This window comes from Sphingomonas flavida, from assembly GCF_036663655.1.
Lineage (GTDB): Bacteria > Pseudomonadota > Alphaproteobacteria > Sphingomonadales > Sphingomonadaceae > Sphingomonas.
This window is the reverse complement of sequence record NZ_JAXOJH010000011.1, coordinates 1-57671: the sequence shown is the minus strand read 5'-3', so window position 1 is coordinate 57671 and position 57671 is coordinate 1. Positions and strand designations below refer to the sequence as shown.

The window sequence follows — 57671 nt, the reverse complement described above, 5'->3', positions numbered from 1 at the left end:
GCGCCTTTCGCGAGGTCGCGGTGATCGGCGGGCTGGTCGAGCGCCAGCATCCCGGCAAGCGCAAAACCGGGCGGCAGGTGACGTTTTCGACCGACCTGATCTACGATGTGCTCCGCAAATACGAGCCCGGCCACTTGCTGCTCCAGGCGGCGTGGGACGATGCGCGCGCGCGGATGACCGATGTGGGGCGACTGGCGAACCTGCTCGACCGGGCGGGCGGCACGATGCTGCACGTCGATCTGGAACGGGTGAGCCCATTGGCCGTACCGGTGCTGGTGCTGATCGGGCGCGAGAAGGTGGCGACGGGAAGTGCGGACGACGACCTGCTGATCGAGGCGGAGGCGCTGGCGGCGGAAGCGATGGGGGAGTGATTCCCCAACTTCACCTCTATAGGCTGTTATGGACTTGAGAGGTTTGCTGATTCATCCAAGGTGGGATGAGCATTTGCCGCAAGCCGTATCCATCTGACGTCAGCGACGAGGAATGGTCGCTGGTCGCACCGTACCTGTTGCTGCAACGTGAGGATGCCGGGCAGCGGGAGCATGACCTGCGGGAGGTGTTCAACGGCCTTCGCTACATTGTTAAGACGGGCGCGCCATGGCGGTGGATGCCGAACGATCTGCCGCCCTGGGCAGCAGTGTACCAGCAGACACAGCGCTGGCTGGCGGCGGGCTGCTTCGAGGCGCTGGTGGACGACTTGCGCGCGGTGCTGCGGCTGTCAGCGGGGCACAAGGCCGAGCCGACCGCTGCGATCATCGACAGCCGGACGCTTCGATCGACGCCCGAAAGTGGCGAGCGGGCCGGCTATGACGGGGCCAAGCGCAAGAAGGGCTCGAAGATCCACATGGCCGTCGATACGCTGGGCCATCTGCTGGCCCTCCATGTCACGCCAGCCAGCGCTGAGGATCGCGGCGAGGTGGAGCGGCTCGCCCGCACCGTACAGGCGGTCACCGGCGACACGGTCGAGCTGGCCTGGGTGGACCAGGGCTATACCGGCGGGCGGGCCGCCGATGCAGCAGACAAGCATGGCATCACGCTCGAAGTCGTCAAACTGCCGCAGGCCAAGCGCGGCTTTGTTCTCCTGCCGCGCCGCTGGGTCGTCGAGCGGTCATTCGCCTGGGCAACCCGCTTCCGCCGTCTCGTCAAGGACTATGAACGCTATGCTCAAACACTCGCCGGACTTCACGTCGTCGCTTTCGCCTGCATCATGATGAAGCAGGCTGCCGCGATCGCCGCAGGTTCATAACAGCCTCTAGCCGCTCCCCTCCCGGAGGCGGGAGGGGCTTCACAAGAGAAGCGCTTAAGAAGACCTCGATCACCCTGATCGCATCAAAAATGTTGCATTGCCCAACCACCCCACGCAAACCTGAATCCGTGCTCCGCCAGTATGAACTCGTCGACCGCGTGCTCGACTACGACCCCCAGGCCGATGAGGCACTGCTCAACCGCGCTTACGTCTTCTCGATGAAGGCGCATGGCAGCCAGAAGCGTGCCTCGGGCGATCCTTATTTCAGCCATCCGATCGAAGTGGCGGGGATTCTCACCGACCTGCATCTGGATGACGAGACGATCGCCACCGCGATCCTGCACGACACGATCGAGGACACGGTCGCCACCTATGACGAGATCGAACGGCTGTTCGGTCCCAATGTCGCGCGGCTGGTCGACGGCGTCACCAAGCTGTCCAAGATCGAGGCGCAGACCGAGAGCGAGCGCGCCGCCGAGAATCTGCGCAAGTTCCTGCTCGCCATGTCGGACGATATCCGCGTCCTGCTGGTGAAGCTGGCCGACCGGTTGCACAATATGCGCACGCTCCATCACATCGCGAAGCCGGAGAAACGCCGCCGCATCGCGAAGGAGACGATGGACATATACGCCCCGCTCGCCGAGCGGATCGGCATGTACGAGTTCATGAAGGAGATGCAGATGCTCTCCTTCCAACAGCTCGAACCCGAGGCGTATGAGTCGATCACCCTTCGCCTCGCGCAAATGAAGGAAGGCGGCGGCGACCGGATTTCCAAGATCGCCTCGGGCCTGAAACTGCTGATGTCGCGCGGCGGGGTGGAGGCGGAGGTGACGGGGCGCGAAAAGTCCGCCTTCTCGATCTTCCGCAAGATGAACGAGCGACACATCAGCTTCGAGCAGCTGTCCGACGTGATGGCGTTCCGCGCGATCGTGCCGACCGAGGAGGATTGCTACCGCGCGCTGGGCCTGATCCATCGCCGCTGGCCGATGGTGCCGGGGCGGTTCAAGGACTATATCTCGACGCCCAAGCGCAACGGCTACCGCTCGCTGCACACCAGCGTCATCCACGCCGACAATGCGCGCATCGAGATTCAGATTCGCACCCCCGAGATGCATGCCGAGGCCGATTTCGGCCTGGCCGCGCACTGGACCTACAAGCAGGCGACGCGCCACGACGCGCAGGTCAGCTGGATTCGCGACCTCGTCGAAATCCTCGACACCTCGGACAGCCCCGAAGAGCTGATCGAGCATACGAAGATGGCGATGTACCAGGATCGCATCTTCGCCTTCACCCCCAAGGGCGAGCTGATCCAGTTGCCCAAGGGCGCGACGCCGATCGACTTCGCCTATGCCGTCCACACCGATCTGGGCGACCAGGCGGTGGGCGCGAAGCTGAACGGGCGCGTCGTGCCACTGTCGACCGTCATCGCCAATGGCGACCAGGTGCAGATATTGCGCTCGGCGGGGCAGACGCCGCAGGCCAACTGGCTCAATCTGGCGATCACCGGCAAGGCGCTGGCCGCGATCCGCCGCCACCTGCGCCATGCCGAGCGCACCGAACAGGTCAGCCTGGGCAGCAAGCTCTATGAGGATATCGTCCGACGGCTTCCGGCGCAGATCGGGCCGGACGCGCTGACCCATGCGCTGCAACGGCTGAAGATGCCCGACGAGGCGCATCTGATGATCGCCATCGCCAGGCGCACCGTGTCCGACGCGGCGGTGATGGAGGCGCTGATGCCCGGTTCGGCGGGTGCGGACGTCGCCGCCCTTGCGCCGCAGTCGAGCGCGATCTCGATCAAGGGGCTGACGCCCGGCGTCGCCTATGACCTGGCGCAATGCTGTCACCCGGTGCCGGGCGACCGCATCGTCGGGCTTCGCCGCCCGGATGCGGGGATCGAGGTGCACGCGATCCAGTGTCCGGTGCTCGCAGAACTGGCCGACCGCACCGACGAGGAAACCGACTGGGTCGATGTGTCCTGGGGCGACGAGACCGAGGGCGCGACCGCGCGAATCTCGGTGATGGTCAAGAACGAGCCCGGCGCGCTGGGCATCCTGGCGACGATCATCGGCCAGCACAGGGCCAACATCATCAACGTCCGGCTGGATACGCGCGACACCCGCTTCCACACCAACCTGATCGATGTCGAGGTGCATGACCTGCAACACCTGATGCGCCTGATCGCGGCACTGCGCGCGGCCGATGTGGTGAGCCTGGTCGAGCGGGTTTAGGTTCGCGCAGAGGCGCAGAGGACGCAGAGAGGGGGTGCGCGGAGCACTCATACTATCTTGACGACCGGCTGATTGTGGAAGGTCGAAGACACGACCGGACAAAACACCTCTGCGCCCTCCGCGCCTCCGCGCGAACCCATTCTTCTTCGTTCCCCGGCGTTGGCCTTGAAGGAACTGGACCCCAGCCTTCGCCGGGGAACGAAATGGGCATCGAAATTCTAACGTAGGAATGACGTCGCCGTAACAAAAAGCTGGAACCCCCAAGCGCGGCGCGCTTTGAAAAGCGCAAACAGGGAGTTCGTCACCGATGCGTTTCGCTACCGCCGCCGCCATGCTGGCACTCGTCGCCACCCCCGTCGCGGCGCAGACTACGCGCTCTATCTCCGCCTCGGACAAGGCGCAGGGTGCGCAGGCCAATCCCCAGCTCGTCCAGCAATATGGCGGTCGCTATACCGGCCCGCAGGCCGCCTTTGTCGAGCGCGTGGGCAAGCGCGTGGCGGTGCAATCCGGCCTGTCCAACGCACAGGGCGACTTTACCGTCACCACGCTGAACTCGCCCGTCGAGAACGCCTTCGCGATTCCGGGCGGCTATGTCTATGTCACCCGCCAGTTGCTGGCGCTGATGAACTCGGAGGCCGAACTCGCATCGGTCCTCGGCCATGAAGTCGGCCATGTCGCCGCGCGTCACTCGCAGAGCCGCAACACCCGCTCGACCATCGGGTCGATCCTGGCGGCGGGCGCGGGCCTGTTGACCGGCAGCAACGTCGCCACCCAGCTGGTCGGCACCGGTGCGCAACTCTACACGCTGAAATATGGCCGCGATCAGGAATATCAGGCCGATGGCCTGGGCATCCGCTACATGACGGCGGCCGGCTATGATCCCTATGCCTCGGCCGACATGCTCGCATCGCTGGCCGCGTCGAGCAATCTGGCCGCGCGTACTGCGGGCAGGGACGCCAACGCCACGCCCACCTGGGCCTCGACCCACCCCAACAGCGCCGACCGCGTCCGCCGCGCCGCCGATCTGGCCAAGGCGACCGGCCGTCCGGAAACCACACCCCCGCAGGACACCGCCTTTCTCCGCATGCTCGACGGCATGGCTTACGGCGACGATCCGAAGGAAGGCGTGGTCGACGGCCAGACCTTCCGCCATCCCGGCCTCAAGCTGAAATTCACCGCCCCCACCGGCTATGCCATCGCCAATGGCAGCGATGCGGTGACGATCGCCGGACAGGGCGGGCAGGCCGAGATGCGCCTGGCGCAAGGCAGCGACCTGGGCCAGGCCATTACACAGCGTTTCGGTCAGCTCGGCACCGGCACGCCGACCGGCCAGCTTCAGAACGGTACGGCGAACGGCATTCCCTATGCCTATGTCACCACCCGCGCCGCCGCCAACAACCGCGCGGTCGATGCGACCGTCGTCGCCTATCGCTTCCCCTCGGCGACCTATACCTTCACGCTGGTCACGCCAGCGGGGTCGGGCATCGGCCCGTTCCAGCCGCTGCTCGCCTCGGTCGCGCCGCTTTCCACCGCGGAGGCCAACGCCATTCGCGGCAAGAAGATCAGCATCGTCACCGTCAAGGCGGGCGACACGATCGACAGCCTGTCGGCGCGCATGGCCTTTCCCGATTACAAGCGCGAGCGGTTCGTGACGCTGAACGGCCTCGACCCGGAACAGGCGCTGACACCGGGCCGTCTGGTGAAGTTGGTCGTGAATGGGTGACGGACGGCTTCGACGCCGCTAAACCGGCGGCGTCATGAAGCGCCCAGCCCTGTCCGTCGTCGTCCCCTGCTATAACGAAGCCGCCTGCCTGGACGTGCTGCACGCACGTATCTCGGGCGCGGCGCGCACGGCGGTGGGCGAGGATTACGAGATCGTCCTGATCAACGACGGCTCGAAGGACGACAGCTGGCCGGTGATGCAGCGTCTGGCCGCCGCCGACCCGCATCTGGTCGCGATCAACCTGTCGCGCAACCATGGCCACCAGTTGGCGCTGACAGCGGGCCTCGACCTGTGCGCGGGCGAGCAGATCCTGATCATCGACGCCGATCTTCAGGACCCGCCCGAGCTGTTGACCGACATGCGCGCGACCATGGCGGCGCAGGAGGCCGACGTGGTCTATGCCGTGCGCCGCAAGCGTGCCGGGGAGACGCTGTTCAAGAAGGCGACGGCGGCGGTCTTCTACCGGATGCTCGACCGGCTGACCGACACGCCGATCCCGCTCGACACCGGCGATTTCCGCCTGATGAGCCGCCGCGCGCTCAATGCGTTGCAGTCGCTGCCCGAACAGGCGCGCTTCATTCGCGGCATGGTCGCCTGGGTCGGCTTTCGCCAGGTGCCCTTCCCCTATGACCGCGCCGAGCGTCATGCCGGCGAAACCCATTATCCGCTGGGCAAGATGATCGCGCTCGCCTTCGACGCCGTAACCGGGTTTTCGACCGCGCCGCTGCGCTGGGCCAGCCATATCGGGCTGGCGCTGACGGCCGCGTCGCTGTTGCTGCTGGTCTATATCGCGATCGGCTGGCTGACCGGTTCGGCGGTGCAGGGCTGGACCTCGACCATGCTCGTCACCGTCATCCTGGGCGCGGTGCAGATGTTCGTGCTGGGCATGATCGGCGAATATCTGGGGCGGCTGTACATCGAGTCGAAGCGGCGGCCGTTGTACCTGGTCGCGGACGTGGCGGGGCCGGTCCAGGGCCATGCCCGGCTGGGCTATAGCGCGCATGAGGGGGCCAAGGACCGGGCCTGACCTCCGATCAGCGATGCCCTCAGCCTGGGTTAAGCCGCACCGCACATAGTCCGCCGTGTGAACAGCAAGGGGCAGAGCGATGCCGAAGCGTTGGGCGATCCATTTGATTCTGGCGGGATGGGCCGCTTTCCCCCTTGCCCTATCTGCACAGAGCCATGTTCCGATCGCATCCATAACGACCCGCGTCATCGACATGCCCCGCCCCAACGGTGCGGATCAGCGAATCCTGCTATCGATGCCCGCCCATGCGCGCGGGATGATCGTGATGCTGCCGGGCGGCGCGGGCGATATCGGGATCGAGCACGACAAGACGCTTCGCCACGGCGACAATTTCGTCGTGCGGACACGCGGGCTCTGGAATGCCAGGGGCTATGGGGTGCTGATCCCCGATGCGCTGGGCAGCGACAATATGCGCGGACGACGCAGTTCGCCTGGCTATGCGCGCGTCATTACCGATCTGGTCGCGCTGGCGCATCGTCAGGGGACAGGACCGGTCTTCCTGCTCGGCACCAGCCAAGGATCGATCGCGGCCATGAACGCCGCCGCCCATGCCGCACCGGGAAGTGTGGCCGGCGTCGTGCTGACCGAGTCGGTATCGGTGATGGGCGGCAGTCACGAGACGGTGTTCGATGCTGACCCCTCGGGCGTGCGCGTGCCCGCACTGGTGGTCGCGAACAGCGATGACGCATGCAAGGTCGCGCCGCCCGCCAATGCCGCCCGAATCGCTGGCGCGATGAAACAGAGCCCGGCGGCGCAGGTGATCGTCGTGTCGGGCGGGGTTACCCGGTCTGACAATCCCTGCGGCTCACTGACGCCGCATGGCTATTACGGGATCGAGGACAAGGTCGTCGGTGCGATCGTACGCTGGATGGACGCGCAGCCTGGGTGAGGGTGAAGCGTGGCCCTCGATTTCACTCAGCCTGAGCGAAGTCGAAGGCCAAGCGCCCCCCCCAACGAAAAAGGGCCCGGGGTTTCCCCCGAGCCCTTTTCCTACCCGAAGGCAGAGGATCAGTCGCGATCGCCGGTCAGGAAGGCCGGAGCGGCGAATTCGGGCGAACCGCCCTGCTCGCCACCTTCGCGACGGGGACGGTCGCCACGGTCGCGACGCGGACCACTGCGGCCTTCGCCACCACGCTCGCCGCCACGATCACCACCACGGTCTCCGGCGTCACGGCGCGGGCCGCGACCGCCTTCACGGTCGCCGCGCGGGCCACGATCGCCGCGCTGCTCACGCGGTTCGCGCGCCGGACGATTGTCCTCCAGCTCGGCACCGGTTTCCTGGTCGACGACACGCATCGACAGGCGAACCTTGCCGCGCGGATCGATCTCGAGGACCTTGACCTTGACTTCCTGGCCTTCGGTCAGGACGTCCGAGACCTTCTCGACGCGCTCGTTCTTGATCTCCGAGACGTGGACCAGACCGTCCTTGCCGCCCATGAAGTTCACGAACGCACCGAAATCGACCAGGTTGACGACCTTGCCGTTGTAGATCTTGCCGACCTCGGCCTCTTCGACGATGCCCTTGATCCAGTTCATCGCGGCTTCGATCTGCGCACCGTCCGACGAGCTGATCTTGATCACGCCCTCATCGTCGATGTCGACCTTGGCGCCGGTGGTGGCGACGATCTCGCGGATCACCTTACCGCCGGTGCCGATCACGTCGCGGATCTTCGACTTGTCGATCGTCATCGTCTCGATGCGCGGCGCGTGCGCCGACAGCTCGGTCCGGGTCGACGACAGCGCCTTGTTCATCTCGCCCAGGATGTGCGCGCGGCCTTCCTTGGCCTGCGCCAGTGCGACCTTCATGATCTCCTCGGTGATACCGGCGATCTTGATGTCCATCTGGAGCGAGGTGATGCCCTCGGAGGTGCCGGCGACCTTGAAGTCCATGTCGCCCAGGTGATCTTCGTCACCCAGGATGTCGGACAGGACGGCGAAGTCCTTGCCTTCCAGGATCAGGCCCATGGCGATGCCCGACACCGGACGCTTCAGCGGAACGCCCGCATCCATCAGCGCCAGCGAGCCGCCGCAGACGGTGGCCATCGACGACGAGCCGTTCGACTCGGTGATGTCGCTGGTCACGCGGATGGTGTAGGGGAATTCCTCCTTGGTCGGCAGCACCGGGTGCAGCGCACGCCATGCCAGCTTGCCATGGCCGATCTCGCGACGACCCGGCGCGCCGAAGCGGCCCACTTCACCGACCGAATAGGGCGGGAAGTTATAGTGCAGCATGAAGTGCTGGTACGACAGGCCGTTCAGGCCGTCGATCATCTGCTCCGCATCGCGGGTGCCCAGCGTCGTGGTCGCGATCGTCTGGGTCTCGCCACGCGTGAACAGCGCCGAGCCGTGCGAACGCGGCAGGAAGTGGACTTCGGCCTCGATCGGGCGGATCTGCGTGGTCGAGCGACCGTCGATGCGGCGGCCGTCCTTCAGGATCGCGGTGCGGACGATCTCGGCTTCCAGCTTCTTGACCAGCTTGGCGGCGACCAGCTGCTCCTGCGGGCTACGCTCGGCCATGGCGGTCTTCGCCTTGGCGCGCGCCTCGCCCAGCGCGGTCTGGCGCTGCTGCTTGTCGGTCAGCTTGTAGGCCGCGGTGATGTCCTTGCCGATCAGCTTCTTCAGCTCGGCCTTGACCGCCTTCTGGTCGTCGCCGACCTTCAGCTCCCACGGGTCCTTGGCGGCCTGCTCGGCCAGGTCGATGATCGCGTCGATGATCTGCTGCGACGCCTTGTGCGCATGCATGACGGCGCCCAGCATCACCTCTTCGGACAGCTCCTTGGCTTCCGACTCGACCATCATCACCGCGTCGTGCGTGGCGGCGACGACCAGGTCCAGCTCACCGGCCAGCGCCTCGGCGTCGGTCGGGTTCAGGACATATTCGCCATCGACATAACCGACGCGCGCCGCGCCGATCGGGCCCATGAACGGCACGCCCGAGATGGTGAGCGCGGCCGACGCGGCGACCAGCGCCAGGATGTCGGGCTCGTTCTCGCCGTCATAGGAGAGCACCTGGCAGATGCAGTTGATCTCGTTGTAGAAACCTTCGGGGAACAGCGGGCGGATCGGACGATCGATCAGGCGGCTGATCAGCGTCTCACGCTCTGTCGCGCCACGCTCGCGCTTGAAGAAACCGCCGGGGATACGGCCAGCCGACGAGAACTTCTCCTGATAGTGAACGGTCAGCGGGAAGAAGTCCTGCCCTTCCTTCACGTTCTTCGCGGCCGTCACGGCGCACAGCACCACCGTCTCGCCCAGCGTCGCGATCACCGCGCCGTCGGCCTGACGGGCCACCTTGCCGGTTTCGAGGGTCAGCGTCTTGCCGCCCCACTCGATGGCCACTTTCTTGGTATCGAACATCAAATTTCCTTCACTCCGACGGGCCTATCCCGCCGGGGCCTATGGGTTGAGCCAAAATTGGCTCTGGAGGTCGACCGAATTGCCGATCCCCCGATCCTACCCGACCCTATCGTCGGGTTTCATGACATAAAGGCTTTGGGATGCGCATCTGCGCCGTCCGGTCGGCCGGGTGCTCTATACACCAGCCGATGAAAAAAGGGCACCCCGTGAGGGATGCCCTTTTTCGTCAGCGTCGTCCGCGTGTTACTTACGCAGGCCGAGCTTGGCGATCAGCGCCAGATAGCGGTCGCCATCCTTGTGACGCAGATAGTCGAGCAGCGAGCGACGCTTGTTGACCAGCATCAGCAGACCGCGACGCGAATGGTTGTCCTTCGCATGGGTCTTGAAGTGCTCGGTCAGGTTCTGAATACGCTGGGTCAGGATCGCGACCTGGACTTCGGGCGAACCCGTGTCACCCTCGGCGCGGGCATGATCCTTGATGATTTCCTGGCGGCGTTCAGCGGTTACCGACATCGTGGTCCTTTCTTAATCGAGGTTGAAACCACGAACGACCCGGACATTTGCGTCCAGCGCCTCCACCAGCGCCACCGGATTCTCACCCAGCATCGCGAAATATTGGCCATCGTCCACGGCAATCCCAACCAGCACACGCCCCTGACGGAGCGCCCCTGCCTGGTCGGGGTCGAGAGCAAGAGCCGGGATGTCGTCCAGCCCCGCCCTCAGTGGCAGGAGTATCTGTTTAAGGGTGCTCGCCTGCCCCATCTCGTTCAATTTGTCCAGCGATATTGCCGGGGCCAAGGTAAACGGCCCCGCCTTGGTGCGGCGTAGCATGGTGACATGGCCCACGGAGCCGAGCGCCAGCGCGATGTCGCGGGCGAGGCTGCGGATATACGTGCCCTTCGAGACATGCGCGGTGAGGGTGATCTCCGACAGATCCTCCCCGGCACGGGGCGCCGGACCGCCAGCCGCAGGCTGGGGGTGGAGGGAGGCCTCCGCGGGGGACTCGCCCAGTGGCGCCCCCCCTCCACCATTCGCTGACGCGAACGGTCCCCCTCCCCGTTCCGGGGAGGAATGAAGCGAGTGAATCGTCACGGCGCGACTTGCCAGCACCACCTCTTCCCCCGCGCGCGCCAGGTCATAGGCGCGCTCGCCATCCACCTTCAGCGCCGAATAGGCGGGCGGCACCTGGTCGATCGGCCCGGTGAAGCGCGGCAACACCGCCTCCAGCGCGGTGCGAGTCGGGCGCACGTCGCTGGTCGCCACCACCTCGCCCTCGGCATCGAGCGTCGAGGTCTGCTCGCCGAAACGGATGGTGAAGTCATACACCTTGTCGCTGTCGAGCATCCGCCCGGCCAGCTTCGTCGCCTCGCCCACCGCGATCGGCAGCACGCCGGTCGCCAGCGGGTCGAGCGTGCCGCCATGCCCGACCTTGATGCCCTTGCCATAGCCGCCCTGGCGCAGCACGCGCTTGACCGCGCTTACCCCCTGGGTCGAGCCGAGCCCCAGGGGCTTGTCGAGAATGATCCATCCATGCATCGAACGGCGTTAGTCGGGGTTACGTCCCGCCTCAAGCACCGCCTCCCCCGCCAGCGCCTTGCCGAAATGGCGGCGGCACAGCGCGACATAGCGGTCGTTGCCACCAATCTCGGTCTGCGCCCCCTCGGCGATCGCGCGGCCCTGGCCATCGACCCGCAGGTTCATCGTCGCCTTGGCCCCGCAGAGGCAGACCGACTTGATCTCGTTGAGCGCATCGGCCAGCGCCAGCAGCCGCGCCGAACCGGGGAAAAGCTGGCCCTTGAAGTCGGTGCGCAGGCCGTAGCACAATACCGGAATTCGGTGGACATCGGCGAGTCGCGCGAGTTGGTCGACCTGTTCGGGGGTCAGGAACTGCGCCTCGTCGACCAGGATACAGGCGAGCGGCGTGAGCCCATGCTGGTCCAGCGCACACGCCTCAAGATCGGTCGACGCGTGGAACGGCGTCGCGGGCTGTGACAAACCGATGCGCGAGGCGATGGTGCCATAGGCGAAGCGGTCGTCGATCGCGGCGGTGAACAACATCGTGTTCATGCCCCGCTCGCGATAGTTGAAATCGGCCTGCAACAACATGGTCGACTTCCCGGCATTCATGCTGGCGTAGTAGAAATAAAGCTTGGCCATGGCGCGCCCTTATCCGAAGGAAGCGGCGTTTTCGAGCATGGGACGACCGAACATGGAAATGGGAATGCGCATCGCCGTCGCGGCGGCGATGTCGATGGCCATGGCGGCGCCCGCCAGGGCCATCACCTATCATGTCGATCCGGCCCATGCGCGGGTGCGGGCCAAGGTCGGCTTTTTCGGGCTGGGCAGCAAGACCGCGCTGTTTCCGAAGGTAGAGGGGCGGGTGGCGCTGTCCGACCGGGATGCGCAAGGCCTGACGCTGGACGTGTCGATCGATGCCCAGGCGCTGGAGGCCGGGGATCCGCTCACCCGCTCGCGCCTGCGCGGGGCCGATTTCTTCGACGTCGATCGCTATCGCCATGTGATCTTCCACGCAGCGTCGATGACGCGGACCGGTCCGCATAGCGCGCAGGTGGCGGGCACGATCTCCGCACGCGGGGTGACGCGGCCTGCAACGCTGGCGGTCGATTTCTCGCGGGACTTTGCCGCGATGACCGGCCGCGAGCCGGTGCACATCGCGGCTTCGACGCGGATCGACCGGCGGGATTTCGGGATGACGGCGTATCCGCTGATCGTCGGGCGACAGGTGACGATCGCGATCGACGCGGATCTGATGCCGGGGCGGGAGTAACGCTGCTCCCTTCCCTTGCTCCGTTTAGCCTGAGCGAAGTCGAAACCGTTCCTGAGCACCTGCCTTGGCAGGCAGTCGAAGCGGCCACGGGTAAACGGCTTGATCTTGGTTCGCGCAGAGGCGCGGAGGGCGCAGAGGGAGATTTGTCCACTTCCTCAAATACCGGACCACCCCGGCGAAGGCCGGGATCCAGCTACCGTACCGTGTCGAAAGCGCATTGCATGGGCTTCCCCCGCATCGGAGGACCATGTCATTGGCGTTACAGGAACTGGGCCCCGGCCTTCGCCGGGGCACGATCATTGGTGAGGATGTATGATGCGCATCATGAGGGCCACCGCTCTCTGCGCCCTCTGCGCCTCTGCGCGAACCGAATCCCTTGGCCTTCGACTTCGCTCAGGCTGAACGGCGGCGGAGATTCAGCCCTCCGACCCCTCACCCTCGGTCAGATCCTGAGCGACCTTGGGCGTCCGCAGCAACGAGTCGATATGGCTGCCCTCGTCGAAGCTCTCGTCGGCCAGGAACTTCAGCTTGGCGGCGTACTTCATCTTCACCCGGTGAGCGACCTCACGCTGCAGATACGCGGTGTTGGTGCGCAGCGCCTTGATGACCACCTCTTCGTCCTTGCCCAGCAGCGGCTTCACGAAGACCGTCGCGTGGCGCAGGTCGGGGGACATGCGCACCTCGGTCACGCTGACCAGATGCTTGGCCAGCGTCTCGTCATGCACGTCGCCGCGGGCCAGGATTTCAGACAGGATGTGGCGGACCTGCTCGCCGACGCGCAGCAGGCGGACCGAGGGTTCGGCGGGGTTGTTGGGTTGGACCATGGCTCAGTTTCTTCTCAAACGAAAATCGCGGCCGCCGGGCAAGGCGACCGCGATCCATTCCGGCATGAACGACCGGCGGCAGGATCGCTCCCGCCGCCCCGCCGTCATCAGAGCGAACGCTCGCGCAGTTCGACCTCGAAGGTTTCGAGATAGTCGCCCGCCTTGATGTCGGTGAAGTTCTGCGTGAACGTCACACCACATTCCAGGCCGGCGCGAACCTCGGCGACATCGTCCTTGAACCGGCGGAGCGAGTTGATCTCGCCCTGGTAGATGATGACGTCGTTGCGCGTGATGCGCGCCTTGAGCGCCTTGCGGATGACACCCTCGGTAACCAGCAGACCGGCGGCACGACCGATCTTGCCCGCCGAGAAGACCTCGCGGATTTCGGCGCGGCCGACGACCGTCTCGAATGCCTCGGGGCCCAGCTCGCCCGCCATCCCTGCGCGGATCTCGTCGATCAGGTCGTAGATGACGTCGTAATATTTCAACGCCACCTTGTTCCGCTCGGCGATCTCGCGCGCCTTGGCGTTCGCACGGACGTTGAAGCCGATGATCGGCGCGCCGCTGGCCGCGGCCAGCGTCACGTCCGACTCGGTGATGCCACCGACGCCCGAGTGCAGGATACGCGCCTTGATCAGATCCGACTGGATCTTGTTGATCGATGCCACGATCGCCTCGACCGTGCCTTGCGTATCCGCCTTCACGACCAGCGGATATTCCTTGGCCTGGTTCGCCTTCAGCGCCGAGAACATCGACTCCAGGCTGGCAGGGGCCGAGGTCGTGCGCTTCTGGAGCACCACGCTCTGGCGATATTCGGCGACTTCGCGGGCACGCGCCTCGTTCTCGACGACCTGCAGCAGGTCGCCCGCCTGGGGCACGCCCGACAGGCCCAGGACCTCGACCGGCATGGCCGGACCGGCTTCCTTCACCTGACGGCCCTTGTCGTCCACCAGCGCACGGACCTTGCCGCTTTCCGCGCCGACCACGAACACGTCGCCGACCTTCAGCGTGCCGCGCGTGACGAGCACGGTCGCGACCGGGCCACGGCCCTTGTCGAGCTTGGCCTCGATCACGCTGCCCTCGGCATCGCGATCGGGGTTGGCGGCCAGTTCGAGCAGTTCCGCCTGAAGCTGGATCTTCTCGACCAGCGTATCCAGACCGGTCTTCTTGAGCGCCGACACCTCGACGTCCTGGGTCTCGCCGCCCATGTCCTCGACCTGCACGTTATGCTCGAGCAGACGCTCGCGCACGCGCTGGGCATTGGCATCGTGCTTGTCGATCTTGTTGATCGCCACGATCATCGGCTTGCCCGACGCCTTGGTGTGGTTGATCGCCTCGATCGTCTGCGGCATCAGCCCGTCATCGGCCGCGACCACCAGCACCACGATATCCGTGACGTCGGCACCACGCGCCCGCATCTGGGTGAAGGCCTCGTGGCCCGGCGTGTCGAGGAAGGTGATCTTCGACTTGTCCTTCAGCGTGACCTGATAGGCGCCGATATGCTGGGTGATGCCACCCGCTTCGCCGCGCACCACGTCGGTGCCGCGCAGCGCGTCGAGCAGCGAGGTCTTGCCGTGGTCGACATGGCCCATGATCGTGACGACCGGCGGGCGCGGCTGCAGGCTCTCGGCCGCATCCTCGCTCGTGTCGAGCGCCAGATCGATGTCGCTGTCCGAGACGCGGACGATGTTGTGGCCGAATTCGGTCACCAGCAACTCGGCCGTGTCTTGGTCGATCGTCTGCGTCATCGTGACGGGCATGCCCATCTTGAACAGCGCCTTGACCAGGTCCGCGCCCTTTTCGGCCATACGGTTGGCTAGTTCCTGGACGGTGATCGCCTCCGGCACCTGCACGTCGCGGACCTGCTTGATCTGCGGCTCGCGCGGGCCGCCAAAGCCACGCTTTTCCTTCTCACGCGCACGCTTCAGCGCGGCGAGCGAACGGGCGCGCGCGCCGTCCTCGTTCAGGGCGCGATTGACGGTCAGCTTGCCACCGCGACGCTCGTCACCCTTGCGGTCACGCTGCTGCGGACGGCTGGGGGGCGCGTTGCGCGGGGTCGGCTGGCCCGACGGCAGCGGCCGCGGCGCGCCACCCGAAGGGGCGGATGCCGTGGTGGTGTTGCTCGTCTGGTTCGCGGCCGGAGTCGCGGCTGCGGCGGGCGCAGGCGCGGGCTTGGGCGCAGGCTTCGGAATCTCGGGACGCTGGACCGGCGAGAAACGGCGCGGTGCGGGCATCGAGGGATCGCGACCCAGGATCGGCGGCGTCGGCACCACGGGCGCAGGCGCCGGAGCGGGTGCAGGCTTTGCCGCGACCGGGGCGGGCGCAGGCGTCGGAGCCGGGGTCGGCGCGGGCGCCGCAACCTTGGGTTCCTCGACCTTGGGCGCTTCCGCCTTGGGCTCGGGCGCCGGGATCACCGGACGCTCGACCGGACGGAACGGGCGAGCCTGGACCGAGATGGTCGGCGCAGCGGGCGCGTCAGCCTGAACGGGGGCCTGAACCGGCGCTTCCACGACGGGCGTGGGCGCAGGCTCGGGGGCCGGGGTCGGCTCCGGAGCGGGCGCAGGCGCAGCGGCGGCCGCAGCGGCCTCCGCCTCGGCACGGGCACGATCCTCGGCGCGGGCACGCTCGTCCTCGGCGCGCTGCTGACGCTCGGCGTCCTCGCGGCGACGCATTTCTTCCTGCGTGCTGAGACGCTGTTCCTCGGCCTCACGCAGCAGACGGGCCTGACGCTCCTGCGCCGTCTCGTTCGACGGAATGGGGCGCGACGCGGCGACCGGTGCGGCCGCTGCGGGGGCGGCCGGAGCCGGGGCTGGGGTCGGCGCAGGGGCCGCCGCCTCGGCGGCTCCACCCTGCGGGCCCAGGACGCGACGGCGCTTCGTCTCGACGATCACGGTGTTCGAGCGGCCGTGGCTGAAGCTCTGCTTCACCTTACCGGTCTCGACCGTGCGCTTCAGCCCCAGGGGCTGGCGCATTCCGAGTTTCGGCTTGTCGTTGTCGGTCTCGCTCACTCAAAATCCTCGTGTACGGTCACGGCCGTTCGGTCACCGGTAATGTCGGACGCCGATGCGCCTTGCGAGGCCGTTTCGCAAGGCGTTGCCACAGGGTCGGGTCCGATAAAATGCAGCCAGCGGTCGAGCGCTTCGCTCACCCGCTTTGCCGCGTTACGATCTGTCAGGCCGATGTGTACCACATTTTCGCGGCCCAACGCCAACGACAATATGGGGCGTGTGGCAGGCAGTGCCAACCCCTTGAGATCGGAACCTTCACGTCCCGAACCCACGCGCCACGCCTGCGCCAGCTTGCGACACCCATCGTCGCTTGCATCGGATGCATGATAGAGCGCGTGCAACTGGCCCGAACGGGCCGCCGTCGCGATCTTGTCCGATCCGGTCAGGAGCATACCCGACCGCGACTCGAGTCCCAGCCGGTCGAGCGCATTGCGCTCCAGCGCGGTGGTGATCAGCGCGGGCAGGTCGTCGGAGATGACGAACTCGCCCGTCTTGAACGCCCGCGCCAGTGCCCCCTTCAATCGCCCCTTGGCGATCGCGGTTTCCAGCTCGGCGCGAGTCACGCCGATCCAGCCGCCCCGGCCCGGCGCCTTCGCGCGGACATCGGGCAGCACCCGCCCGTCGGGCGCGAGCGCCAGACGGATCAGGTGCGGGCGCGCGTCATGCTCGCCCGACAGGATGCAGCGACGCACCGGCCCGTCGATCGATTCGCGGGCCGCCTTCGCCGATTCCCTAGGGCTCCGGCCCTTCTTGGCCGGAGCGTCGGTTACGCCACCGCGCTCATTGTCCCGGTTCCGCATGCGCGTCTCCCCGGGGTTGAGGTGTAGGGGCATCACGGTCGGCGATCAGCTGACCGCCCGCACCGTAATTCTCGGGGCTGACCTCCTCGATCACGATCTGGACGGCGGCCGGGTTCTTGCCCAGCCGCTCCACCAGCGAACGGGTCACGTCGGCGACGATCTCGGCCTTTTGCTGTTTGGAGGCGGTGCCCGCCAGACGGATCGAGACGAACGGCATCAGGCTTCGTCACCCTCCGCGTCCGCATCCGCCGCAACGGGTTCTTCCTCGTCGGAGAACCAGTGCGCACGCGCGGCCATGATGATCTCGTTGCCCTGCTCCTCGCTCAGCCCGTATTCGGCGAGAATACCGCCCTTGGGCGCGGCGCGCGGGGTGTCGTCACCACGGCGACGCGGCTCGGCGCGCTTCTTCTCGACCAGCTCGTCGGTCGCCAGGTCGGCCAGATCGTCGAGCGTCTTGACGCCCGCCTTGCCCAGCGTGACCAGCATCGCCTCGGTCAGATACGGCATCTCGGCCAGCGCGTCGTCGACGCCCAGGCCGCGACGCTCGTCACGGGCGGCCTGTTCGCGGCGGTCCAGCGCTTCCTGCGCACGGCTCTGCAGCTCCTGCGCCAGGTCCTCGTCGAAGCCCTCGATCGCGGCCAGCTCTTCCAGCTCGACATAGGCGACCTCTTCCAGCGCGCCGAAGCCCTCGGCGACCAGCAGCTGGGCCAGCGTCTCGTCCACGTCCAGCTCGTTCTGGAACAGCTCGGAGTTCGCGACGAACTCCTTCTGGCGCTTCTCGGAGGCGTCGGCCTCGGTCAGGATGTCGATCGCCTTGGCGGTCAGCTGGCTGGCCAGACGCACATTCTGGCCGCGACGGCCGATGGCGAGGGACAGCTGATCGTCGGGAACGACGACCTCGATCCGGTCCTCTTCCTCGTCGATCACGACGCGGCTGACGTTCGCGGGCTGGAGCGCGTTCACCACGAAGGTCGCGGTGTCGGGCGACCAGGGGATGATGTCGATCTTCTCGCCCTGCATTTCCTGCACGACGGCCTGGACGCGGCTGCCCTTCATGCCGACGCAGGCGCCGACCGGGTCGATGCTCGAATCGTGGCTGATCACGCCGATCTTGGCGCGGCTGCCCGGATCGCGCGCGGCGGCCTTGATCTCGATGATGCCGTCATAGATTTCGGGCACTTCCTGCGCGAACAGCTTCTTCATGAAGTCCGGATGCGCGCGGCTCAGGAAGATCTGCGGGCCACGGTTCTCGCGGCGCACGTTCAGGATCAGCGAGCGGATGCGGTCGTTCACGCGGACGACTTCGCGCGGGATCTGCTGGTCGCGACGGATCACGCCCTCGGCGCGGCCCAGGTCGACGACGATGTGGCCGAATTCGACGCGCTTGACGACGCCGGTGATGATCTCGCCCTGGCGATCCTTGAACTCATCGAACTGACGGTCGCGCTCGGCGTCGCGGACCTTCTGGAAGATGACCTGCTTGGCCGCCTGCGCGGCGATGCGGCCGAATTCGATCGGGGGCAGCGGGTCGACGATGAAGTCGCCGATCGCGGCACCCTTTTGCAGCTTCTCGGCACCCTTGAGGTCGATCTGCTTGTAATAGTCGTCGACCACCTCGACCACCTCGACGACGCGCCACAGGCGCAGGTCGCCCGAATTCGGATCGAGCTTGGCGCGAATGTCGTTCTCGGCGCCGTAACGGGCACGGGCGGCGCGCTGGATCGCGTCCTCCATCGCCTCGATGACGATGCCCTTGTCGATCATCTTTTCCGAGGCGACCGCATTCGCGATCGCGATCAGTTCCGCCTTGTTGGCGGAAATGGCGGTAGCCATCAGTGCCGTCCTTCCGTGGTGGCGCCGTCCTGTTCGGGCGCATCCTGATAATAAACCTCTTCCGCGCCCTCGGGGGACAGCGGCACCGTCGCGGCGATCAGCCGGTCGGTCATGACGAGCTTGGCGTCCTCGATGGCGGTAAAGGGCAGTTCGTGACGAACCTCCTCGCCATCGACGATGACGACATTCTCGCCCTCGACGCCGTCTAGGTCGCCCTTGAACTGCTTGCGGCCGTTCCGCTTCTCGGCCAGCGTGATCCGCGCCTCATGCCCCGCCCAGTCGGCGAAGTCCTTGAGACGGGTCAGCGGACGGTCGATACCGGGCGAGGACACCTCCAGCCGATAGGCATAATCGATCGGATCGCGGCCCTGCTCCTCCAGCGCGTCAAGCACGGCGGAGATGCGGCGCGACAGGTCGGCGCAGTCGTCGATGTTCAGCTGGCGCGTGTCGGGGCGCTCGGCCATCACCTGAAGCGTGGGGTCCGACGTGCCGCCATACATCTTCACGCGCACGAGCTCGAAGCCGAGCGCCTTGGCCTCGGGTTCGATGAGTTGCGTCAGAAGGGCGATGTCCGCCATGAAAGCTCCAGATGTGCCGGATCGGCGCCGCGGAACCCGTTCCGCAGCCTCCTTCACCCGACGATGTAAGAGAATGGGCCAGTCTATACACAGAAACCGCCGACGAAACAAGCATGGATGCCAGCGCGTTGGCGGCCCATCGGGCCGAACAGGGCCATACCGGGAGAGATGAAGATGAAACTGCCGCTGCTCGCCGCCTTGCCGGTGGCCCTTATCGCCTGTTCGGGCAACGGGCCGGCCCCCGGCGAAACGGGGAATACGTCGCCCGTGACGGTCGCGCCCGGCGGCACCCCCGCCCCCTCGCCCTCCGCCACCCCGCCCGCGACCGTGGTCGACGGCCAACCCTTTGGCCGCACCGTCATCGCCGATTTCGACGCGCCCTGGGCGATGACCTTCCTGCCCGACCGGCGAATGCTGGTGACCGAGAAGGACGGCCGGATGCTGCTGGTCGCCGCCGATGGCCAGGCGCGCCAGACGATCGTACGCATCGCCGTCGATTCGGCGGGCCAGGGCGGCCTGATGGACGTGGCCCTCGCCCCCGACTTCGCGCAGTCGGCCCGCGTCTATTTCAGCTATTCGGCAGCCGCCGATGGCGGCAAGCATGTCGTGCTGGCGCGCGGGCGGTTGCAGGAGGCGAACGGCACCGCGCAACTGACCGGGGTCGAGACGCTATGGGCCGCCAGCCCGGCCGTCACCGGCGACGGCCATTATTCGGGCCGCATCGCCTTTTCGCCCGACGGCCAGTATCTGTTCTTCACGGCGGGCGACCGGCAGAAATTCACCCCGGCGCAGGATCCCAAGGCGACGCTGGGCAAGGTGCTCCGCCTGACCCCCGACGGCAAGCCTGCGGCGGGCAATCCGCTGGCGGCGCAGGGTTTCGATCCCGCCATCTGGTCCTATGGCCATCGCAACCTGCTGGGCATCGCCTTCGATGCTGCCGGCAATTTGTGGGAGCAGGAGATGGGCCCCAAGGGCGGCGACGAGGTCAACCTGATCCTGCCGGGCCGCAATTACGGCTGGCCCAACGCCTCGAACGGGTCGCATTATGACGGCCGCGACATTCCCGATCACCGCGCGGGCGACGGCTATGAAGCGCCCAAGGTCTGGTGGAACCCGGTGATCTCGCCGGGCGGGCTGATGATCTATTCGGGCTCGCTCTTCCCGCAATGGCGCGGCGATGCGTTCATCGGCGGCCTGTCCAGCAAGGCGCTGGTCCGCGTCGACCTGAACGGCACCAGCGCCGCCAAGGGCGACCAGTGGGACATGGGTGCGCGTATCCGCGAAGTCGAACAGGGTCCCGACGGCGCCATCTACGTCCTGGAGGACGGCGGCGATTCGCAAGGACGGCTGATCAGGCTGACCCCTGCCTGATCCCGATTTGAGGCCGCCCCGCCCCGGTGGCGAACCGGGGCGGGGAAATCTGGTCTGACAAAAGCACTTGACCCGACCGGTTCGCATGTCGATTTTGCGCTCAAAGCGGCGACGCAGGATCGCCATACCGACAGGGGACGGACCAGATGCGATCGCCGCAGCCCGGCGCGCCGGGCATACCGGCCATGGGGCTGACCAAGCCACCGGCCAGGGGATCGGACACCGGCAACCGCGCGGTTGAGGTGCATTCGCGCGACGCACGCCTGTCGCGGGGCTTTTCGGGCACCAATCTGGAACGTGCGGGCGATTATAATCTGCGCACCGTGCTCCAGGCGATACGCTGTCATGGCGAGACCACGCGGATCGCGCTGGCCAACCAGACCGGGCTGACCCCGCCGACCATCGCCAACATCACCGGCCGCCTGAGCGAGATGGGGATGATCCGCACCGCCGGGCGGCTGCATCGCGGACGCGGACAGCCTGCGCTGCGGATCGAGATCTGCCCCGACGGCGCGTTCGCGATCGGACTGACCATCGACCGCGACCATCTGGCCATCGCGATCCTGGACCTCAGCGGCACGGTGCGGGCGCGGGCGACGCGCGAGATCGCCTTTCCCAGCCCCGACGACGTCACCGCCTTCATCCACGATACGTTCGAGCCCGCGCTGGCCGAGGGGCAGGTCGATCGCTCACGGGTGATTGGCGTCGGCATCGCGATGCCCGACGGCGTCGACCGCTCGCTGCCCAACCAGACGCGCGGATATGATGCCTGGGTCGGCGTCGATCCGGAGGCGCTGCTCGCCCCGCTTCTCCCCTGGCCGATCCACCGCGACAATGATGCCGCCGCCGCCGCGCTGGGCGAGGCGCAATATGATCACGACTTCGACTGCCCCAGTTTCTTCTACCTGCTGATTACGGCGGGGCTCGGCGGCGGGCTGGTCGTCGATCGCACCTATCATCGCGGCGCGCATCGCCGTTCGGGCGAGATCGGGCTGATGCCCGATCCGACCGCCAAGAGACCTGGGGCGATCGTGCAGGACACGGTGTCGCTGGCCGGGCTGCAGGTGCGGCTGGCGGCGGCGGGCTATACGCTCGATTCGCCCGAGACGCTGGGCGAACAGGACGATCCGATGCTGTGCGCGGTCCTCGACCGGTGGATCGTCGATTCGATCGCGGCGCTGACCCAACCCTTCGTCGCGGTGACGACCTTGTTCGATCCCGATGCCATACTGATCGGCGGGCGCCTGCCCATCTGGCTGCTCGACCGGCTGGCCAGGGGGCTGGACCAGGCGCTGGCGGAGATCGAACTGCCGGTGCGCCCCGCCATCCGCCCGGCACGCCGCGCCCATGACGCGCCCGCCATCGGCGCGGCGATGCTGCCCTTCATGGACCAGTTGCTGCCCTCCGACTCGATCCTGGTTCAGGCGGGACGGGGTTAAGCCCCCTCACCATCCTCGGTTCGGGCTGAACGGAGATCGGGGACAAAGAAAGGGCCCGCCTCCTGTTGGAAGCGGGCCCTTTCGGCATTCCGATTTCGGGACGATCAGCCCGCCATGTCTTCCAGCTCGCGACCGCGCGTCTCGTTGACCATCGCGCGGACGAAGAAGAACGACACCGCCGCGAAGAAGGCATAACCGAAATAGGTCACGCTCAGGCCCGGCGACACGGCCAGCGCCGGGAAGCTGACCGAGATGGCGGCGTTGGCGATCCACTGGGCAAAGCCCGACACCGCCAGGCCCGAACCGCGAATCTGGTTCGGGAACATCTCACCCAGCATGACCCACATGACCGGGCCCCAGCTGGCGTTGAAGAAGATGACGTACAGGTTCGCCGCGACCAGCGCGATGACGCCGTTGTTGCCGGGCAGGCTGACCGCGCCGTTCGCGCCGGTGACGGCGGTCGAAAAGGCATAGGCGACGATCGCCAGCGTCACCGCCATGCCCGCCGAGCCGATCAGCAGCAGCGGCTTGCGGCCGATCTTGTCGACTGTCGCGATGGTGAACAGGCACGCCGCGATCGACAGCACGCCCGACAGGATGTTGGTCTGGAGCGCGTAATCCTCCGAGAAGCCGACCGCCTCCCACAGCGTCGCGCCGTAATAGAACACGACGTTGATGCCGACGAGCTGCTGGAACACGGCCAGGCCGATGCCCGCCCACAGGATCGGGCGGATCTTGCCGGTCGTCTTGTCGACTAGGTCGGACAGCTTGGGCTTGTGCTGGTCGGCGGACAGGCTGCGGCGGATCTCGGCCACCTTTCGGGTCGCCTCACCCTCGCCGAACAGCTTGGTCAGGACGGTATGCGCCTCGGCATCGCGGCCCTTGGCGACCAGGAAGCGCGGGCTTTCCGGGATGATCGAGAGGGCCGCGAAATAGATCGCCGCCGGGATCGCCTGAAGCCAGAACATCCAGCGCCAGGCGGGGAAGCCCAGCCAGAATTCGGCGGTCGAGCCACCGGCATAGCGCGCCAGCGCGAAATTGGCGACGAACGCACCGGTCAGGCCGGTGATGATCATCACCTGCTGCACGCTCGACAGTCGTCCGCGAATCGAGGCAGGCGTCACTTCGGAGATGTAGACGGGCGAGATGACGCTGGCCGCGCCGACGCCCAGGCCGCCGATGATGCGCGCGAAGATGAAGATCGCCGAGCTGCCGGCGGCGCCCGCCAGCAACGCGCTGACCAGGAAGAGCCCGGCGGCCAGCATCATGACGTTGCGGCGGCCGATCGCGTCGGACAGGCGCCCCGCGCCGAACGCGCCGATCGCCGATCCAACCAGGATCGCGCCGACATTGACGCCGACACCCAGACGACCGAGGTCGAACGCGGCCTCCAGCCCCTTTTGCGTGCCGTTGATGACGCCGGAATCATAGCCGAACATGAAACCGCCGATGGTCGCGACAACGACGATCGCGGCGATGAATCCATGGTTGACGCGGATCGCGTCCCCACCCCTAGTCGAATCGGTCACCTCGGGCCCTCTCCTCATCCGCGCGGCTCACGTCTTCGCCTAACCGCGCGACTTAATCCTGTCACCGGCGCAAAACTGCCCGGCCTTGAATGGTAACGCTATCTTAAAACATCGCGCCGTCAAGCGGATGTATATGCGCTTCGTCCCGCTTCCGCATGGCGGGACCGGTCATGCTATCGCGCGCGGCCGCCGCCGCGGCGCCGCATCCGACTGACGCCGGATCAGGCTATAGTCGAGCATGCGGTGCGGGGCGGCCTCGCCCGTCTTCTGGCGGATCACGGTCGCCATCATCTCGACCGCGGCGCGCGCCATGTCGGCGATCGGCTGGTGGATGGTGGTCAGCTCGGGCCAGATGGTCGTCGACAGGGTGGTGTCGTCGAACCCGCAGACGGTCAGGTCGCTCGGCACGTCCAGACCACGGCGATGCGCCACCGCCACCGTCGCGGCCGCCATGTCGTCATTGGAGGCGATGATCGCGGTCGGCGGCTCGGGCAGGTCGAGCAGCCGCTCGGCCGCGTCCAGCCCGGAGCGATAGGTATAGAGCCCCGGTGCGACCAGATCCGCGTCGAACGGCGCGCCCGCCGCCTCCAGCGCGGCGCGAAACCCCTCATACCGCCGGGCGCTGGCGGTCAGGTTGGGATTGCCCGAGATGAAGCCGATGCGGCGATGGCCCAGCGTCATGACATGCCGGGTCATCTCCTCGGCGGCGGCGCGGTCGTCGATCTGGACCGCCATCGCCGAGTCGGGCATCTCCTCGGGCGAGCGACCGGTCGCCACGACGACGGTCGGCACCCCCGCCTCACGCAGCAGCGAGAGCACCGGTTCGGCCTCGCACAGTGGCGGCGGCAGGATGACGCCGTCGATCCCGCCCTTGATCAGGTGGCGCGTCACCTCGACCTCATGGTCGCCGATCTCGCACTTCTCGACCACCATCTGCACGTCCAGCCGCGATGCCTGGTCCAGCGTGCCGAGCAGGAACTCGCTCAGGAACCCCTGGCTGGGATTGCTGTACAACATGCCGATGCGGATCTGCGCCGCGCCGGCCAGGCTGCGCGCGGCGGGGTTGGGGGCATAGTTCAGCTGGGCGATCGCCGCCTCGACCTTTTCGCGGGTGGCGGGTCGGACATTGGCCTCGTTGTTGATGACGCGCGACACGGTCATCAGCGACACGCCGGCCTCTCGGGCGACGTCGCTGATCGTGGGAGCGCTGCTGCCGCGGCGCGAGGTCCTGATGTTCATGGCCCTACGCTTCCACGTTTCGTGCCCGATGCGCAATGCTTTGCGGCCGAAAGTCGGGCGTGGAGCGGTAACACCCCTTGCGAATTCTCGCTCATGCCGGTAGTGCGCCCGCCAGCATCAAGAGTCGGGCCCATGCCCGGCACCAACCTGCCTCCCGGCAAGGTGGTGCCTTTCCAGATGGAGAGGGATGTGGCCGAACCGGCAACAACGGGACGAACCGCCACTTCCTCATCCGACTCGCCCAAAGGCACGAAGGATTTGTGATGAAGACGGCCCCTCAGCATCTCGCGCCCCAGCAATTTGCCAGCGACAATTATGCCGGCATCTGTCCCGAGGCCTGGGCCGCGATGGCCGAGGCGAACCAGGGCTATGTCCCCGCCTATGGCGAGGACCCCTATACCGACCGCGCCGCCGACGCGTTCCGCACGCTGTTCCAGACCAAGTGCGAGGTCTTCTTCGCGTTCAACGGCACGGCGGCCAATTCGCTGGCGCTGGCCGCACTCTGCCAGAGCTATCATAGCGTGATCTGCTCGGCCTCCGCGCATGTCGAGACCGACGAGTGCGGCGCGCCGGAGTTCTTCTCCAACGGCTCCAAGTTGCTGGTCGCGCAGACCGATGACGGCAAGCTGACCCCGGACGCGGTCCGCGCGTTGGCCACCGGCCGCTCGGACATTCATTTTCCCAAGCCCCGCGCGGTGACGATCACCCAGCCGACCGAGACGGGGCAGGTCTATACCCTGCCCGAGATCCATGCATTGTCGGCGGTGTGCCGCGAACTGGGCCTGCGGCTGCACATGGACGGGGCGCGCTTCGCCAATGCCTGCGCCGCGCTGGGCTGTTCACCCGCCGACATGACGTGGCGCGCGGGCGTCGACGTGCTGTGCTTCGGCGGGACCAAGAACGGCATGGCGGTCGGCGAGGCCATCCTGTTCTTCGACCCCGTGCTGGCGGAAGATTTCGACTATCGCTGCAAGCAGGCGGGGCAGCTGGCGTCCAAGATGCGCTACCTCGCCGCGCCCTGGATCGGGATGCTCGACACCGGCGCCTGGCTGACCAATGCGGCGCATGCCAATGCCTGTGCCCAGCGGCTGGCGGCGCGGGTCGCGGGGCTGCCCGGCATCGAACCGATGTTCCCGGTCGAGGCCAATGCCGTGTTCCTGAGCGCGCCGCCCGAAGTGCTCGACGGCCTGCGCGCGCGCGGCTGGCGCTTCTATACCTTCATCGGCGGCGGCGCGCGCTTCATGTTCGCATGGGACGCCGACCCTGCACGGGTCGACCAGCTGGGCGACGACATCGCCGCCGTGGCGGCCGAAGCGTTGCAGGTGGCATAAACGCCGGACGGACCGTCTTCCTTCCCTCCTGATGGGGAAGGAAGAAACGGCTTTATCCCTCGGCGGCGAGACGGTCGAGCCAGGCCTGGGCCTGTTTGGGCTCACCCACCGCCTCGGGCCCGACCGGCCCGCGCGACGCGAGAAACTCGGCATGGAGCGCAAAGGGCGGCAGGCCCAGCTGTGTCCTGGCCGCGTCGATCGCCTCGCCGATCTCGGTCAGCTCCGCCACCACGGGGGCCGCCGCCGCGCGGGCCACGCGGTCCTTGCGATGGTCGAACAGCCCCCATTTGCCGCCCGCCGTTATACGCAGCGCCGCGATCAGCGCCTCGCGATAGTCGCTTTCCATTTCCTCGCGGTGCACATCCAGCCGCGCCAGTCGATCACCCTTGGCCATGACCCGGCCTTAAGCCGCGCCGATCGGGTCGGCAATCACCGACATGGCGTGCCGCGAAAACCGGATCAGGAAGCGGCGGGCGTGAGCGCGATCTCCACACGGCGGTTGCGCGCGCGGCCTGCGCTGTCGTCGCTGCCATCGGGCTTGGCATTGGGCGCGACGGGGCGCGTCTCGCCCAGCGCGATGACGGTAATCCGGTCGCGCGCAATGCCCTTGCGCGCCAGATAATCGCGTACCGCATCGGCCCGCTTGCGCGACATGGTGCGATTGGCCGTATCATCGCCGTCGCTGTCGGAATGGCCACGCAGCGTCAGGCGGCCCGTCTTCACCGCCGCCTGCTCCGCCATCCGGTCGAGCGTCGCCTTCGCCTCCCGGCTCAGGACCGCGCCCCCTTCGGGAAAGCCGATCGTCGCCAAGGGCGCATCGGGATTGGCGGATGGGTCCGGCGTCGCACGGGCCGGAGGCGACGGCTCGGGGATCGGCATTTCGATGACGGCGCCCTTCGTCCCCGCGGCACGGGCGACCGGCGTGTTGCCGTCGCCGCAGCCCACCAGGATCAAGGCCATGGCGGACACGATCATCCCGCCCCCCGGTCGCATTCGCATCCCCATCCCTTCAACGGCCATCACCGCGGGCCCGCCTGCCCGGCCGCTGGATCATAGGAACCGATTGTTGCGGTGCAAACAGGCTTCGCCGCGCATCCCGGCCCAAATCCCCCATTATGGGTCACCGCCGGTGTCGGATCAATCCGACGCTTCGGACGGCAGGGCAACCCCGCGCTGCTCGCTCAGTATCCGCCAGCCCGTCAGGAACAGCGCCGCCACGACCGGACCCACGACGATCCCGCTGAGCCCCAGCAGCTCGATCCCGCCCAGCGTCGTCAGCAGTACGATCCAGTCGGGCAGGCCGGTGTCGCGGCCGACCAGGATGGGACGCAGGATATTGTCGGCCAGTCCGATGACCAGCACGCCCGAGGCGACGACCACCGCCCCCTGCCAGATCGCCCCCGTCGCCAGCAGGTAGATGGCGACCGGCCCCCAGATGATTGCCGGGCCGATCGCGGGCAGCAGGGCGGCGATCGCCATCAGCACGCCCCACAAGAGCGCGGCAGGCACGCCGACGATCGAGAAGGTGATCGCCCCCAGCGCGCCCTGCACCAGCCCGACGATGACAGATCCCTTGATCGTCGCGCGCACCACCGCAACGAAGGTATCCACCAGTCGCGTCGACACCTGTCCGTCCAGCGGCAGCGCGCGGACGAAGGCGGACCCCAGCCGATCCCCGTCGCGGATCAGGAAGAAGGCGACATACAGGCCGACGCCAAAGGCCAGCGCGAAGGCGAAGGCGTTGCGACCGATCGACAGCGCCTGGCTCGCGATCTGGCTGACGCTGCTGCTCAGCGTGCGCGAGACGCGCTGCTGAAGCCCCTCGAAGCTGCCGACGCCCGAATTGTCCATCGCCTGGCGCAAACGCTGGGGCAGTGCATCGCGAACCTGCTGGAAATATTGGGCGAAGTCGATCTGGCCGCTGCGGAGTTTCAGATACACGCCCGAGGCCTGGTCGACGACCATGCTGCCGATCACCAGGGTGGGCACCACCACGGCAAAGGTGATGATGAGCATGGTCAGCCCGGCGGCAAGGCCGCGTCGCCCGCCCGTCTTGGTCAGCAGCCACTGGAACAGCGACCGAAACAGGATCGCCGCCAGCGCCGCCCAGAGCAGCGCCATCAGAAAGCCGGAAACCACCGCGATCAGTCCGATGGTCACGATCGCGAGGAAGAGGATGAATCCCCCTCGTTCGATCCGTTCGCGGTCGATGGTCATGCGGTCTTCCCCCTGTTCATCGCGACCAAACTGTCACGGTGACGCAACGGTTCCGTCTTGGGCTATGCGAGTTGGGCGGGATGGAATCCCGTTCCTCCCCTGCAAGGCGCGGGGGATCAGCGAAGCTGGTGGAGGGGTGTCCCGCTATCCAGGACGCGACACCCCTCCGTCAGGCCTTCGGCCTGCCACCTCCCCTAGCGGGTGAGGAAAAGAGCTATCATTCCGCCGCCACCGCCTCGACACTGTCGTCGAGCGGATGCGCCAGCCGGGTCAGCATTTCCTTCGGGCAGACCTGCCAGAAATGCCCGGCCACGCGGTCCCAATCCTCGAGCAGCCCCTTCGACCACTTGCTGTCGGTGCGCGCGGCATGTTCGGCGACCAGGTCGCGCAACACGCCTTCCCAATGCGCCGAAGCGAGACGCTGCCACACGATATTCTCGGGGTTGGCGCGGCGCGGGAAACGCGCTTCGGGGTCGTAGATGAAGGCCATGCCGCCGGTCATGCCCGCACCGAAGTTCGCGCCGACCTCGCCCAGCACCACCGCGGTGCCGCCGGTCATATATTCGCAGCCATTTGCGCCACAGCCCTCGACCACCACGGTCGCGCCCGAGTTACGCACGGCGAAGCGCTCGCCCGCCTGGCCCGCCGCGAACAGGCGACCCGAGGTCGCGCCGTAGAGGACGGTGTTGCCGATGATCGTGTTCTTCTGGCTGGCCAGCGGCGAGCTGACCGCCGGACGGACGATGATCGTGCCGCCCGACAGGCCCTTGCCGACATAGTCGTTGGCATCGCCGAACACTTCCAGCGTCACGCCCTTGCACAGGAACGCGCCCAGCGACTGGCCCGCGCTCCCCCGCAGCCGGACGGTGACATGCCCGTCGGCCAGCTTGCTCATGCCGAACGTGCGCGTGATCTCCGAGGACAGGCGGGTGCCGACCGCGCGGTGCGTGTTGCGCACCGAATAGGTCAACTGCATCTTCTCGCCGCGCGAGAAGACGGCGGCGGCATCCTTGATGATCTGCGCATCCAGGCTGTCGGGCACTTCGTTGCGGAAGGTCGACAGGCTGAACCGCCGCTCGGCATCGGTCGCATCGACCTTGGCCAGAACGGGATTGAGGTCGAGATCGTCGAGATGCTCGGCCCCGCGGCTGACCTGGCGCAGCAGCTCGGTCCGCCCGATCACCTCGTCCAGCGAGCGCACGCCGAGGCGCGCCAGGATGTCGCGGACTTCCTCGGCGATGAAGGTCATCAGGTTGATGACCTTTTCCGGCGTGCCGGTGAACTTGGCGCGAAGCCGCTCGTCCTGCACGCAGACACCGACCGGGCAGGTGTTGCTATGGCACTGGCGCACCATGATGCATCCCATGGCGACGAGGCTCAGCGTACCGATGCCGAATTCCTCGGCCCCCAGGATCGCCGCGATCACGATGTCGCGCCCGGTCTTCAGGCCGCCATCGGCGCGCAGGCGGATGCGACCGCGCAGGCCGTTCAGGGTCAGCGTTTGGTTGACCTCCGACAGGCCCATTTCCCAGGGCGTGCCGGCGTACTTGATCGACGTCTGGGGCGACGCACCCGTGCCGCCGACATGGCCCGACACCAGGATGACGTCGGCATGCGCCTTCGCCACGCCCGCTGCGACCGTGCCGATGCCCGCCGAGCTGACCAGCTTCACGCAGACGCGGGCGCGCGGGTTGATCTGCTTGCAGTCGTAGATGAGCTGCGCGAGATCCTCGATCGAGTAGATATCGTGATGCGGCGGCGGCGAGATCAGCGTCACGCCCGGCGTCGCATGGCGAAGCTTGGCGATGAACTCGGTCACCTTGAAGCCGGGCAGCTGCCCGCCCTCGCCGGGCTTGGCGCCCTGTGCGACCTTGATCTCGATCTCGTCGCAGGCGTTCAGATATTCCGCCGTCACGCCGAAGCGGCCGCTCGCGATCTGCTTGATCGTCGAGTTGGCGTTGTCGCCATTGTCATAGGGCTGGTAACGCAGCTTGTCCTCGCCGCCCTCGCCCGACACGGCCTTCGCGCCGATCCGGTTCATCGCGATGGCCAGCGTCTCGTGCGCTTCCGGCGACAGCGCGCCCAGCGACATGCCCGGCGTCACGAAACGCTTGCGGATCTCGGTGATCGCCTCGACCTGATCGACCGCCACGCCCTCGGCGGGGAAGTTGAACTGGAGCAGGTCACGCAGATAGACCGGCGGCAGGTCGCCGACGCCGCGCGCGAATTGCAGGTACGTCGAATAGCTGTCGGTCGCGACCGCCGTCTGCAACAGGTGCATCAGCTGTGCTGAATAGGCATGCGTCTCGCCGCCGTCGCGCTGGCGATAGAAGCCGCCGATCGGCAGCGTCGCGACATGCTGGTCCCAGGCCGCCTCGTGACGGATCATCGCCGAATAATGGAGCGAGTTGTAACCCTCGCCCGAAATCTTGGCGGGCATACCGGGGAACAGATCGTTGACCAGCGCGCGGGACAGGCCGACCGCCTCGAAATTATAGCCGCCGCGATAGCTGGAGATCACCGCGATCCCCATCTTGGCCATGATCTTGAGCAGGCCGTCCTCGATCGCGGTGCGATGGTTGGCCAGGCACGTCTCGATGGTCATATCGCCGAACAGGCCACGGCCGTGACGATCGACGATCGCGGCTTCGGCCAGATAGGCGTTCACCGTGGTCGCGCCGACGCCGATCAGCACCGCATAATAATGGGTGTCGAGGCATTCGGCCGAACGGACGTTGATCGACGCATAGCTGCGCAGGCCCCGCCGGACGAGATGCGTGTGCACCGCCGCCGCCGCCAGCACGCCCGCGATGGCGACGCGGCCTTCGGAGACATGCTCGTCGGTCAGGAACAGCTCGGAGCGCCCTTCGCGCACCGCCTGTTCCGCCTGGTTGCGGATACGCTGGATCGCCGCGCGCAGACGGTCGGGACCGCCATCGGCCTCGAAGGTGCAGTCGATCTCCGCCGCCGAACGGCCGAAATGCGTCTTCAACCGGTGCCAGTCAGCCCCCGTCAGCACCGGCGAGTTGAGCACCAGCACCCGCTCGCGCCGATCCTCGGTGTCGAGGATGTTGGCAAGATTGCCGAACCGCGTCTTGAGCGACATCACATAGCGTTCGCGAAGCGAGTCGATCGGCGGGTTCGTCACTTGGCTGAAATTCTGGCGGAAGAACTGGCTGATCAGGCGCGGCTTGTCGGAGATGACCGCCAGCGGCGTGTCGTCGCCCATCGACCCGATGGCTTCCTTGCCGCCCTCTGCCATGGGCGACAGGATCAGCTCCATATCCTCCATCGTCTGGCCGGCGGCGACCTGACGGCGCAGCATTTCGCCGCGCGGCATCCGTACCAGCGCGTCCTCCTCGGAGGGCGCGGGCAGCTGGTCCATGGTCAGGAACTCGCCGATCATCGCGGCATAGTCCTGCTCGCCCGAGATCTGGTCCTTGATCGCGCGGTCGTCGTACAGCTTGCCCTCGGCCAGATCGACCGCGATCATCTGCCCCGGCCCCAGGCGGCCCTTGGCGGTGATCGTCGATTCCGGCACCACCACCATGCCGCTTTCCGAACCCACGATCAGCAGGCCGTCGGCGGTCAGCGTATAGCGCAGCGGGCGCAGCGCGTTGCGGTCCATGCCCGCCACCGCCCAGCGGCCATCGGTCATCGCCAGCGCGGCCGGACCGTCCCACGGCTCCATGACGGAGGCGAGATACTGGTACATGTCGGCATGCGCCTTGGGCGCGTCGAGGTCCTTCTGCCACGCCTCGGGCACCAGCATCAGCTTGGCGGTCGGCGCATCGCGGCCCGACCGGCAGATCGCCTCGAACACGGCATCGAGTGCGGCGGTGTCGGACGCGCCCGCGGGGATCACCGGCTTGATGTCCTCCGAATTGTCGCCGAACGCGATCGAGGCCATGCGGATCTCGTGGCTGAGCATCCAGTTCTTGTTGCCACGGATTGTGTTGATCTCACCGTTATGCGCCAGGCAGCGGAAGGGCTGCGCCAGCCACCATTGCGGGAAGGTGTTGGTCGAATAACGCTGGTGGAAGATCGCCACGCGGCTCTCGAACCGGTGGTCCTGCAGGTCGGGATAGAAGACCGACAGGCTCTCGGCGAGGAACAGCCCCTTGTAGATGATCGAGCGGCAGGACAGCGAACAGATGTAGAAGCCGCTGATCTGCGCCGCGATCACCCGCTTTTCGATGCGGCGGCGGACCAGATACAGGTTCTTCTCGAACTCAGCGGCATCGACCTCGTCGGGCATCGGCCCGGCGATCATGATCTGCTCGATCTCGGGCCGGGTCGCCTGCGCCTTCATGCCGATGACCGACACGTCGACCGGCACCTGGCGCCAGCCATAGATGGTGTAGCCCGCCTCGATGATGACGCTCTCGACGATGGTCCGACAGGTTTCCTGCGCGCCCAGGTCGGTGCGCGGCATGAAGATCATGCCGACCGCCAGCCGGTTGGGCAGCACCTTGTGTCCCGACGCCGCGATCGCATCGTCGAAGAAGCGGTGCGGCAGGTCGACATGCAGACCCGCCCCGTCACCGGTCTTGCCGTCCGCATCCACCGCACCGCGATGCCACACGGCCTTCAGCGCGTCGATCGCCGACTGGACGACCCGGCGCGAGGGCTGGCCATCGGTGGCCGCGACCATGCCGACGCCGCACGCATCGCCCTCGAACTCGGGGCGGTACATGCCATGCTCGGCGAGATATTCGCGCTGGTCCATCGTCATTCTCCGCTTGCGCCGAACCGGGTCATCACCCCGGCCACGGCCTTTTCCGTTTCCGCCCATTCCCAGGGCGCTTCTTCCGTAATCCAGCTCAGGACCGTCTCTTCGGTCCGGGGCCGCAGCGCCCGGACCTTGTCGACCAGCCTGGCCTCGGTCGTCATATTCGGCGGGACCGTTCCGCTCTGCATCGTCGCGATCAGCGCCTGTCCGGCGGCCGTCGCGTAAAAGCGGTTCAGCGTCGCCAGTTCGGCATCGCTGAACGCCGCGCCGTAGATCGCCGCCTGGCGTTGCCACAGGACCGGCATCCGCTCATGCATCGAACGGGCGCGTAACGGCTGTATCGCCTGGGCGATCGCCCAGACGATGCCGGGATGCTTCGCCTCGCGCGCCTGCATCTTCGGGTCACTCGCCAAGAGCTGCGCCACCATGGTGTCGGTGCCCATGTCGGCCATCTTGACGAGAAGCGCCTCCGGGTAGAGCAATCGCGCAAGCGCCAGCGCCGCCGGGCGCGACGCGGGTTGCGTGGGGCCGGCCTTCGGTGCGGCTGGTGTCGCGACCAGCGCGACCAGCGACCCCGCCATCAGACCGACCATGCGCATCACGCCGCCACCTTCTCGCGCGCAGCCGTCTTCGCCCGTCCCTTCAACCACTTGTGCATCGCCTGTGCGACGTCGCGGCCGTCGCGGATCGCCCACACGACCAGGCTCGCGCCGCGCACGATATCCCCGGCGGCAAACACGCCGTCCAGGCTGGTCATCAGCGTGCGGCCATCGACCAGCACCGTGCCCCAGCGGCTGACGCCCAGTTCGGCGGTGCCGAACAGGCTGGGCAGGTCCTCGGCATCGAAGCCCAGCGCCTTGATGACCATGTCCGCGTCCAGCAGATGGTCGGCGCCCGGCTCGGCCTCCGGCGCACGGCGGCCGCTCGCGTCCGGCGCACCCAGCCGCATCTTGGCGGCGCGCACGCCGGTCACCGTCTCGCCGCCCTCGAAGCCGAGCGGCGCGGACAGCCAGACGAACTCGGCGCCCTCTTCCTCGGCATTGGCGACTTCGCGCTGCGAGCCGGGCATGTTCGCGCGGTCGCGGCGATAGAGGCACTTCACCGACTTGGCACCCTGGCGGATCGCGGTGCGGACACAGTCCATCGCGGTATCGCCGCCGCCGATCACGACGACATTCTTGCCCGCCGCGTTCAGCGAGCCATTCTCGAACGCCTCGACCGTGTCGCCAAAGCTCTTGCGGTTGGAGGCGGTCAGATAGTCGAGCGCGGCGATCACGCCGTTCGCACCTGATCCATCCACCTCGACATTGCGCGCCTTGTATACGCCGGTCGCGATCAGCACCGCGTCATGGCGATGGCGCAGTTCCTCCAGCGTCGCGTCCTCGCCAACCGAGAAGCCCTCGTGAAAGACGATGCCACCCGCCTTCAGCCGCTCGACGCGGCGCATGACGACGGGCTTCTCCAGCTTGAAGCCGGGGATGCCATAGGTCAGCAGGCCGCCCGCGCGGTCGTGCCGGTCATAGACATGGACCTCGTAACCCGAAATGCGCAGATATTCTGCCGCGCTCAGGCCCGCGGGCCCCGCGCCGATCACGGCGACCGACTGGCCGCGCTCCGGCCCCGGCACCAGCGGTTCGACCCAGCCCTCTTCCCAGGCGGTGTCGGTGATGAACTTCTCGACCGATCCGATCGTGACCGCGCCGTGGCCCGAAAACTCGATGACGCAATTGCCCTCGCACAGCCGGTCCTGCGGGCAGATGCGGCCACAGATCTCCGGCATGGTCGAGGTGGCGTTGGACAGTTCATAGGCTTCGCGCAACCGCCCCTCGGCGGTCAGGCGCAGCCAGTCGGGGATATGATTGTGCAGCGGGCAATGGACCGAGCAATAGGGCACTCCGCATTGCGAGCAGCGCCCGGCCTGGTCCTCGGCCGCCGGGGGCGCATAACGCTCCGCAATCTCACGGAAATCCTCCGCACGCGCCTCTGCGCCCCGCTTGGCCGGATAGGCCTGCTCGCGGCCCACAAACTTCAGCATAGAATCGTTCGCCATATGCGCCTCCGAAGATGCGGATATTGCGCAAGCGACCCTGTGTCACCTCGAAATCGACATATATGGCATACATGCTGCCATAGTTATCGCGATTTACTAGCGGCCGACCGCCCTATTGCGATCGACCCGCAAAAAACAAGGTCCGATCCGGCATCAATGCATCGTCAACAGCGCCAGTGCGATGCTGCCGGCCACGATTCGATACCAGGCAAAGGGGCCAAAGCCATGCTTGCCGACGATGCCGACGAACCAGCGTACGACCAGCAGCGCGACGATGAACGCCACCACGAAGCCGATCGCGATCTCCAGCGGCCCGACGCTATTCCCGGCGCGCATCGCATCCATATGCCCGGCCGTCTCCACCACGCTCGCCCCCAGCATCGTGGGGATGGCAAGGAAGAAGCTGAACTCCGCCGCGGTACGCCGCTCGACGCCCAGGGTCAGCGCCCCCAGGATCGTCGCGCCCGAGCGGCTGACGCCTGGAATCATCGCCAGACACTGGAGGAAGCCGACGCCCAGCGCGGTCTTGGCCGGGACCGCCGCGATGCCGCGCGTGTTGCCGGGCTTCACCAGCCGCTCGATCACCAGGATCGCGACGCCGCCGACGATCAGCGCGACCGCCACAACCTTGGGCTGGAGCAACAGCGCCTCGATATGCTTTTTTGCCAGCACGCCGATGACGGCGGCGGGGATGAAGGCGATCAGCAGGTTGCGCACGAAGCGGACCGAGCCCGGATCGCCCTTCGCCAGGCCGACCATGACCGTCCAGAAGGTGCGCCAGTAGAGGACGACGACCGCCAGGATCGCGCCCAGCTGGATGACGATGTTGAACATCTGCCACCGCGCATCGTCATAGCCGAGCAGCGCGCCCGCAAGGATCAGGTGGCCGGTCGAGGATACCGGCAGGAATTCGGTGACACCCTCGACAATTCCGAGGATGATGGCGGCAATCAGGTCGTTCACGCGAGTCCCCAAATGATAAGCCCCGCCGCCATAAGGCGACGGGGCTGACAGCGATACGGCAAAGACGGCGGCCGCGCGACGGTTCAGGCCGCCAGGGTCTCGGCCCGCCGCCCGAAGCGCCCCGCCTTGCGGAAGCGGATCAGATATTCGGGGGCCACGGTCGCCAACGGCGCGCCCGTGATGCCCAGCTCGGCCAGGCCCGGCGCACCGGCGGCCACGACATTGTCCTGCTGCAGCATCAGCCACTGATCCTGGCTGATCGGCGAGCCCGGCAGGCGGGCCAGCAAGGCGCCCGCGAAATCGGGCATTTCGAGGAAGGTCGGCTTGCGGCCCAGCGTCTGCGCGATCCAGCGGACGAGCTCGCCCATGGAAATGACGTCCGGCCCGCCGAGCTCATAGGTCTTGTGCCCGTGCGATTCGGGATCGCGCAGCGCGGTGGCGACCGCCTCGCCGACATCGCCCGCGAACACCGGCTGGAATTTCACGCCCGCGCGCAGGATCGGCACGACCGGGGCCGACACCATGCCCGCAAAGCGGTTCACGAACTGGTCCTCGCGGCCGAACACGATCGAGGGGCGCAGGATCGTGGCGCCAGGGAAGGCCTGGCGCACGGCGTCCTCGCCCTGCCCCTTGGACCGCGCATAGGCCGCCGCGCCATGCGCGTCCGCGCCGATCGCCGAGACATGGACCAGCGCCCTGGCCCCGGCCCGTGCCGCCGCCTCGGCCACGGCGCGCGCGCCGTCGACATGGATACGCTCCATATTGCCGCCCATCACGCCGACCAGGTTGACGACCGCATCGGCACCCTCGACCGCGCGGGCGACCGTATCGGGGCGCGCGATGTCGGCGGCCACGAACTGGGTCTGGCCCAGCCCGCCCTGGGTGCGCAGGAAATAGGCCTGGCGCGGATCGCGCTGCGCAATCCGTACGCGCGTCCCGTCCCGCATCAGTTCGCGTGCGACATAGCGGCCCAGAAAGCCCCCGCCGCCGATCAGCGTCACCAGCTTGTTCGTCATGACCGTCCCTATTCGCCAGATTTTTTGTGCACCGCCCCTTTGCCCCGCAAAAAAGCCGTTGACAAGGATTCGAACCCTACCCTAAAGGCACACGCCTACCCCGTGCCCAGATGGCGGAATTGGTAGACGCACCAGCTTCAGGTGCTGGCGATCGCAAGGTCGTGGAGGTTCGAGTCCTCTTCTGGGCACCACTTTCCAACATCGGTGGAAAATGTGAGGCGGCTGTCGAAAGACAGCCGCCGACACGTGTTTGTCGCGTTGCTTGCGGACTATTGTCCGAACAGCGCCCGCACCTCGCTCACCATTATATTCGGCAGGCCGTCGTCTGCGGCGGAATAGTCCCGTCCTTCGTCAGCACTTCATCCCCGGCAATAGCGGGTGGCATCATATTGCCTGCCTTTCCTCTGACTCTCCCCGTCACGTCGCGGTTGCCCTTGCCGATGCAGCCTATCAAAAGGGCCAGTCCGGATGGGCGTCGATGGTGTCGTGCCGCCGCCCCGCAACGATGATGGACGATCCCGTGGCCACCAAAATCTATCTGTCCGCCGATCGCCTGCTGGAGGATTCCTTCCGGCTGGCCAATCTGGTCTTCGATTCGGGTTTTCGCCCGACGCATATCGTCGGCATCTGGCGTGGCGGCGCGCCGGTGGGCATCGCGGTCCAGGAACTGCTCGAATATCGCGGGGTGCCCAGCGACCATATCGCGATCCGCACCGCCTCCTATACGGGCATCGACCAGCAGGAGCCGCAGGTCCGCATCTATGGACTGGGCCATCTGGTCGACGTCCTCAATCCCGAGGATCGCCTGCTGCTGATCGACGATGTCTTCGATTCCGGACGCTCGATCCGCGCGGTGCTGCAGGAATTGAGGGCGCGGTGCCGGAACAACATGCCCCACGAGGCGAAAGTCGCGACCGTCTATTACAAGCCGTCGCGCAACGTCACCGACTTGACGCCCGACTTCTTCGTCCATGAAACGAACGACTGGCTGATCTTCCCGCACGAGATCAACGGCCTGACCGAGGATGAAATCCGCGCGCACAAGCACGGCGCCGACATCATCCTGCGCTGACGGCCGGATCATCCGCGTGAAACGGGCCCGGCATGTCCGGGCCCGAACGCGCGCCATTACTGACGCGCGAGGGCTGGTCGTAAGGTGCGTCTGGAATTTTGTGGAAGTGTCTGGATGCCCCGTGAGGATTCGAACCTCAATTAACGGAGTCAGAGTCCGTGGTCTTACCTTTAGACGACGGGGCACCGGACAGGGGCGTGCCTCTATGCGGGCCGATCGGGCCTGTCAACCGAAATCCGCCGGGCCAGCCGCCCGGCGTCTTGTCGCGCGGGCGCCGACTCGCTACCTTGAGATTCAAGCACCGGCGGACGCTCATGTCCGTGACGGATAGAACAGAATAAGCGAGATACGGCGATGGGGGATGTTCCCACCCGAAGGCCGTACCGGCAGGCCAAGCCCCCTGCCCGTTCGGCACCCCCCCGGCCCCAGCGTGGCCGGTGGTCGGATGCGCAGGCCTATGCCGCGCTCGACTTGGGCACCAACAATTGCCGCCTGCTGATCGCGCGGCCGCAGGGCGGCGGCTTTGCCGTCGTCGACGCCTTTTCGCGGATCGTGCGACTGGGTGAGGGACTGGCGACGACCGGCCGCCTGTCCGACGCCGCGATCGACCGCACCATCGCCGCTCTCCGCGTGTGTGCCGACAAGCTGAAGCGCCGCAACGTCACCCTGTCGCGCGCCGTCGCGACCGAGGCGTGCCGCCGCGCCGCCAACGGCCCCGCCTTTATCGCGCGGGCGCTGGCCGAGACCGGCATCCACCTCGACATCATCTCGGCCGAGGAAGAGGCGCGGCTGGCGGTGCTGGGCTGCCATGCGCTGATCGAGCCGGGCGAGGACCCCGCGCTGATCTTCGACATCGGCGGCGGTTCGACCGAACTGGTGCTGGTCGACACGCATGGGGCCAGCCCGCGCATCCTCGACTGGCATTCGGCGCCTTGGGGCGTCGTCTCGCTGACCGAAAGCGCGGGCGGTGGCGAGGGCGAAGCCGGGCGGCTGGCCGCCTATGCGCGAATGCGCGCGATGGTGGCGGACAGCTTCGCCGATTTCGCCGCGCGCCTGCCGAGGAATTTGAGAAGCCCCCGGCTGCTGGGCACCAGCGGCACCGTGACGACGCTGGGCAGCGTCCATCTGGGGCTGAGCCATTACGACCGCAACGCCGTCGACGGGTTGATCGTGCCCACCGCGGCCATGCGCGAGATCAGCGCCGATTTGTCGCGCAAGAGCCTGGCCGCGCGCGGCAAGGTGGCGTGCATCGGCCCCGAACGCGCCGATCTGGTGGTGGCGGGCTGCGCCATCCTGGAGACGATATTGGACCTCTGGCCCGCCGAGCGGCTAGGGATCGCCGACCGTGGGATTCGCGAGGGAATCCTGCGCCGTTTGATGGGAATCGCCAGATCGTGAGCAGAGGCAATGCAGGGCTGCACCAGCGCGTGCGCACCGCCCGGAAGCGCACCGCCCAATCGACCCGCTGGCTCGAGCGCCAGCTGAACGACCCCTATGTCCGCCGCGCCAAGGCGGAAGGGTATCGCAGCCGTGCGGCCTATAAGCTGATCGAGCTGGACGAGCGGTTCGGCTTCCTGCGCGGCAAGAAGCGGATCATCGACTTGGGGCTGGCGCCGGGCGGCTGGTCCCAGGTGGTGCGGCGCACATTGCCGAATGCGGCGGTCGTCGGCATCGACCTGTTGCCGGTCGATCCGATCGACGGCGTCACCATCTTCGAGATGGACTTCATGGACGATGCCGCGCCGGACACGCTGATGAACGCGCTGGGCGGCACGCCCGACCTGGTGATGTCGGACATGGCGGCAAACACCGTCGGCCACCCGCAGACCGACGCGCTGCGCACCATGGCGCTGGTCGAGACGGCCTTCGCCTTTGCCTGCGACGTGCTGGCGCCGGGCGGGGTGTTCGTGTCCAAGGTGTTCGCGGGCGGTGCCGATTCGCAGCTGGTCGCCGAGATGAAGCGCCACTTCACCACCGTGAAGCACGCCAAGCCGCCGTCGAGCCGCAAGGGCTCGGTGGAATGGTTCGTCGTCGCGCAGGGGTTCAAGGGGCGGAAGGCGGCGGTGGTGGAGGATGACTTGGAGGAATGAGCGGAGGCGGCTGGGTGGGCTAACGCCCGCTTGCCGACATTCCCGAGTTCGTGCCATCACTCTGGCATGTTCGGTCCCATCGCTCGTGTCGCCATCGTCTCAGCGCTGCTAGTGCTGATGGCTGCGATCGGGAGTGCTCAGGAGATGCCGCCTCTTCCTGCGACACTGCGGGATGCATCTGGCGCTGTGTGCATCAGCGTATCCAAGCAAGGTGACGTGAGCGGAGTCTATGTCCTCGCGAGCACTGGAAACCCGCAAGCGGATCAAGACATGCTGGCATGGGTTCACCAGCTACGATGGCCAATCGCGACACCCGGCGAGACGCTGCGGGACACATGGTTTCCGATGTCGATTGGGTTCGGCGAGAAGCAGCCCCCGAAGGTTGGCACAACCTGTGTTGCGCCACCCGTCTCGAACGCCCGCTAACGCCCTCTTGTGGCCGTTCAGAGGCGCAGATACCCTGCCCGATAGCAGACGTTGAGAAGGCACTGGCGAATGATCCCGGCCGTCAAGATTGGCTTAGTCGTTGCGCTTCTTTGGGCTGGCTGGCGCGCATCTCGCATGCTTCGAACCGGACGCATCAGGGTTTTCGACACGGATGGGCCGGTTCTGATGATAGCGCGGCAAGATAGGCCGTTCGCCTATTGGTCGTTTATCTTGTTGTTCTACGCGGTACTGATCGCAATAGCCGTGGGCGCTACGTCGTTTTGAGCAGGCAGGCGGACAGCCGATTTTCACTATAGACTGCGCTTAAGCGGACGGACCGTTCGCCACCAAAAATGGACATTTTGCGCTTCTCACTCCCCGTTCAGCCTGAGCGAAGTCGAAGGCCATGGGATGACGGTCGCGGCATAGGTTCGGGGCGTGCACTTCGACTTCGCTCAGTGCGAACGGAGGACGGCATTATTCACAACAACCCGTTCACCGCCTCCATGAAGCGCATCAGGCTGATCGGCTTGGACACATAGGAATCCGCCCCCGCCGCGCGGATGCGGTCCTCGTCGTCGCGGCCCGCATAGGCGGTCACCGCCATCACCGGGATTCGGCGCAGCTCCTCGTCGGCCTTCAGCTCCAGGATCAGCTCGTATCCGGTCACATGCGGCATCTGGATGTCCATGATGATCAGGTCGGGCTGCGTCTCGCGGGCGCGCGCCACCGCTTCGCGCCCGTCGCGCACCGGCTCGGCGATGAAGCCGTGCGCGCGCAACAGGTCGCAGAAGAGTTTCAGATTGAGTTCGTTGTCCTCGACAACGAGCACCTTTCTTGTCACGCGGTCTCCACCATTCACGAGGTGACGATAGGCAATGCCCGGACCGGATACAATCGAGCCCGCACGTATCGAGCAAGCCGGGTCGCTGGCGCTTCGGGCGCTGGTCTGGACGCTGCAAAGCCCGTCGCGGGCCGAGCGGCTGCTGGCGCTGACCGGCCTGTCGGTCGAGGAACTACGCGCGGGCGCCGAACAGCCGGGCGTCATGGCCGCGATCCTGTCGTTCCTGGAGGGGCATGAAGCCGACCTGATTGCCTGTGCCGACGAACTGGGCGAGCGCCCCGAGTCGCTGGTCGCCGCGCGCCGGGTGCTGGAGGCCGCATGAAGCCGCTGCTGATCTGCGACTGCGACGAAGTGCTGGTGCACATGGTCCGCCATTTTCGTACCTGGCTGGACGAGGCGCACGACATCGACTTCGCGCTCGACCGGCATGATTTCTTCGGGGCGATGACCCGGCGGAACGGTGGCGCAGCGCTCGACCAGGCCGAGGCCTGGGATCTGCTGCACGGCTTCTTCCCCGGTGAGATGGAGCGCCAGACGCTGGTGCCGCACGCCGCCGAGGCGCTGGCGGCGCTGGCGGACCAGGCCGACATCGTCATCCTGACCAACCTGATCGAGGAATGCCGGACGCCGCGAATCGAACAGCTGGCGCGATTCGGCATCCACCACCGGGTCCAGTGCAATTCGGGCGGCAAGGGCGAGCCGGTCGCCCGGCTGGTCGCCGAGCATGGCCACCCCGTCACCGTTTTCGTCGACGACCTGCCCCAGCATCATGCCTCGGTCGCCGAGCATGCCCCGCAGGTGCACCGGCTGCACATGGTGTCCGAACCGGAAATGGCCCCGCACGTGCCACCCGCGCCGGACGCCCATGCGCGGATCGACGACTGGCGTCAGGCGCAGGCCTGGATCGCCGCACGCTTCGCCGGGGGGCAGCCCGCCGCCAGCTGATACCGCCGCCTGATCCGATGGCTTGACGGCCATGGGGCCGGCACGTCATGTCTCGCCCCATGACCACCCATATCGATCGCGCGCTCGAGCAGCTCGGCCTCACCCTGCCGGAGGCTGCCGCCCCCGTCGCCGCCTATGTCCCCGTCGTCGAGGCGGGCGGGCTTCTCCACATTTCGGGCCAGCTGCCCTTTATCGACGGCCAGCTCGTCACCGGGCGGCTGGGCGAAGGCGTCTCGCTGGAAGACGGGCAGAAGGCGGCGCAGGCCTGCGGGCTGATGCTGGTCGCGCAGATCAAGAAGTATCTGAACGGCGATCTCGGCCGCGTGAAGCGGATCGTGAAGCTGGGCGTGTTCGTGAACTCAGGCAGTGACTTCACCGACCAGCCCAAGGTCGCCAATGGCGCGTCGGAGCTGATGGTCTCGCTGTTCGGCGAGGCCGGGCGTCACGCCCGCTCGGCGGTCGGCGTGCCGGTGCTGCCGCTGGGCGCGGCGGTCGAGGTCGACGCGATCGTCGCGCTGGTTTGATTTCTTTGGGGGGGTGGGGTCCCTGCGGCCCTGCCCTCCCCCATCCCCTCCCGCCTGCGGGAGAGGAGCGGCCAGAGGCTAGCGAGGAATTTCAGCGCCAGCCAAACAACACGCCCCTCCCGCAGGCGGGAGGGGATGGGGGAGGGAAAGCCACACCCCCTGTCGCCGCCCCCCCTTGTCCCACCTCACCCCGCACCGCATATCTGCCAGCGATGAGCACCGCCGTCGCGCGTATCCTGTCCGGCGTCGCCGCCCTGTCCCCCGACCAGTGGGACGCCTGCGCTGGCACCGCCAATCCGTTCGTCAGCCACGCCTTCCTGACCGCACTGGAGACGTCGCACAGCGTCGGCGGCCGATCGGGCTGGACGCCTGCCCCGATCGTCATCGACGGGCCCGACGGACAGCCTGCCGCGATCGCCCCGGCCTATCTGAAGGCGCATAGCCAGGGTGAATATGTCTTCGACCAGGGCTGGGCCGATGCCTGGGAGCGGGCGGGCGGGCGTTATTACCCCAAACTCCAGATCGCTTCGCCCTTCTCGCCCGTGCCCGGCCCCCGCCTGCTGCTGCGCGAACCCTCGCTCGCCCCTGCGCTGATCGCCGCGATCGAGGCGGTGACCGACCAGAACGAACTGTCCTCCGCGCACGTGACCTTCGTCACGCCCGACCAGCTGCCCTATTTCGAGGCGGCGGGCTGGCTGATCCGAAAGGGCGTGCAATTCCACTGGCGCAATGACGGTTATGCCCGCTTCGACGACTTCCTGGACGCGCTGGCCAGTCGCAAGCGCAAGGCGATCCGCAAGGAACGCGCCGCCGCCGTCGAGGGGCTGACCATCCGGCATTTGTCGGGGGCGGATATCCACGCCGAGCATTGGGACGCCTTCTGGACCTTCTATCAGGATACCGGCAGCCGCAAATGGGGCCGCCCCTATCTGACCCGCGCCGCGTTCGACCGGATCGGCGAGCAGATGGGCGACAAGGTGCTGCTGATCCTGGCCGAGCGGGACGGCGTGCCGATCGCGGGGGCGCTGAACCTGATCGGTGCGGATACGCTGTACGGCCGCTATTGGGGCGCGGTCGAGGAGGTGCCCTTCCTCCATTTCGAGCTTTGCTATTACCAGGCGATCGACGCCGCCATCGCGCGGCGGTTGGCCACGGTCGAGGCGGGGGCGCAGGGCGAGCACAAGCTCGCGCGCGGCTACGCCCCCGTGCCGACCTTTTCGGCGCATTACATCCCCCACCCCGCCTTTCGCCGCGCCGTCGCCGAGTTCGTGGAGCGGGAGCGTGAGGCGATCGCGGCGGAGAGCGACTATCTGGGCGAGCTGACCCCGTTCCGCCGGGGCTAGGGCGCTTGCCTAGTCGTCCTGGTCCGCCGTCGCCTTGCGCCGCGTGGGCACGCGCTTGTCTTCCTCTGGCGAGGGGCGGCTGAGCATCTCATAGGCCGCCGGGTCGATGATCGGGCGGCGGTCGTCGATGCGATACAACACGCTGTCGCCCGCCCGCCAGATCGGCGTCAGCCCGCGCGTCAGGCTCTCGTCATAACGCGGCGCATGGACCAGCCAGACATAGTCGAACGCGTCGCGCGGCAGCAGCTTCAGCGCGGTATCCACCGGCCGCCACCATTGCCCGCGACAGCGCCGCTGGGTCACGATCTCCGACGGGTCGTGCGCGAACCGCTTGGCGGGGGCATAGCGCACGGTCAGCAACTGCCCGCCCGCCATCGACCACTGGTCGTTGGCATAGGCCAGCTTGCGCTCCAGCGCGAGGCCAGCGACATGCTCCAACCGGCTCGAAGGCCAGACATCGGCGCAATATTGGCGGCCCACGAACGTCAGCAGCCGCGCGCGCGGCGGCACATGATCGAGCGCGCTCAGCACCCGGTCATAGTCGTTGCTGTACATCACATAGCTGACCGTGGTCGCCGCGATCCGCACGCCGAAGAACGCCAGCCCCACGACCGCCAGCGTCGACGCCCCGCGCAGCGACAGGCCGCGCCGGGGCCGCAGCGCGATCAGCGCGATGGCCAGCACGTACGGCGCCAGCCGCATATCGGCATAGGCCGATCCGAACACGATGCGCGGCAGCAGGATATAGACGACCGCCAGGAACGCCGCCGACAGCACCAGATTGCGCGAATATTCGACCCGCTCGTCGCGCACGCCCTTCAGCAGCACCAGGAACAGCACCGTCACCGACGCCAGGTCGAACGCCATCCAGCGATCGCGCAGCACCATCGTGACCCAGTTGATCTTCCAGCGCCAGTTGAACCAGTCGCCGGTCTTGCCGGTGACGTCCGCCCCCGAGCGCCACAGCACCATCAGCACCATGGGCAGCGCCAGCGGGATACAGCCCAGCCCGGCATGGAAGGCCGACTCCGCCCAACCTCGGACGCCGTGCGCGCCCTTGGCGCGACGGATATCATGCTGGCGGATCAGCTCGGCCGAAAAGGCCAGCACGCCCAGCACGCCCCAGCCGAAGGTGTGCGCCACCCACAGCACACAGGACAGCGGCACGAACAGCACGGCGCGCAGCTTGACCGCGCCCAGCCGCCCCATGCGCAGCCAGAGCGCGAACAGGTTCAGCGCCAGCGCCATCGCCAGCGCGAAATTCACGAACCCGAACTGGAAGGGATAGCTATAGGCCAGCGGCAGCGCGAACAGCGCGGTCGCGGGAATGCGCCCCTGCACCTCGCGCGCGATCCAGAGCAGGCCGGTCACGGTCAGCACCGGGATCGCCATCACGATCAGCTTGACCGCCAGTTCCAACCCGAAGATCGGCGCCAGCGGCTCGATCAGCAGGTCGATGCCCAGATTGCCGATCATCTGCCATTCGAACCGGTACCACGCCGCCAGCCAGGGCTGGTTGGCATATTCCAGCTGGACCCGATACCGCCCCATATGACCCGGCAGGTCGACCAGCGGCGGCACGGTCGGCCAGATCAACGGCAGCGCCGCGAGCAGCGCCATCGCCGCCACGAACCACCGCGTCTGCCACCAGTTGAGCTTTCCCCCATTCATGCCGCCGGGCCTAGCGGATCGAAGGGGGCAAGGACAAGACGAACGCGGCCTGCGCTGCGGCGAGTTGTTGCGGGTGCCGCGAAGGTCATCCCATGACCTTCGACTACGCTCAGGCGGAACGGCGGTCGGGGATGGGGATAGCGCGCCGGATCTATTGCCGCCCTCCGTTCGCACTGAGCGAAGTCGAAGTGCACGCTTGCGCCCTCGCCACCCGCTCCGGCACCCCCACGAAAAAGGGCGGACAGGTTGCCCCGTCCGCCCCTTCGTCCGTCGAACCCGAGCCGGATCAGCCCTGGTCGCGACGCCCCAGCAGGCGCAGGCGAAGCGCGTTGAGCTTGATGAAGCCCGCCGCATCGCGCTGATCATAGGCGCCCTGGTCGTCCTCGAAGGTGACGACCTTTTCCGAGTACAGGCTGTAGGGCGACTTGCGGCCCGTGACGATCGCCTGGCCCTTGTACAGCTTCAGGCGGACGGTGCCGGTCACCTTCTCCTGGCTGTAGTTGACGGCGGCCTGCAGCATCTCGCGCTCGGGGCTGAACCAGAAGCCGTTATAGACCAGCTCGGCATAACGCGGCGCCAGTTCGTCCTTCAGGTGCGCGGCACCCCGGTCGAGCGTGATCTGCTCGATACCGCGATGCGCCAGCGCATAGATGGTGCCGCCCGGCGTTTCGTACATGCCGCGGCTCTTCATGCCGACGAAGCGGTTCTCGACCAGGTCGAGGCGGCCGATGCCGTGCTTGCGACCCAGCTCATTGAGCTTGGCCAGCAGCGTGGCGGGCGAGCACGCCTCACCGTTCAGCGCGACGCCGTCGCCGCGTTCGAAGTCGATGGTGATGACCTCGGGCACGTCGGGCGCGTCTTCCGGATTGACCGTGCGCGAATAGACGTAATCGGGGACTTCATCCCACGGATCCTCGAGCACCTTGCCCTCGGACGAGGTGTGCAGCAGGTTCGCGTCGGTCGAGAAGGGGGCCTCGCCGCGCTTGTCCTTCGACACCGGGATCTGGTGCGCCTCGGCGAACTCGATCAGCTTGGTGCGGCTGGTCAGGTCCCATTCGCGCCACGGCGCGATGACCTTGATGTCGGGGTTCAGCGCGTAATAGCCGAGTTCGAAGCGGACCTGGTCGTTACCCTTGCCGGTCGCGCCATGGCTGACCGCGTCGGCATTGACCATCTTGGCGATCTCGATCTGGCGCTTGGCGATCAGCGGCCGCGCGATCGAGGTGCCGAGCAGATACGTGCCCTCGTACAGCGCATTGGCGCGCATCATCGGGAAGACATAGTCCTTGACGAACTCTTCGCGCAGATCGTCGATGAAGATATGTTCGGGCTTCACGCCCGCCATCTCCGCCTTCTTGCGCGCGGGCTCCAGCTCTTCGCCCTGGCCCAGATCGGCGGTGAAGGTCACGACCTCGCAGTTGTAATGCTGCTGCAGCCACTTGAGGATGACGCTGGTGTCGAGGCCGCCCGAATAGGCGAGGACGACGCGCTTGATATCTTCGCTCATGGCAAAGTCCCTAGGAAAGAGGAGGGGGTGGGTTTGACCCGGCCCCTATGCGCTGTCGCGGTCCCACGCAACCTTCGGTTGGCGTCGTTCCCCACTCGTTCATTGCGCGGACAGCCAAAGGGCGTCAGGAGCGGCCCTGATGTCCCGTTCAGGAGTATCCCGCATGACCCGTTTCCTCCTCACCGGCCTGATCGCCGCGACCCTTGCCGTGCCCGCCATGGCGCAGGACACCCGCGCGTCCGCCGCCGCCAAATTCTCGCGCGAGTTCAAGGCGCGCGACACCAATCACGACGGCGTGCTGACCAAGGCTGAGGTGAAGGCCGCGATCATGCGCATGGGCAATGGCCAGAAGAAACTCGACGACGTCCATGCCGCACGGCTGGCCGACCTGTGGTTCACCAAGGCCGATGCCAACAAGGACGGCAAGGTGACCGAAGCCGAAGCCCAGGCGCTGCTGTCGCGCACCTTCGATGAATATGAGGCCGCCAAGGCGGCACAGGCCCAGGCCCGGCCCGCGGGTCCGGCGGCGGGGCCGAAGGGGCGGTAAGGACCACTTCCCCCATCTCGCCAACCTATCTGCACCTCCGTTCAGCCTGAGCGAAGTCGAAGGCCACGCCACGCCCTGTCTGCGAGCGTCATCCCGTGCACTTCGACTTCGCTCAGTGCGAACGGAGGTTCTTGTTACCCCATGACGTCCACCCCGGCGAAGGCCGGGGTCCAGGTTTCCCCGGTCAGTAGAACACGCCTAGGCTCACCGCATCGGAGTCCCGCCCTTCGCCGGGATGGCGCCCCCCACCCCACACACAAAAAAAGGCCCGGTGCGTTGCCGCACCGGGCTTAGGTCGTCCGCAGGAGGAACGTCGTGGGGTGCGGGGGTTCTTGGTGCCCCCGCTCCCGATCAGTTGTAGGCGCGTTCGCCGTGCTCGCCGAGGTCGAGGCCTTCCTGCTCGACTTCCTTCGAAACCCGCAGGCCGGTCAGGGCCTTGGCGACGAACATCGCGATGACGGTGCCGATGGTGGCCCAGACGATGGTGGTGGCGACCGCGCCCAGCTGGACCAGCAGCTTGGCGCCCATGTCGTAATCGGCCGCACCCGGACCGCCCAGCGACGGGGCATAGACCACCGCCGTGCCGATCGCGCCGACCATGCCGCCGATGCCGTGGACACCGAAGGCGTCGAGCGCATCGTCATAGCCGAGCTTGGGCTTCAGGACCGACACGGCATAGAAGCAGACCACGCTGGCGATGGCGCCGAGCACGATCGCACCGAACGGGCCCGAGTTGCCGGCGGCCGGGGTGACCGCGACCAGCCCCGCGACGATGCCCGAGCAGAAGCCCAGCGCCGAACCCTTGTGACCCGCGACCCGCTCAGCCAGCATCCAGGCCAGGCCACCCGCCGCCGTCGCGACGAAGGTGTTGATCATGGCGAGCGCCGCCGAGCCATTGGCCTCCAGCGCCGAGCCCGCGTTGAACCCGAACCAGCCGACCCACAGCAGGCCGGTGCCGACCCCGGTCAGCGTCAGCGAGTGCGGAGGCATCGGCGTGGTCGGATAACCCATGCGCTTGCCTAGGATCAGGGCGGCGACCAGCGCCGACACACCGGCGTTGATATGCACCACGGTGCCGCCAGCGAAATCGAGCGCGCCCGCCTTAAAGAACAGGCCCGACGATGCCCATACCATGTGCGCGATCGGCAGATAGACGATGGTCAGCCACACCGCCGTAAAGGCCATGACCGCCGAAAACTTCATCCGCTCGACGACCGAGCCCAGGACGAGCGCGGCGGTGATCGCGGCGAAGGTCATCTGGAAGCAGATGAAGACATATTCGGGAATCTCGACGCCGGCGGTGAAGGTGGCCGCCTGGCTGGCCGGGGTCACGCCCTTCAGGAACGCCTTGCCCAGCCCGGAGATGAAGTTGGACGCGCCCCCCGACACGTCCGGCCCGAAGGCCAGGCTATAGCCGTACATCACCCAGATCAGCATCGCGAGGCAGGCCGCCGCGCCGATCTGGGTCATGGTCGCCAGCATGTTCTTCGCGCGGGTCAGGCCGCCATAGAACAGCGCCAGGCCCGGCAGGATCATCATCATGACCAGCACGGTCGAGGTGAGCATCCAGGCGGTGTCGCCCTTGTTCACGGTCGCGGCGGGTGCGGCGGCGGCGGCATCCTGCGCCCAGGCGGGCAGCGCGGCGAACAGCGTCAGGCCAAGGCCCGCGGCACCGGTCGCCATCTTGGTGATGTGCTTCATCGAAATCCCCCCTCTCAGAGCGCTGCGTCGTCGGTTTCGCCGGTGCGGATCCGCACGGCCTGGCCGACATCGAGCATGAAGATCTTGCCGTCGCCGATCGCGCCGGTGTTGGCGGCGGCCTGGATCGCTTCGACGACGCGGTCGGCGATCTCGGACGCGCAGACGACCTCGATCTTGATCTTGGGCACCATGTTGGTGCTGTATTCGGCCCCGCGATAGATTTCGGTCTGGCCCTTCTGCCGTCCGAACCCCTTCACCTCGGTCACCGTCATGCCCGCCACGCCCAAGGTCGTCAGCGCTTCGCGCACCTCGTCGAGCTTGAACGGCTTGATGATAGCAATGATCAGCTTCACCTGCGCCCCCTTTGCGTTACTCGGGGAGCAGCCTCGCAAGGGGTGTGCCAGTTTACATTTTCGTTACTTTTACAGCATTGCCATGGTGCAGCGCGGCATGAATCACTCGCTGGCTGCATCAATTTTTAGGCATCGGACCTGATCTGCCCGATTTTTGGGCAGCTTTCCGTTCCTCACCTTCACGGGAAGGTGGCAGCCCGGAGGGGTGTCGCGGTTGGTGCGAACACCCCTCCACCATGCTTCGCATGATCCCCCTCCCCTTTCGGGGGAGGAATATCGGTTACGCCGCCAGCGCCGTCCCGCCGACGGTCAGCCCTTCGACCAGCAGCGTCGGCTGGCCGACACCGGCGGGCACGCTCTGCCCGCCCTTGCCACACACACCGATGCCTTCGTCCAGCGCGAAGTCGTTGCCGATGCCCGTCACCTTTGTCAGCACGCTGGGGCCGTCGCCGATCAGCGTCGCACCCTTGATCGGCGCGCCCAGCCTGCCGTTCTCGATCCGGTACGCCTCGGTGCAGGAAAAGACGAACTTGCCCGACACGATGTCGACCTGACCGCCGCCGAACGACTTGGCGAAGATGCCGTTCTTCACCCGCGACAGCAGTTCGGCGGGATCGTCCTGCCCGCCCTTCATGAAGGTGTTGGTCATGCGCGGCATCGGCGCATGGGCAAAGCTCTCGCGGCGGCCGTTGCCGGTGGGCGCGACACCCATCAGCCGCGCGTTGAGCCGGTCCTGCATATAACCCTTCAGGATACCGTCCTCGATCAGCACGACCTCACGCGTCGGCGTGCCCTCGTCATCGATCGACAGCGAGCCGCGCCGGTCGGCCAGCGACCCGTCATCGACCACGGTGACGCCGGGTGCCGCGACCCGCTCGCCGATCCGCCCCGAAAAGGCCGAGGTGCCCTTGCGGTTGAAGTCGCCCTCCAGCCCGTGACCGATCGCCTCGTGCAGCAGCACGCCCGGCCAGCCCGGCCCGAGCAGCACGGTCATCTCACCCGCAGGCGCCGCGACCGAGTCGAGATTGACCAAGGCCTGGTTGAGCGCGACGTCGATCCCGCGCTCCCAGGTTTCGCGCGCGACCAGCCGATCGTAGAGATAGCGCCCGCCAATGCCGAAGCTGCCCGTCTCGCGCCGCCCATTCTGTTCGACCACGACCGAGATGTTCAGCCGTACCAGCGGCCGCACATCGGTGGCGACGAAACCATCGGCGCGGACGATCTCGACCACGCTCCAGCTGCCCGACAGGCCGACCGACACCTGCGCCACGCGGGGATCGCGCGCGCGGGCGGCGGCGTCGATCGTCTGGCAGAGCGACACCTTCTCGGCAAAGGGGATCAGGTCGAGCGGATCGGTCGCGGTATAGAGATGCCGGTTGGTCCCCTGTGGCGCGGCGGCGGCGGCACCCTTGGCCGGGTCGATCAGCGCCATGGTCTGCGCGGCGCGCTGGATCGCGGCCTCCGACAGTTCGTTGGCGTGCGCGAAAGCGGTCATCTCACCCGACACCGCGCGCAGCCCGAAGCCCGAATGGGTGTCGTAGGCGGCGGTCTTCAGCCGCCCGTCGTCGAAACCGAACGCCTCGGATCGTTTATATTGCAGGTAGAGTTCGCCATCGTCGGCACGCGACAGGGCGCTGGCGGTGAGGCGCAGCGCGGCATCGGGGTCCAGCGTGTCGCGGTACAGGAACGAGCGGGGATCGGTGGCGGTCATCTATCGGATATAGGATGCCCAGCCGGGGTTTGAAACTCCAAGCCGCTCCGCCGCTCCGCTTCTCCCCTCCCGCCTGCGGGAGGGGCGTGAATCTCAACAGCGTTGGGGGAGCTTAGCGCCCCGCGCCGTCGCCATGATCAGGCAACGCCGCCTGATCCACGCCATCCGCCGCACCGCCGATCAGCACGAAGCGGCGATCGCAATAGCCACAATCGACATAGCCGGTCTCGTCGATCTGCAACCAGATGCGCGGATGGCCGAGCGCGGCGCCGCCCGGAATGTCGGTGGCACCGTCGCAAGCGACGCGGGTCTGGGTGACGCGGGTGGTTTCAGGCGGCGGCAACATAGCCCTGCGCGATAGCAAGGTGCCGTCCCCCGTGCAATTCCCGAAAACCGGCTTGGCCTGTTGCCCGTGCGGGCCTATCTCGGGGTCCATGACCGCCACCACAGAAGCCGCCATCTCGATCCAGGGTATCGCCAAGACCTATCAGGGCGGCAAGCGTGCGCTCGACGGGGTCAGCTTCGATGTGCCGCGCGGGCAGATCTTCGGGCTGCTGGGCCCCAATGGCGCTGGCAAGTCGACGCTGATCAACATCCTGGCGGGCCTGGTCATGAAGACCGAGGGCACGGCGTCGATCTGGGGCTTCGACATCGACCAGCATCCGCGCAACGCCAAGGCGTCGATCGGCATCGTCAACCAGGAGATCCTGTTCGACCCGTTCTTCACGCCGCTGGAGACGCTGGAGATCCAGGGCGGGCTGTACGGCGTGCCCAAGGCGCAGCGCCGTTCGATGGAATTGCTGCGCGCCGTTCATCTGGAGGACAAGGCCAAGGCCTATTCGCGTACCCTGTCGGGGGGCATGAAGCGGCGGTTGATGGTGGCGAAAGCGATGGTGCATTCGCCGCCCGTGCTGGTCCTCGACGAGCCGACGGCGGGCGTCGATATCGAGCTTCGCCAGCAGCTCTGGGCCTATGTCCGCCAGTTGAACGAACAGGGCGTGACGGTGGTGCTGACCACCCACTATCTCGAAGAGGCCGAGGAGCTGTGCGACCGGATCGCGATCATCAACCATGGTCGCCTGGTCGCCAACGAGCCGACCCGCGAACTGGTCGGCAAGGCGCAGGAAAAGATCGTCGCCGTCACCGTCGACCGCGACGTCGCGGCGGTGCCCGACCATGCCAGCTTCGGCAAGATCGTGCTGAAGGGCACGCGCACGCTGGAAATCACCTATGCCAAGGACAAGGTGAATGCGGGCCAGGTGCTGGCGGCGGTGCAGGCGGACGGGTACGGCATCGTCGACGTCTCGACCAAGGAGGCCGATCTCGAGGACGTGTTCCTGTCGCTGACGCGAAGCGTCGCGGTCTGAGACTGGGGATTTCCCTTGGGCTTCGACCTCGCCCAGCCTGAACGGGGTTTGAGGAGAAGAAAGATTTTGGTTCGCGCGGAGGCGCGGAGGACGCAGAGATAGGCGGTGCGGGGATAGCGCATCCCCAATCCACGACGACCTGTCGGTGTGGACCAACAAACAACCAAGGCCGGACACCTCTGCGTCCTCCGCGCCTCTGCGGGAACCAGCCCTTGATTCCCCCTGCCCCCCGTTCAGGCCGAGCCCTTCGGCTGGCTGGCAAGCCTGCCGCCCAGGATGAACTTCGGGGCTTTGCGCCGAAGTCGAAGCCCACGCCCTCACCGCTCGGCAGGCATCCGCTCCAGCACCCAATCCTGGCTGACTACGATGATCGAGCGCACCGGCCGCCCATCGGCATCGCGCGACGGGTCGTAGCGATAGCGCTGCTCGATCAACCGGCACGTCGTCTCGTCGAGCACGGCATTGCCGCTGCTCCGCGTCACCACGCAGCCGCTGACCCGGCCGTCGACATTGACGAAATAGCGCACCGTCACGCTGCCGCTCGCACCCATTTCGGCGGCCGCTTCGGGATAGTCCGAATTTCTGATCCGCCCCTTGATTCGGCGCGGCGGCGTCTCGTCGCCATAGCCGTCCCCGTCGCCAGAACCTCCGCTGCCCGTGCCATTGCCGATCCCGCCCGCCCCGGTGCCGGGGCCAGGCTTGTCGGAGGCGCCCTGCGTCGCCTGCACGCCCGTCCCCGCCACGGGGGCGACGACGACCGGGGATATCGGCGGCAGGACGACGACCGGAGGCGGCGCGACGATCTCGGTCGCCTGTGAGCGGATATTGGGCGGCGCGGCGGCCCCGCGCGGGCGGTGGCTGGGGATACGCTTGGGCTGGATTCGCGGCGGCGGGGGTGCGGGCGGGCGCACGTCGAAGCTGTTGAGCGCCTCCGACGGCACCGGCAACACGGGTGCGAAGCCGAGACCTGCGACCAGCGCATAGCCGAGCGCCCCCACGATCAAGCCTGTGGGAATGCCTGCGCGCAGACGATCGCGCCAATCGGGCCGGGCCAGCGTCATGGGCAAGAGGTGGGAATGGCGGCGTGGCGCGGCAAGGCGTTAACCCCCTGTCCCAACCCCCTGGACCGTGCCAGAGGGAAGCAATGTATTCCGCCAACGCGCCCCAAGGAGCCCGCGCATGACCGATTCCGATATCCTGATCGTCGGATCGGGCGCGGCCGGGTTGACCGCGGCCCTGAATCTCGCCGACCGGTTCAAGGTGACGGTGCTGGCCAAGGGCAAGCTGAACGAGGGCTCGACTGCCTGGGCGCAAGGCGGGATCGCCGCCGTGCTGGAACCCGGCGACACCTTCGACAGCCATATCGAGGACACGATGGTCGCGGGCGCGGGCCTGAACGACCGGGCCACCGTCGAATTCGTCGTCGAGAACGCCCCCGCCGCGATCGAACGGCTCCAGAAACTCGGCGTGCCGTTCGCGACCGAGGGCAATATGCTCCACCTGACGCGCGAGGGCGGGCATTCGCACCGGCGCATCGTCCATGTCGCCGACGCGACCGGCTGGGCGGTGCTCGACGCGTTGCTGCGGGCGGCCGAGGCGCATCCCAACATCACGCTGGTCCCCGACCAGGTCGCAATCGACCTGGCGACCAGCCGCCACGAAATGCGCTATTCGGGCGCGGGCCATGTCTGGGGCATCTATGCCGTCGACCGGCGCACGGGCCGCGTCGTCGTGCACAAGGCGCGCGCGACCATCCTGGCGACCGGCGGGGCGGGCCGCACCTATCAATTCTCCACCGCGCCCAAGGGGGCGACCGGCGACGGCATCGCCATGGCCTGGCGGGCAGGCGCGCGCGTGTCCAACATGGAATTCATGCAGTTCCACCCGACCTGCCTCTACAACACCCAGGTCAAGAATTTCCTGATCACCGAGGCGGTTCGCGGCGAGGGCGGCCACCTGAAGATCCCCGAGACCGGCCACCGCTTCATGCCCGATCTCGACCCCCGCGCCGAACTGGCGCCGCGCGACATCGTGGCGCGCGCGATCGATCATGAGATCAAGCGGCTGGGCCTGGATTACGTCCATCTCGACATCAGCCACCAGTCCCCTGCCTTCGTGCGCGAGCATTTCCCCAACATCCACGAAAAGCTGCTGTCGCTCGGCATCGACATGACGGTGCAGCCGATCCCGGTCGTCCCCGCGCAGCATTATACCTGCGGCGGCGTCATCGTGGACCGCGACGGACGCACCGACCTTCCCGGCCTCTATGCAGCGGGCGAGGTCACCCAGTCGGGGCTGCACGGTGCGAACCGCCTGGCCTCCAACTCGCTGCTCGAATGCTTCGTGTACGGCGAGGCGTGCGCGAACCATATCGCGCAGCATTGGGACGACCTGCCCCCGCCCCCCGCCATCCGCCCCTGGGACGAAAGCCGCGTCACCGATTCGGACGAAGAGGTGGTCATCAAGCAGAACTGGACCGAAATCCGCCGCTTCATGTGGAATTATGTCGGCATCGTGCGCACCACCAAGCGGCTGGAGCGTGCGCAGCATCGCATCCGTATGCTGACCGACGAGGTGAACGACTATTACGGCCATTTCCGCGTCACGCCCGACCTGATCGAGCTGCGCAACCTGCTCCAGACCGCCGAACTGATCGTCCGCTGCGCGCTTCACCGCAAGGAGAGCCGGGGGCTGCACTATACGCTGGATTATCCACAGACCCTGCCCGACGCGGTCGACACGATCCTGATTCCGTAAAGGGTTTCGCGGCTTGTCGTGTGCGTGCCGCCGTTCGTCGCAAGCTCCGTGCGGGGGGATTTCCCCCATTTGGTCAACACGTAAGGATGGCCGGGTGTAGCGGGGTACGACGGTGACGAAGCGAATAGCGAACGGTGGGCTGCGTATGGGGCCCGTCGCAATTCTGTTGAGCCTGGCGGCGTGCGGGACGGACACGCGCCCCGGCTCCACCGCCTATACCCCCAGCGCACCCGAACCGCAGGTCGCGGTGTCGATGCCGCTGCCCCCGCCCCGCCCCAGTCGCGCGCCGTCCGCGCCCGCCGGACTGGTCAGTGCGATCAACCGCCTGTCCGCCGGTTTTACGGGCAAGAAGGGTATTGCCGTGCGGGCGGTCGACGACGGCTGGACGGTCGAGGTCGGCGGTCGCCAGCGCCTGCCGCAGCAATCCGTCTCCAAGCTGTGGGTCGCGATCACCCTGCTCGACCTGCGCGACAAGGGCCGTGCCCGGCTGGACGAGCCGATCGTCGTGCGGCGCGAGGACCTGACCCTGTTCCACCAGCCGATCGCGATGCTGGTCAAGGGGGACGGATACCACACCACGGTCGGCGAGCTGCTGACCCGTGCGCTGACGCAGAGCGACAATACCGCGAACGACCGGCTGCTGACCTATGTCGGCGGGCCGCAGGCGGTGCGCACGATGATCGCCAACAAGCGGCTGGGCGACATCCGCTTCGGCCCCGGCGAGCGGTTGCTCCAGGCCAAGACCGCGGGCCTGACCTGGCAGCCCGCCTTTGCGATGGCCGGGGCGTTCCAGGCGGCGCGCAACCGCCTCGACCCGGCGGCACGGGCGGCGGCACTTGACGCCTATGTCAGCGATCCGCCCGATGGCGCCGCACCGATCGCCATCGCCGATGCGCTCGCCCGGCTGGCGCGCGGGGAGCTGCTGTCCGAGACCTCGACCCGCATCCTGATCGACACGATGGAGGCCTCGCGCACCGGCCATGCCCGCCTGCGCGCCGCCGTGCCGTCGGGCTGGACCATCGCGCACAAGACCGGCACCGGCCAGGATCTGGGCCGCCGCAATGCGGGCTTCAACGATGTCGGCCTGCTGACCGCCCCCGACGGCCGCCGCTTCGCCATCGCGGTGATGATCGGCGACACGACCGAGGATATCCGCAAGCGGCAATTGCTGATCCAGAATGTCGCGGCGGCCGTGGCCGATGCGGCAGGGCCGCCACGCGGGCCGGTGGCGGTGGCGAACTGATCGGAACGGGCAGCCAGTTTCGCCCAAATCCGGACGTTGCTCGCTGTCCAGCCGTACGATATTTTGCAAAAGCCAGCGTGACGGAATTGGTAGACGTATCGCTACAGCGGTCCTGGAAACGGGTGCGGGTTCGATCCCCTGCCGTTGGCAATCTTCGCCCACTTGCGGCCTTTGATTACGCCTATATGCTCGCCTCGATGAAGCAATCCGCCGTCTCCTATCGTGTGAAGGATAAGCTGATTATCGGCTATCTCGTTCGCACATCGATGGG

The 57671-nt window shown here is 67.0% G+C and carries 49 protein-coding genes, 2 tRNA genes, 1 pseudogene and 1 riboswitch (1 of these 53 running past the window's edge); of the genes and pseudogenes, 23 read left to right on the top strand and 29 right to left on the bottom strand.

Annotated features, from left to right (window positions below; genetic code table 11):
• The 6 genes from U1703_RS13135 to U1703_RS13110 all read left to right on the top strand — a co-directional run.
• Positions 1–371 carry the end of a ligase-associated DNA damage response DEXH box helicase gene (locus U1703_RS13135; protein ID WP_332786052.1) on the top strand. Its footprint begins 2041 nt before the window's first position, so 371 of the gene's 2412 nt are visible here — the last part of the coding sequence; its start codon lies beyond the left edge, outside the window; the stop codon is at positions 369–371.
• A gap of 65 nt (positions 372–436) precedes the next feature.
• Positions 437–1246, top strand: coding sequence for an IS5 family transposase (locus U1703_RS13130; RefSeq protein WP_332786051.1), 810 nt, complete (start codon positions 437–439; stop codon positions 1244–1246).
• A gap of 128 nt (positions 1247–1374) precedes the next feature.
• Positions 1375–3474: a RelA/SpoT family protein gene (locus tag U1703_RS13125; RefSeq protein ID WP_320452954.1), complete on the top strand. Its 2100-nt coding sequence runs from the start codon at positions 1375–1377 to the stop codon at positions 3472–3474.
• A 307-nt stretch (positions 3475–3781) separates the two neighbouring features.
• The gene (locus U1703_RS13120) at positions 3782–5197 is read left to right on the top strand and encodes a M48 family metalloprotease (RefSeq protein WP_332786050.1); all 1416 of its coding nucleotides are present in this window, start codon (positions 3782–3784) and stop codon (positions 5195–5197) included.
• Positions 5198–5231: 34 nt separating this feature from the next.
• Positions 5232–6224, top strand: coding sequence for a glycosyltransferase family 2 protein (locus U1703_RS13115; protein ID WP_332786049.1), 993 nt, complete (start codon positions 5232–5234; stop codon positions 6222–6224).
• Between the two features lie 193 nt (positions 6225–6417).
• Positions 6418–7113 carry an alpha/beta hydrolase gene (locus U1703_RS13110; protein ID WP_332786048.1) on the top strand — a complete coding sequence of 232 codons (696 nt, stop codon included), beginning with the start codon at positions 6418–6420 and terminating at the stop codon, positions 7111–7113.
• A 119-nt stretch (positions 7114–7232) separates the two neighbouring features.
• Here the strand turns inward: U1703_RS13110 and pnp are convergent, their stop codons facing one another.
• From pnp to U1703_RS13090, 4 genes are all read right to left on the bottom strand, one after another.
• The gene (gene pnp / locus U1703_RS13105; RefSeq protein ID WP_332786047.1) at positions 7233–9581 is read right to left on the bottom strand and encodes a polyribonucleotide nucleotidyltransferase; all 2349 of its coding nucleotides are present in this window, start codon (positions 9579–9581) and stop codon (positions 7233–7235) included.
• A gap of 243 nt (positions 9582–9824) precedes the next feature.
• On the bottom strand, positions 9825–10094 hold the full coding sequence (gene rpsO / locus U1703_RS13100; RefSeq protein WP_320452949.1) for a 30S ribosomal protein S15: 270 nt from the start codon (positions 10092–10094) through the stop codon (positions 9825–9827).
• Positions 10095–10106: 12 nt separating this feature from the next.
• A complete protein-coding gene (truB, locus tag U1703_RS13095; protein ID WP_332786046.1) occupies positions 10107–11117 on the bottom strand; it encodes a tRNA pseudouridine(55) synthase TruB in 1011 nt (336 codons plus the stop codon).
• Between the two features lie 9 nt (positions 11118–11126).
• Positions 11127–11738, bottom strand: a complete 612-nt coding sequence (locus U1703_RS13090) for a thymidine kinase (protein WP_332786045.1) — start codon at positions 11736–11738, stop codon at positions 11127–11129.
• A 100-nt stretch (positions 11739–11838) separates the two neighbouring features.
• Between U1703_RS13090 and U1703_RS13085 the strand changes: the two genes are divergently transcribed.
• Positions 11839–12369: a YceI family protein gene (locus U1703_RS13085; RefSeq protein WP_332786044.1), complete on the top strand. Its 531-nt coding sequence runs from the start codon at positions 11839–11841 to the stop codon at positions 12367–12369.
• Between the two features lie 416 nt (positions 12370–12785).
• Here U1703_RS13085 and rbfA read toward each other — a convergent pair whose 3' ends face one another.
• The 6 genes from rbfA to rimP all read right to left on the bottom strand — a co-directional run bounded on the left by rbfA (position 12786) and on the right by rimP (position 19412).
• Positions 12786–13193: a 30S ribosome-binding factor RbfA gene (gene rbfA / locus U1703_RS13080; RefSeq protein WP_332786043.1), complete on the bottom strand. Its 408-nt coding sequence runs from the start codon at positions 13191–13193 to the stop codon at positions 12786–12788.
• A gap of 107 nt (positions 13194–13300) precedes the next feature.
• Positions 13301–16201, bottom strand: a complete 2901-nt coding sequence (gene infB / locus U1703_RS13075; RefSeq protein WP_332786042.1) for a translation initiation factor IF-2 — start codon at positions 16199–16201, stop codon at positions 13301–13303.
• Positions 16198–17001, bottom strand: coding sequence for a DUF448 domain-containing protein (locus tag U1703_RS13070; RefSeq protein ID WP_443025813.1), 804 nt, complete (start codon positions 16999–17001; stop codon positions 16198–16200). The genes infB and U1703_RS13070 overlap by 4 nt, the downstream gene beginning before the upstream one ends.
• Complete coding sequence (locus U1703_RS13065; RefSeq protein WP_320452943.1) at positions 16982–17218, bottom strand: tautomerase family protein; 237 nt, start codon at positions 17216–17218, stop codon at positions 16982–16984. The genes U1703_RS13070 and U1703_RS13065 overlap by 20 nt, the downstream gene beginning before the upstream one ends.
• Positions 17218–18834, bottom strand: a complete 1617-nt coding sequence (nusA, locus tag U1703_RS13060) for a transcription termination factor NusA (protein ID WP_332786041.1) — start codon at positions 18832–18834, stop codon at positions 17218–17220. The genes U1703_RS13065 and nusA overlap by 1 nt, the downstream gene beginning before the upstream one ends.
• On the bottom strand, positions 18834–19412 hold the full coding sequence (gene rimP / locus U1703_RS13055) for a ribosome maturation protein RimP (RefSeq protein ID WP_320452941.1): 579 nt from the start codon (positions 19410–19412) through the stop codon (positions 18834–18836). The genes nusA and rimP overlap by 1 nt, the downstream gene beginning before the upstream one ends.
• 174 nt (positions 19413–19586) lie before the next feature.
• Here rimP and U1703_RS13050 point away from each other — a divergent pair, with 174 nt between their 5' ends.
• Positions 19587–20783, top strand: coding sequence for a PQQ-dependent sugar dehydrogenase (locus U1703_RS13050; protein ID WP_332786040.1), 1197 nt, complete (start codon positions 19587–19589; stop codon positions 20781–20783).
• Between the two features lie 146 nt (positions 20784–20929).
• Entirely contained in the window at positions 20930–22222 is a 1293-nt protein-coding gene (locus tag U1703_RS13045; RefSeq protein ID WP_332786039.1) for an ROK family transcriptional regulator, read from the top strand.
• Positions 22223–22326: 104 nt separating this feature from the next.
• Here U1703_RS13045 and U1703_RS13040 read toward each other — a convergent pair whose 3' ends face one another.
• Entirely contained in the window at positions 22327–23769 is a 1443-nt protein-coding gene (locus tag U1703_RS13040; protein ID WP_332786038.1) for a sugar porter family MFS transporter, read from the bottom strand.
• A gap of 150 nt (positions 23770–23919) precedes the next feature.
• Positions 23920–24990, bottom strand: a complete 1071-nt coding sequence (locus U1703_RS13035; RefSeq protein WP_332786037.1) for a LacI family DNA-binding transcriptional regulator — start codon at positions 24988–24990, stop codon at positions 23920–23922.
• A 109-nt stretch (positions 24991–25099) separates the two neighbouring features.
• Positions 25100–25209: riboswitch (SAM-I-IV-variant riboswitch) on the top strand.
• A gap of 44 nt (positions 25210–25253) precedes the next feature.
• Here U1703_RS13035 and U1703_RS13030 point away from each other — a divergent pair.
• A complete protein-coding gene (locus U1703_RS13030) occupies positions 25254–26321 on the top strand; it encodes a threonine aldolase family protein (protein ID WP_332786036.1) in 1068 nt (355 codons plus the stop codon).
• 52 nt (positions 26322–26373) lie between these two features.
• Here U1703_RS13030 and U1703_RS13025 read toward each other — a convergent pair whose 3' ends face one another.
• From U1703_RS13025 to U1703_RS12990, 8 genes are all read right to left on the bottom strand, one after another.
• Positions 26374–26715 carry a hypothetical protein gene (locus tag U1703_RS13025; protein WP_332786035.1) on the bottom strand — a complete coding sequence of 114 codons (342 nt, stop codon included), beginning with the start codon at positions 26713–26715 and terminating at the stop codon, positions 26374–26376.
• A 65-nt stretch (positions 26716–26780) separates the two neighbouring features.
• Complete coding sequence (locus U1703_RS13020) at positions 26781–27296, bottom strand: OmpA family protein (RefSeq protein ID WP_332786034.1); 516 nt, start codon at positions 27294–27296, stop codon at positions 26781–26783.
• 162 nt (positions 27297–27458) lie between these two features.
• Positions 27459–28538 (bottom strand): AI-2E family transporter, encoded by a 1080-nt coding sequence (locus U1703_RS13015; RefSeq protein ID WP_320452933.1) that lies wholly within the window; start codon positions 28536–28538, stop codon positions 27459–27461.
• A gap of 217 nt (positions 28539–28755) precedes the next feature.
• Positions 28756–33273: a glutamate synthase large subunit gene (gltB, locus tag U1703_RS13010; protein ID WP_332786033.1), complete on the bottom strand. Its 4518-nt coding sequence runs from the start codon at positions 33271–33273 to the stop codon at positions 28756–28758.
• The gene (locus U1703_RS13005; RefSeq protein WP_332786032.1) at positions 33270–33869 is read right to left on the bottom strand and encodes a DUF2059 domain-containing protein; all 600 of its coding nucleotides are present in this window, start codon (positions 33867–33869) and stop codon (positions 33270–33272) included. Before U1703_RS13005 ends, gltB begins: the two co-directional genes overlap by 4 nt.
• Positions 33869–35320, bottom strand: a complete 1452-nt coding sequence (locus U1703_RS13000) for an NAD(P)-dependent oxidoreductase (RefSeq protein ID WP_332786031.1) — start codon at positions 35318–35320, stop codon at positions 33869–33871. Before U1703_RS13000 ends, U1703_RS13005 begins: the two co-directional genes overlap by 1 nt.
• Positions 35321–35473: 153 nt before the next feature.
• Positions 35474–36283, bottom strand: a complete 810-nt coding sequence (locus U1703_RS12995) for an undecaprenyl-diphosphate phosphatase (RefSeq protein WP_332786030.1) — start codon at positions 36281–36283, stop codon at positions 35474–35476.
• Between the two features lie 83 nt (positions 36284–36366).
• The gene (locus U1703_RS12990; protein ID WP_332786029.1) at positions 36367–37299 is read right to left on the bottom strand and encodes a complex I NDUFA9 subunit family protein; all 933 of its coding nucleotides are present in this window, start codon (positions 37297–37299) and stop codon (positions 36367–36369) included.
• Positions 37300–37403: 104 nt separating this feature from the next.
• Between U1703_RS12990 and U1703_RS12985 the strand changes: the two genes are divergently transcribed.
• Positions 37404–37490 (top strand) — tRNA-Leu (locus U1703_RS12985).
• A gap of 314 nt (positions 37491–37804) precedes the next feature.
• Positions 37805–38371, top strand: coding sequence for a phosphoribosyltransferase (locus tag U1703_RS12980; protein WP_332786028.1), 567 nt, complete (start codon positions 37805–37807; stop codon positions 38369–38371).
• Positions 38372–38482: 111 nt separating this feature from the next.
• Here the strand turns inward: U1703_RS12980 and U1703_RS12975 are convergent.
• Positions 38483–38556: transfer RNA gene (locus U1703_RS12975), tRNA-Gln, on the bottom strand.
• Between the two features lie 169 nt (positions 38557–38725).
• Between U1703_RS12975 and U1703_RS12970 the strand changes: the two genes are divergently transcribed.
• Both U1703_RS12970 and U1703_RS12965 read left to right on the top strand, forming a co-directional pair.
• Positions 38726–39769, top strand: coding sequence for a Ppx/GppA phosphatase family protein (locus U1703_RS12970; RefSeq protein WP_320452925.1), 1044 nt, complete (start codon positions 38726–38728; stop codon positions 39767–39769).
• Positions 39766–40461 (top strand): RlmE family RNA methyltransferase, encoded by a 696-nt coding sequence (locus tag U1703_RS12965; protein WP_332786027.1) that lies wholly within the window; start codon positions 39766–39768, stop codon positions 40459–40461. Before U1703_RS12970 ends, U1703_RS12965 begins: the two co-directional genes overlap by 4 nt.
• Before the next feature lie 907 nt (positions 40462–41368).
• Here the strand turns inward: U1703_RS12965 and U1703_RS12960 are convergent.
• The gene (locus U1703_RS12960; protein ID WP_332786026.1) at positions 41369–41731 is read right to left on the bottom strand and encodes a response regulator; all 363 of its coding nucleotides are present in this window, start codon (positions 41729–41731) and stop codon (positions 41369–41371) included.
• A gap of 34 nt (positions 41732–41765) precedes the next feature.
• Here U1703_RS12960 and U1703_RS12955 point away from each other — a divergent pair, with 34 nt between their 5' ends.
• The 4 genes from U1703_RS12955 (at position 41766) to U1703_RS12940 (ending at position 44543) form a co-directional block, all read left to right on the top strand.
• A complete protein-coding gene (locus U1703_RS12955) occupies positions 41766–42053 on the top strand; it encodes a DUF3572 domain-containing protein (protein ID WP_320452921.1) in 288 nt (95 codons plus the stop codon).
• A complete protein-coding gene (locus tag U1703_RS12950; protein ID WP_332786025.1) occupies positions 42050–42676 on the top strand; it encodes an HAD family hydrolase in 627 nt (208 codons plus the stop codon). Before U1703_RS12955 ends, U1703_RS12950 begins: the two co-directional genes overlap by 4 nt.
• A 59-nt stretch (positions 42677–42735) precedes the next feature.
• The gene (locus U1703_RS12945; protein ID WP_320452919.1) at positions 42736–43200 is read left to right on the top strand and encodes a RidA family protein; all 465 of its coding nucleotides are present in this window, start codon (positions 42736–42738) and stop codon (positions 43198–43200) included.
• 212 nt (positions 43201–43412) lie between these two features.
• Positions 43413–44543, top strand: coding sequence for a GNAT family N-acetyltransferase (locus U1703_RS12940; RefSeq protein WP_332786024.1), 1131 nt, complete (start codon positions 43413–43415; stop codon positions 44541–44543).
• 9 nt (positions 44544–44552) lie between these two features.
• On the opposite strand, the gene U1703_RS12935 is transcribed toward U1703_RS12940, so the two are convergent.
• Together U1703_RS12935 and U1703_RS12930 are read right to left on the bottom strand one after the other, a co-directional pair.
• Complete coding sequence (locus U1703_RS12935; RefSeq protein ID WP_332786023.1) at positions 44553–46214, bottom strand: hypothetical protein; 1662 nt, start codon at positions 46212–46214, stop codon at positions 44553–44555.
• 286 nt (positions 46215–46500) lie between these two features.
• Positions 46501–47721, bottom strand: coding sequence for an argininosuccinate synthase (locus U1703_RS12930; RefSeq protein ID WP_320452916.1), 1221 nt, complete (start codon positions 47719–47721; stop codon positions 46501–46503).
• A 163-nt stretch (positions 47722–47884) separates the two neighbouring features.
• Between U1703_RS12930 and U1703_RS12925 the strand changes: the two genes are divergently transcribed.
• Positions 47885–48268, top strand: coding sequence for an EF-hand domain-containing protein (locus U1703_RS12925; protein WP_332786022.1), 384 nt, complete (start codon positions 47885–47887; stop codon positions 48266–48268).
• A gap of 351 nt (positions 48269–48619) precedes the next feature.
• Here U1703_RS12925 and U1703_RS12920 read toward each other — a convergent pair whose 3' ends face one another.
• The 4 genes from U1703_RS12920 to U1703_RS12905 form a co-directional block, all read right to left on the bottom strand.
• Positions 48620–49969 carry an ammonium transporter gene (locus tag U1703_RS12920; protein WP_320452914.1) on the bottom strand — a complete coding sequence of 450 codons (1350 nt, stop codon included), beginning with the start codon at positions 49967–49969 and terminating at the stop codon, positions 48620–48622.
• Positions 49970–49983: 14 nt separating this feature from the next.
• On the bottom strand, positions 49984–50322 hold the full coding sequence (locus tag U1703_RS12915) for a P-II family nitrogen regulator (RefSeq protein ID WP_332786021.1): 339 nt from the start codon (positions 50320–50322) through the stop codon (positions 49984–49986).
• A 280-nt stretch (positions 50323–50602) separates the two neighbouring features.
• On the bottom strand, positions 50603–52033 hold the full coding sequence (tldD, locus tag U1703_RS12910) for a metalloprotease TldD (protein ID WP_332786020.1): 1431 nt from the start codon (positions 52031–52033) through the stop codon (positions 50603–50605).
• 112 nt (positions 52034–52145) lie between these two features.
• Positions 52146–52379, bottom strand: coding sequence for a zinc-finger domain-containing protein (locus U1703_RS12905; RefSeq protein ID WP_320452912.1), 234 nt, complete (start codon positions 52377–52379; stop codon positions 52146–52148).
• 88 nt (positions 52380–52467) lie between these two features.
• On the opposite strand from U1703_RS12905, the gene U1703_RS12900 reads away from it, so the two are divergent.
• A complete protein-coding gene (locus U1703_RS12900) occupies positions 52468–53400 on the top strand; it encodes an ABC transporter ATP-binding protein (protein ID WP_320452911.1) in 933 nt (310 codons plus the stop codon).
• Between the two features lie 317 nt (positions 53401–53717).
• On the opposite strand, the gene U1703_RS12895 is transcribed toward U1703_RS12900, so the two are convergent.
• Entirely contained in the window at positions 53718–54461 is a 744-nt protein-coding gene (locus U1703_RS12895; protein ID WP_332786019.1) for an energy transducer TonB, read from the bottom strand.
• 118 nt (positions 54462–54579) lie between these two features.
• Here U1703_RS12895 and nadB point away from each other — a divergent pair, with 118 nt between their 5' ends.
• The 3 genes and pseudogenes from nadB to U1703_RS12880 all read left to right on the top strand — a co-directional run bounded on the left by nadB (position 54580) and on the right by U1703_RS12880 (position 57550).
• Positions 54580–56157 (top strand): L-aspartate oxidase, encoded by a 1578-nt coding sequence (nadB, locus tag U1703_RS12890; protein ID WP_332786018.1) that lies wholly within the window; start codon positions 54580–54582, stop codon positions 56155–56157.
• A 145-nt stretch (positions 56158–56302) separates the two neighbouring features.
• Positions 56303–57400, top strand: a complete 1098-nt coding sequence (locus U1703_RS12885) for a serine hydrolase (protein WP_332786092.1) — start codon at positions 56303–56305, stop codon at positions 57398–57400.
• Between the two features lie 71 nt (positions 57401–57471).
• A pseudogene (locus U1703_RS12880) lies at positions 57472–57550 on the top strand.
• The last annotated feature ends 121 nt before the right edge of the window (positions 57551–57671 follow it).

Excerpts from the sequence above, each read along its gene's own strand:
- U1703_RS13065 (WP_320452943.1), bottom strand. The coding sequence starts at position 17,218 with ATGCCGTTCGTCTCGATCCGTCTGGCGGGCACCGCCTCCAAACAGCAA.
- U1703_RS13120 (WP_332786050.1), top strand. The coding sequence starts at position 3,782 with ATGCGTTTCGCTACCGCCGCCGCCATGCTGGCACTCGTCGCCACCCCC.
- U1703_RS12955 (WP_320452921.1), top strand. The coding sequence starts at position 41,766 with ATGCCCGGACCGGATACAATCGAGCCCGCACGTATCGAGCAAGCCGGG.
- U1703_RS13130 (WP_332786051.1), top strand. The coding sequence starts at position 437 with ATGAGCATTTGCCGCAAGCCGTATCCATCTGACGTCAGCGACGAGGAA.
- U1703_RS13020 (WP_332786034.1), bottom strand. The coding sequence starts at position 27,296 with ATGATCGTGTCCGCCATGGCCTTGATCCTGGTGGGCTGCGGCGACGGC.
- U1703_RS13090 (WP_332786045.1), bottom strand. The coding sequence starts at position 11,738 with ATGGCCAAGCTTTATTTCTACTACGCCAGCATGAATGCCGGGAAGTCG.
- U1703_RS12900 (WP_320452911.1), top strand. The coding sequence starts at position 52,468 with ATGACCGCCACCACAGAAGCCGCCATCTCGATCCAGGGTATCGCCAAG.
- U1703_RS12970 (WP_320452925.1), top strand. The coding sequence starts at position 38,726 with ATGGGGGATGTTCCCACCCGAAGGCCGTACCGGCAGGCCAAGCCCCCT.
- tldD (WP_332786020.1), bottom strand. The coding sequence starts at position 52,033 with ATGACCGCCACCGATCCCCGCTCGTTCCTGTACCGCGACACGCTGGAC.
- U1703_RS13115 (WP_332786049.1), top strand. The coding sequence starts at position 5,232 with ATGAAGCGCCCAGCCCTGTCCGTCGTCGTCCCCTGCTATAACGAAGCC.
- U1703_RS13005 (WP_332786032.1), bottom strand. The coding sequence starts at position 33,869 with ATGCGCATGGTCGGTCTGATGGCGGGGTCGCTGGTCGCGCTGGTCGCG.
- rbfA (WP_332786043.1), bottom strand. The coding sequence starts at position 13,193 with ATGGTCCAACCCAACAACCCCGCCGAACCCTCGGTCCGCCTGCTGCGC.
- U1703_RS12930 (WP_320452916.1), bottom strand. The coding sequence starts at position 47,721 with ATGAGCGAAGATATCAAGCGCGTCGTCCTCGCCTATTCGGGCGGCCTC.
- U1703_RS12990 (WP_332786029.1), bottom strand. The coding sequence starts at position 37,299 with ATGACGAACAAGCTGGTGACGCTGATCGGCGGCGGGGGCTTTCTGGGC.
- nusA (WP_332786041.1), bottom strand. The coding sequence starts at position 18,834 with ATGGCTACCGCCATTTCCGCCAACAAGGCGGAACTGATCGCGATCGCG.
- U1703_RS13050 (WP_332786040.1), top strand. The coding sequence starts at position 19,587 with ATGAAACTGCCGCTGCTCGCCGCCTTGCCGGTGGCCCTTATCGCCTGT.
- rpsO (WP_320452949.1), bottom strand. The coding sequence starts at position 10,094 with ATGTCGGTAACCGCTGAACGCCGCCAGGAAATCATCAAGGATCATGCC.
- gltB (WP_332786033.1), bottom strand. The coding sequence starts at position 33,273 with ATGACGATGGACCAGCGCGAATATCTCGCCGAGCATGGCATGTACCGC.
- U1703_RS13045 (WP_332786039.1), top strand. The coding sequence starts at position 20,930 with ATGCGATCGCCGCAGCCCGGCGCGCCGGGCATACCGGCCATGGGGCTG.
- U1703_RS12905 (WP_320452912.1), bottom strand. The coding sequence starts at position 52,379 with ATGTTGCCGCCGCCTGAAACCACCCGCGTCACCCAGACCCGCGTCGCT.
- truB (WP_332786046.1), bottom strand. The coding sequence starts at position 11,117 with ATGCATGGATGGATCATTCTCGACAAGCCCCTGGGGCTCGGCTCGACC.
- U1703_RS12950 (WP_332786025.1), top strand. The coding sequence starts at position 42,050 with ATGAAGCCGCTGCTGATCTGCGACTGCGACGAAGTGCTGGTGCACATG.
- U1703_RS12940 (WP_332786024.1), top strand. The coding sequence starts at position 43,413 with ATGAGCACCGCCGTCGCGCGTATCCTGTCCGGCGTCGCCGCCCTGTCC.
- U1703_RS12945 (WP_320452919.1), top strand. The coding sequence starts at position 42,736 with ATGACCACCCATATCGATCGCGCGCTCGAGCAGCTCGGCCTCACCCTG.
- U1703_RS13070 (WP_443025813.1), bottom strand. The coding sequence starts at position 17,001 with ATGCGGAACCGGGACAATGAGCGCGGTGGCGTAACCGACGCTCCGGCC.
- U1703_RS13030 (WP_332786036.1), top strand. The coding sequence starts at position 25,254 with ATGAAGACGGCCCCTCAGCATCTCGCGCCCCAGCAATTTGCCAGCGAC.
- U1703_RS13085 (WP_332786044.1), top strand. The coding sequence starts at position 11,839 with ATGGCGGCGCCCGCCAGGGCCATCACCTATCATGTCGATCCGGCCCAT.
- U1703_RS12885 (WP_332786092.1), top strand. The coding sequence starts at position 56,303 with ATGGGGCCCGTCGCAATTCTGTTGAGCCTGGCGGCGTGCGGGACGGAC.
- U1703_RS13000 (WP_332786031.1), bottom strand. The coding sequence starts at position 35,320 with ATGGCGAACGATTCTATGCTGAAGTTTGTGGGCCGCGAGCAGGCCTAT.
- U1703_RS12895 (WP_332786019.1), bottom strand. The coding sequence starts at position 54,461 with ATGACGCTGGCCCGGCCCGATTGGCGCGATCGTCTGCGCGCAGGCATT.
- U1703_RS13040 (WP_332786038.1), bottom strand. The coding sequence starts at position 23,769 with ATGAGGAGAGGGCCCGAGGTGACCGATTCGACTAGGGGTGGGGACGCG.
- U1703_RS13035 (WP_332786037.1), bottom strand. The coding sequence starts at position 24,990 with ATGAACATCAGGACCTCGCGCCGCGGCAGCAGCGCTCCCACGATCAGC.
- nadB (WP_332786018.1), top strand. The coding sequence starts at position 54,580 with ATGACCGATTCCGATATCCTGATCGTCGGATCGGGCGCGGCCGGGTTG.
- U1703_RS13110 (WP_332786048.1), top strand. The coding sequence starts at position 6,418 with ATGCCCCGCCCCAACGGTGCGGATCAGCGAATCCTGCTATCGATGCCC.
- U1703_RS12980 (WP_332786028.1), top strand. The coding sequence starts at position 37,805 with ATGATGGACGATCCCGTGGCCACCAAAATCTATCTGTCCGCCGATCGC.
- U1703_RS12925 (WP_332786022.1), top strand. The coding sequence starts at position 47,885 with ATGACCCGTTTCCTCCTCACCGGCCTGATCGCCGCGACCCTTGCCGTG.
- U1703_RS12935 (WP_332786023.1), bottom strand. The coding sequence starts at position 46,214 with ATGAATGGGGGAAAGCTCAACTGGTGGCAGACGCGGTGGTTCGTGGCG.
- pnp (WP_332786047.1), bottom strand. The coding sequence starts at position 9,581 with ATGTTCGATACCAAGAAAGTGGCCATCGAGTGGGGCGGCAAGACGCTG.
- U1703_RS13025 (WP_332786035.1), bottom strand. The coding sequence starts at position 26,715 with ATGGCCAAGGGTGATCGACTGGCGCGGCTGGATGTGCACCGCGAGGAA.
- rimP (WP_320452941.1), bottom strand. The coding sequence starts at position 19,412 with ATGGCGGACATCGCCCTTCTGACGCAACTCATCGAACCCGAGGCCAAG.
- U1703_RS13015 (WP_320452933.1), bottom strand. The coding sequence starts at position 28,538 with ATGACCATCGACCGCGAACGGATCGAACGAGGGGGATTCATCCTCTTC.
- U1703_RS12920 (WP_320452914.1), bottom strand. The coding sequence starts at position 49,969 with ATGAAGCACATCACCAAGATGGCGACCGGTGCCGCGGGCCTTGGCCTG.